Origin of the sequence: Mesorhizobium sp. B2-5-3, from assembly GCF_006441005.1 — a bacterium.
GTDB lineage: Bacteria > Pseudomonadota > Alphaproteobacteria > Rhizobiales > Rhizobiaceae > Mesorhizobium.
In genome coordinates, this window is sequence record NZ_VFUS01000004.1 from 283,765 (window position 1) to 340,569 (window position 56,805).

General features: G+C 63.2%; 53 protein-coding genes (2 of these 53 cut by a window edge). 31 read left to right on the forward strand and 22 right to left on the reverse strand.

Annotated elements, in window-relative coordinates; all coding sequences use genetic code 11:
* From FJ867_RS11675 to FJ867_RS11745, 15 genes are all read left to right on the forward strand, one after another.
* Positions 1–565 carry the 3' end of a mechanosensitive ion channel family protein gene (locus tag FJ867_RS11675; protein WP_140817438.1) on the forward strand. Its footprint begins 1,925 nt before the window's first position, so only the last 565 of its 2,490 coding nucleotides appear in the window; its start codon lies off the left edge, out of view; the stop codon is at positions 563–565.
* A gap of 152 nt (positions 566–717) precedes the next feature.
* Entirely contained in the window at positions 718–981 is a 264-nt protein-coding gene (locus tag FJ867_RS11680) for a hypothetical protein (RefSeq protein WP_140495629.1), read from the forward strand.
* Positions 982–1,187: 206 nt separating this feature from the next.
* The gene (locus FJ867_RS11685) at positions 1,188–2,621 is read left to right on the forward strand and encodes a UbiA family prenyltransferase (RefSeq protein WP_140728959.1); all 1,434 of its coding nucleotides are present in this window, start codon (positions 1,188–1,190) and stop codon (positions 2,619–2,621) included.
* A 2-nt stretch (positions 2,622–2,623) separates the two neighbouring features.
* Positions 2,624–3,976 (forward strand): FAD-binding oxidoreductase, encoded by a 1,353-nt coding sequence (locus tag FJ867_RS11690; RefSeq protein WP_140656982.1) that lies wholly within the window; start codon positions 2,624–2,626, stop codon positions 3,974–3,976.
* Positions 3,977–4,099: 123 nt separating this feature from the next.
* Positions 4,100–4,549, forward strand: coding sequence for an EamA family transporter (locus FJ867_RS11695; RefSeq protein WP_140521117.1), 450 nt, complete (start codon positions 4,100–4,102; stop codon positions 4,547–4,549).
* A complete protein-coding gene (locus tag FJ867_RS11700; RefSeq protein WP_140670265.1) occupies positions 4,546–5,553 on the forward strand; it encodes an NAD(P)-dependent oxidoreductase in 1,008 nt (335 codons plus the stop codon). Before FJ867_RS11695 ends, FJ867_RS11700 begins: the two co-directional genes overlap by 4 nt.
* Positions 5,554–5,658: 105 nt before the next feature.
* A complete protein-coding gene (locus FJ867_RS11705; RefSeq protein ID WP_224681054.1) occupies positions 5,659–7,089 on the forward strand; it encodes an aspartate aminotransferase family protein in 1,431 nt (476 codons plus the stop codon).
* An 11-nt stretch (positions 7,090–7,100) separates the two neighbouring features.
* A complete protein-coding gene (locus FJ867_RS11710; protein ID WP_140817561.1) occupies positions 7,101–8,333 on the forward strand; it encodes a DUF2029 domain-containing protein in 1,233 nt (410 codons plus the stop codon).
* On the forward strand, positions 8,330–9,088 hold the full coding sequence (locus tag FJ867_RS11715; RefSeq protein ID WP_140521114.1) for an FkbM family methyltransferase: 759 nt from the start codon (positions 8,330–8,332) through the stop codon (positions 9,086–9,088). The genes FJ867_RS11710 and FJ867_RS11715 overlap by 4 nt, the downstream gene beginning before the upstream one ends.
* 149 nt (positions 9,089–9,237) lie before the next feature.
* Positions 9,238–11,799: an FAD-dependent oxidoreductase gene (locus FJ867_RS11720; RefSeq protein WP_140521113.1), complete on the forward strand. Its 2,562-nt coding sequence runs from the start codon at positions 9,238–9,240 to the stop codon at positions 11,797–11,799.
* A gap of 102 nt (positions 11,800–11,901) precedes the next feature.
* Positions 11,902–12,747, forward strand: a complete 846-nt coding sequence (locus FJ867_RS11725; RefSeq protein WP_140495637.1) for a DUF1194 domain-containing protein — start codon at positions 11,902–11,904, stop codon at positions 12,745–12,747.
* A gap of 210 nt (positions 12,748–12,957) precedes the next feature.
* Positions 12,958–13,302, forward strand: coding sequence for a peptidase inhibitor family I36 protein (locus FJ867_RS11730; protein ID WP_140495638.1), 345 nt, complete (start codon positions 12,958–12,960; stop codon positions 13,300–13,302).
* Positions 13,303–13,442: 140 nt separating this feature from the next.
* Positions 13,443–14,387 carry an ABC transporter substrate-binding protein gene (locus FJ867_RS11735; protein ID WP_140555034.1) on the forward strand — a complete coding sequence of 315 codons (945 nt, stop codon included), beginning with the start codon at positions 13,443–13,445 and terminating at the stop codon, positions 14,385–14,387.
* 62 nt (positions 14,388–14,449) lie between these two features.
* Positions 14,450–15,226: an ABC transporter permease gene (locus FJ867_RS11740; RefSeq protein ID WP_140495640.1), complete on the forward strand. Its 777-nt coding sequence runs from the start codon at positions 14,450–14,452 to the stop codon at positions 15,224–15,226.
* Positions 15,223–16,008: an ABC transporter ATP-binding protein gene (locus FJ867_RS11745; protein ID WP_140516345.1), complete on the forward strand. Its 786-nt coding sequence runs from the start codon at positions 15,223–15,225 to the stop codon at positions 16,006–16,008. The genes FJ867_RS11740 and FJ867_RS11745 overlap by 4 nt, the downstream gene beginning before the upstream one ends.
* Positions 16,009–16,017: 9 nt before the next feature.
* On the opposite strand, the gene FJ867_RS11750 is transcribed toward FJ867_RS11745, so the two are convergent.
* The 3 genes from FJ867_RS11750 to FJ867_RS11760 all read right to left on the reverse strand — a co-directional run bounded on the left by FJ867_RS11750 (position 16,018) and on the right by FJ867_RS11760 (position 17,970).
* Positions 16,018–17,019, reverse strand: a complete 1,002-nt coding sequence (locus FJ867_RS11750; protein WP_140495642.1) for a GlxA family transcriptional regulator — start codon at positions 17,017–17,019, stop codon at positions 16,018–16,020.
* A gap of 272 nt (positions 17,020–17,291) precedes the next feature.
* Positions 17,292–17,426 carry a hypothetical protein gene (locus FJ867_RS29290; protein WP_127853696.1) on the reverse strand — a complete coding sequence of 45 codons (135 nt, stop codon included), beginning with the start codon at positions 17,424–17,426 and terminating at the stop codon, positions 17,292–17,294.
* A gap of 358 nt (positions 17,427–17,784) precedes the next feature.
* Positions 17,785–17,970, reverse strand: coding sequence for a hypothetical protein (locus FJ867_RS11760; RefSeq protein WP_140495643.1), 186 nt, complete (start codon positions 17,968–17,970; stop codon positions 17,785–17,787).
* Between the two features lie 217 nt (positions 17,971–18,187).
* Between FJ867_RS11760 and FJ867_RS11765 the strand changes: the two genes are divergently transcribed.
* Positions 18,188–19,087 carry a LysR substrate-binding domain-containing protein gene (locus tag FJ867_RS11765; RefSeq protein WP_140564156.1) on the forward strand — a complete coding sequence of 300 codons (900 nt, stop codon included), beginning with the start codon at positions 18,188–18,190 and terminating at the stop codon, positions 19,085–19,087.
* Here the strand turns inward: FJ867_RS11765 and FJ867_RS11770 are convergent, their stop codons facing one another.
* A complete protein-coding gene (locus FJ867_RS11770; RefSeq protein ID WP_140817440.1) occupies positions 19,088–20,068 on the reverse strand; it encodes an alpha/beta hydrolase in 981 nt (326 codons plus the stop codon).
* A gap of 246 nt (positions 20,069–20,314) precedes the next feature.
* Positions 20,315–20,704 (reverse strand): hypothetical protein, encoded by a 390-nt coding sequence (locus FJ867_RS29360; RefSeq protein ID WP_318012479.1) that lies wholly within the window; start codon positions 20,702–20,704, stop codon positions 20,315–20,317.
* Positions 20,705–20,805: 101 nt separating this feature from the next.
* On the opposite strand from FJ867_RS29360, the gene FJ867_RS11780 reads away from it, so the two are divergent.
* A complete protein-coding gene (locus FJ867_RS11780) occupies positions 20,806–21,834 on the forward strand; it encodes an acyltransferase (RefSeq protein ID WP_246672698.1) in 1,029 nt (342 codons plus the stop codon).
* A gap of 41 nt (positions 21,835–21,875) precedes the next feature.
* Here FJ867_RS11780 and FJ867_RS11785 read toward each other — a convergent pair whose 3' ends face one another.
* The 11 genes from FJ867_RS11785 to FJ867_RS11840 all read right to left on the reverse strand — a co-directional run bounded on the left by FJ867_RS11785 (position 21,876) and on the right by FJ867_RS11840 (position 31,316).
* On the reverse strand, positions 21,876–24,005 hold the full coding sequence (locus FJ867_RS11785; protein WP_140495647.1) for an ASKHA domain-containing protein: 2,130 nt from the start codon (positions 24,003–24,005) through the stop codon (positions 21,876–21,878).
* Complete coding sequence (locus tag FJ867_RS11790) at positions 23,956–24,930, reverse strand: methyltetrahydrofolate cobalamin methyltransferase (RefSeq protein ID WP_140579818.1); 975 nt, start codon at positions 24,928–24,930, stop codon at positions 23,956–23,958. The genes FJ867_RS11785 and FJ867_RS11790 overlap by 50 nt, the downstream gene beginning before the upstream one ends.
* Before the next feature lie 80 nt (positions 24,931–25,010).
* Positions 25,011–26,102 (reverse strand): methylenetetrahydrofolate reductase, encoded by a 1,092-nt coding sequence (locus tag FJ867_RS11795; protein WP_140495649.1) that lies wholly within the window; start codon positions 26,100–26,102, stop codon positions 25,011–25,013.
* The gene (locus FJ867_RS11800; RefSeq protein ID WP_140670275.1) at positions 26,099–26,719 is read right to left on the reverse strand and encodes a methylenetetrahydrofolate reductase C-terminal domain-containing protein; all 621 of its coding nucleotides are present in this window, start codon (positions 26,717–26,719) and stop codon (positions 26,099–26,101) included. Before FJ867_RS11800 ends, FJ867_RS11795 begins: the two co-directional genes overlap by 4 nt.
* Positions 26,712–27,014 (reverse strand): virulence factor, encoded by a 303-nt coding sequence (locus FJ867_RS11805; protein ID WP_140495651.1) that lies wholly within the window; start codon positions 27,012–27,014, stop codon positions 26,712–26,714. The genes FJ867_RS11800 and FJ867_RS11805 overlap by 8 nt, the downstream gene beginning before the upstream one ends.
* 142 nt (positions 27,015–27,156) lie before the next feature.
* Complete coding sequence (locus tag FJ867_RS11810) at positions 27,157–27,687, reverse strand: GNAT family N-acetyltransferase (RefSeq protein ID WP_140495652.1); 531 nt, start codon at positions 27,685–27,687, stop codon at positions 27,157–27,159.
* Entirely contained in the window at positions 27,675–27,941 is a 267-nt protein-coding gene (locus FJ867_RS11815; RefSeq protein WP_140521108.1) for a DUF6290 family protein, read from the reverse strand. The genes FJ867_RS11810 and FJ867_RS11815 overlap by 13 nt, the downstream gene beginning before the upstream one ends.
* Positions 27,942–27,997: 56 nt before the next feature.
* Positions 27,998–28,780: a formyl transferase gene (locus FJ867_RS11820; protein WP_140817442.1), complete on the reverse strand. Its 783-nt coding sequence runs from the start codon at positions 28,778–28,780 to the stop codon at positions 27,998–28,000.
* 93 nt (positions 28,781–28,873) lie between these two features.
* A complete protein-coding gene (locus tag FJ867_RS11825) occupies positions 28,874–29,449 on the reverse strand; it encodes a DUF4893 domain-containing protein (protein ID WP_140817443.1) in 576 nt (191 codons plus the stop codon).
* 255 nt (positions 29,450–29,704) lie between these two features.
* Positions 29,705–30,331: a DUF1638 domain-containing protein gene (locus FJ867_RS11830; RefSeq protein WP_140817445.1), complete on the reverse strand. Its 627-nt coding sequence runs from the start codon at positions 30,329–30,331 to the stop codon at positions 29,705–29,707.
* Positions 30,332–30,617: 286 nt separating this feature from the next.
* Positions 30,618–31,316, reverse strand: coding sequence for a B12-binding domain-containing protein (locus tag FJ867_RS11840; RefSeq protein WP_140495658.1), 699 nt, complete (start codon positions 31,314–31,316; stop codon positions 30,618–30,620).
* Positions 31,317–31,605: 289 nt separating this feature from the next.
* Between FJ867_RS11840 and FJ867_RS11845 the strand changes: the two genes are divergently transcribed.
* From FJ867_RS11845 to FJ867_RS28735, 6 genes are all read left to right on the forward strand, one after another.
* The gene (locus FJ867_RS11845; RefSeq protein ID WP_140516329.1) at positions 31,606–33,180 is read left to right on the forward strand and encodes a trimethylamine methyltransferase family protein; all 1,575 of its coding nucleotides are present in this window, start codon (positions 31,606–31,608) and stop codon (positions 33,178–33,180) included.
* 89 nt (positions 33,181–33,269) lie between these two features.
* A complete protein-coding gene (locus FJ867_RS11850; protein WP_140817447.1) occupies positions 33,270–33,959 on the forward strand; it encodes a 4Fe-4S dicluster domain-containing protein in 690 nt (229 codons plus the stop codon).
* A gap of 105 nt (positions 33,960–34,064) precedes the next feature.
* Positions 34,065–34,802 carry a dienelactone hydrolase family protein gene (locus tag FJ867_RS11855; RefSeq protein WP_140817449.1) on the forward strand — a complete coding sequence of 246 codons (738 nt, stop codon included), beginning with the start codon at positions 34,065–34,067 and terminating at the stop codon, positions 34,800–34,802.
* Positions 34,803–34,948: 146 nt separating this feature from the next.
* Positions 34,949–35,509: an RNA polymerase sigma factor gene (locus FJ867_RS11860; protein ID WP_140516325.1), complete on the forward strand. Its 561-nt coding sequence runs from the start codon at positions 34,949–34,951 to the stop codon at positions 35,507–35,509.
* 2 nt (positions 35,510–35,511) lie between these two features.
* On the forward strand, positions 35,512–37,626 hold the full coding sequence (locus FJ867_RS11865) for a VWA domain-containing protein (protein WP_140817450.1): 2,115 nt from the start codon (positions 35,512–35,514) through the stop codon (positions 37,624–37,626).
* Between the two features lie 206 nt (positions 37,627–37,832).
* Positions 37,833–38,096 (forward strand): hypothetical protein, encoded by a 264-nt coding sequence (locus tag FJ867_RS28735; RefSeq protein WP_181165302.1) that lies wholly within the window; start codon positions 37,833–37,835, stop codon positions 38,094–38,096.
* A gap of 16 nt (positions 38,097–38,112) precedes the next feature.
* Here the strand turns inward: FJ867_RS28735 and bmt are convergent, their stop codons facing one another.
* Positions 38,113–39,135: a betaine--homocysteine S-methyltransferase gene (gene bmt / locus FJ867_RS11875; RefSeq protein WP_181165301.1), complete on the reverse strand. Its 1,023-nt coding sequence runs from the start codon at positions 39,133–39,135 to the stop codon at positions 38,113–38,115.
* Between the two features lie 115 nt (positions 39,136–39,250).
* Entirely contained in the window at positions 39,251–40,108 is an 858-nt protein-coding gene (locus tag FJ867_RS11880; protein WP_140495665.1) for a helix-turn-helix transcriptional regulator, read from the reverse strand.
* Positions 40,109–40,337: 229 nt separating this feature from the next.
* Here FJ867_RS11880 and FJ867_RS11885 point away from each other — a divergent pair, with 229 nt between their 5' ends.
* Complete coding sequence (locus tag FJ867_RS11885; protein ID WP_140817452.1) at positions 40,338–41,345, forward strand: fatty acid desaturase; 1,008 nt, start codon at positions 40,338–40,340, stop codon at positions 41,343–41,345.
* Positions 41,346–41,436: 91 nt separating this feature from the next.
* On the forward strand, positions 41,437–42,267 hold the full coding sequence (locus FJ867_RS11890) for a PhnD/SsuA/transferrin family substrate-binding protein (protein ID WP_140579808.1): 831 nt from the start codon (positions 41,437–41,439) through the stop codon (positions 42,265–42,267).
* On the opposite strand, the gene FJ867_RS11895 is transcribed toward FJ867_RS11890, so the two are convergent.
* The 4 genes from FJ867_RS11895 to FJ867_RS11910 form a co-directional block, all read right to left on the reverse strand.
* Positions 42,232–43,587 carry a Xaa-Pro peptidase family protein gene (locus tag FJ867_RS11895; protein ID WP_140817454.1) on the reverse strand — a complete coding sequence of 452 codons (1,356 nt, stop codon included), beginning with the start codon at positions 43,585–43,587 and terminating at the stop codon, positions 42,232–42,234. The genes FJ867_RS11890 and FJ867_RS11895 overlap by 36 nt on opposite strands.
* Before the next feature lie 9 nt (positions 43,588–43,596).
* Positions 43,597–46,179 (reverse strand): FAD-dependent oxidoreductase, encoded by a 2,583-nt coding sequence (locus FJ867_RS11900; RefSeq protein ID WP_140555054.1) that lies wholly within the window; start codon positions 46,177–46,179, stop codon positions 43,597–43,599.
* The gene (locus FJ867_RS11905; RefSeq protein WP_140817456.1) at positions 46,176–46,661 is read right to left on the reverse strand and encodes a DUF559 domain-containing protein; all 486 of its coding nucleotides are present in this window, start codon (positions 46,659–46,661) and stop codon (positions 46,176–46,178) included. The genes FJ867_RS11900 and FJ867_RS11905 overlap by 4 nt, the downstream gene beginning before the upstream one ends.
* 164 nt (positions 46,662–46,825) lie before the next feature.
* Complete coding sequence (locus FJ867_RS11910) at positions 46,826–48,403, reverse strand: trimethylamine methyltransferase family protein (RefSeq protein WP_140817457.1); 1,578 nt, start codon at positions 48,401–48,403, stop codon at positions 46,826–46,828.
* A 216-nt stretch (positions 48,404–48,619) separates the two neighbouring features.
* Here FJ867_RS11910 and FJ867_RS11915 point away from each other — a divergent pair, with 216 nt between their 5' ends.
* From FJ867_RS11915 to FJ867_RS11940, 6 genes are all read left to right on the forward strand, one after another.
* Complete coding sequence (locus FJ867_RS11915) at positions 48,620–50,509, forward strand: phospholipase D-like domain-containing protein (protein ID WP_140517270.1); 1,890 nt, start codon at positions 48,620–48,622, stop codon at positions 50,507–50,509.
* Between the two features lie 165 nt (positions 50,510–50,674).
* On the forward strand, positions 50,675–51,850 hold the full coding sequence (locus FJ867_RS11920) for an MFS transporter (protein ID WP_140670297.1): 1,176 nt from the start codon (positions 50,675–50,677) through the stop codon (positions 51,848–51,850).
* A gap of 94 nt (positions 51,851–51,944) precedes the next feature.
* Positions 51,945–53,105: an MFS transporter gene (locus FJ867_RS11925; RefSeq protein WP_140521090.1), complete on the forward strand. Its 1,161-nt coding sequence runs from the start codon at positions 51,945–51,947 to the stop codon at positions 53,103–53,105.
* A 104-nt stretch (positions 53,106–53,209) separates the two neighbouring features.
* Complete coding sequence (locus tag FJ867_RS11930; protein ID WP_140564139.1) at positions 53,210–55,270, forward strand: prolyl oligopeptidase family protein; 2,061 nt, start codon at positions 53,210–53,212, stop codon at positions 55,268–55,270.
* Between the two features lie 67 nt (positions 55,271–55,337).
* Positions 55,338–55,478: a capsid protein gene (locus tag FJ867_RS11935; RefSeq protein WP_140495676.1), complete on the forward strand. Its 141-nt coding sequence runs from the start codon at positions 55,338–55,340 to the stop codon at positions 55,476–55,478.
* A 49-nt stretch (positions 55,479–55,527) separates the two neighbouring features.
* Positions 55,528–56,805 carry the 5' portion of an aspartate aminotransferase family protein gene (locus tag FJ867_RS11940; RefSeq protein ID WP_140559631.1) on the forward strand. It continues 102 nt past the right edge of the window, so the window shows 1,278 of its 1,380 coding nt (coding positions 1–1,278); it begins with the start codon at positions 55,528–55,530; its stop codon lies beyond the right edge, outside the window.

The following is a 56,805-nucleotide window of genomic DNA, read 5'->3' on the forward strand; positions in this document are numbered from 1 at the left end:
CATCAGTGGCACCGTCAAGAAGATCAGCGTGCGCGCCACCGAGATCGAGACCTTCCAGCGGCAGTCGGTGATCCTGCCCAATTCGAACCTGATCAACAACGCCGTCGGCAACTGGACGCACCGCAACAAGCTCGGCCGCATCGACATCAAGGTCGGCGTCGCCTATGGCAGCGACGTCAAGCAGGTGCACGCCGTCCTGCTCGAGATCGCCCGCGGTCATCCGCTGGTGCTGAAGAACCCCGAACCCTTCGTGCTGTTTTCCAATTTCGGGCCTGCCGCGCTGGAATTCGAGATCCGAGTGTTCCTGGCCGATGTGATGAACGGCAACATCGTGCAGAACGACATCCGCTTCACCGTGCTGGAAACATTCAGCGACCAGCATATCGAGATACCCTCGACGCCACGCGCGGTCATCGAGCCCAAGCATGCGAAGGCCTGGCCGACCGACGACGACAAGATCGAGGCCGACTTCGCCGAGCAGGAACGAGCAAAGGCGGAGGCCGCGGCCGAGGCCAAACGTCTCTCCAAATCAGGACGCAAGGCGAAGAAGCCTGATCCGGATTAGATCGGCGGTCGTAAGGTTCAGGCCATCAAACCAATTGCGGCATGAATGCGGCATTCAGTTGCGGTTCAGCTTCCATCTCATATAAGCTCCCATGCAAAGGCGAGAATGCCTTGCGAAATGCAACAGAGGCGGTGGGAACACCGATATTGCACATGTGGAAGTCTCTCGTCGCTGCCGTCGCCTTGCTCGCCGTGAGCGGGTCGGCCCATTCCGCCAGCGCGGTCAACAAGGACGCCGAGACCCGCACGCTGATCGTGACGGAAGGCGGCAGCAAGACCGACCTGGCGTTGGCCGCCGGTGAAACCGTGGAATTCTGCCCGAATGGCTGCTTCGTCACCTTGCCCAATGGCGATCTCGAAGCCCTGACCGGCTCGGAAACGGTCGAGATATCGGGCGGCATCGCCCGCATCAAGTAATTTTTGCCCACATCTCTCGAGAGGCCGGACATTTGCCCGGCCTTTTATTGTTTCCGGTAGCGGTTGTTTAACAATGACACGGGAAATACCGCCGTGACAGCCGCCCACAACCCGGCGTTTTAACGTTCGTTACGCCGTCTCCCCGCTATACGTCTTGCGAAGACGTCGACAAACGGCGCGGCGGGTTTGAGGCAGGGCAGGACGACATGGACGCGCGGTCGGACGGAAACGCAATACCGCTTGCGGTCGATCTCGACGGCACGCTGATCGCGACCGACCTGCTATGGGAAGGACTGTTCATCCTTCTCAAGAAGAACCCGCTCTACATTTTCCTCGTGCCTTTCTGGGCCGCCGCCGGGCCGGCCCGGCTGAAGCAAGCCATCGCCCAGCGCGTCGATATCGATCCCGCGTCGCTGCCTTACCGCGCGCCATTGCTCGACCGCATCCGGGCCGAGCATGCCGAAGGCCGCAAGATCGTGCTGGCGACAGGCACGCCGCGCAAATTCGCCGACGCCATCGCTCGCCACCTCGGTGTCTTCGACCGGGTGCTGGCGACGGACGGGGTCGACAATCTGACTTCCGGCAAGAAGCGTGCCTCGCTTATTGCGGCCTATGGCGATGGCGGCTTCGATTATGCCGGCAACAGCCGCCATGATCTCAAGGTTTTCGATGCGGCACGCAGCGCGATCGTGGTGGCGCCGGACCGCCACGCCGCGCGCTGGCAGGCGGCGCATGGCGCCGAAACCATGTCGGCGCCGAAACCGACACTGCGTACCATCGTCAAAATGCTGCGCGTGCATCAGTGGCTGAAGAATTCGCTGATCGCGGTGCCGATGGTGCTGTCGCACGAATATTTCAACGCCGGCATGATCTGGGAGTGCGTGCTGGCGTTCATCTCGTTCAGCGCGGTGGCGTCGGCCATCTATATCCTCAACGACTTCTTCGACCTGGCGCTTGACCGCAAGCATGCCACCAAGCGTAACAGGCCATTCGCCAGCGGCGCGCTCTCTATCCCGTTCGGGATCGGCGCGATCGCGGTGCTGCTGGCGATCGGCATCGGCACAGGGCTGTTTCTGTCGCCCGAATTCCTCGCCGTGCTCGGCGGCTACATGGCTGTCACCACGGCTTATTCGCTGTCATTCAAGCGCATGCTGCTGGTCGACGTGCTGACGCTGGCCGGCCTCTACACGATCCGCGTTCTGGCGGGCGCGGCCGCGACCGGCGTCGAGGTCTCGTTCTGGCTGCTCGCCTTCTCGATCTTCTTCTTCCTGTCGCTGGCGCTGGTGAAGCGCTTCGTCGAATTGCGCACCACGGCCATTCCACCCGGCGAGCGCATTGCCGGGCGCGGATATCGCACCGAGGACCAGGAGATCGTCGCTCAGGCCGGCATGGCTTCGGCCTTCTCCTCGGCACTGGTGCTGGCGCTCTACATGGATAGTGTTGCAGTGCGTGAGCTCTACCCGCATCCCTGGCTGATCTGGCCGCTGCCGCCGATCGTGCTTTATCTCACCATGCGGGTCTGGATCCTGGCGCGTCGCGATGAGATGCATGACGATCCGGTCGTGTTCATCATCCGCGACTGGCGCAGCCAGATCGTGGTGCTGATCGGCGCCGTGCTGCTGGTGATCGGGGGCTGGTAGACATGGCCGGCGAGCGCTTCGACAGCTTCGGGCGCGCGACGCCGCCCGCACCGCGCGCCATCGGCATCGATGACGCTATCGTGCTGCTGAAGGGCGGTCAGGCCAGGCACGCCTCGCTGCTTGCCTATGGCAATGGCAGATCCTACGGCGATTCCTGCCAGAACGAGGCCGGTGCCGTCGTCGACATGCGGCCGCTGAACCGCATCCGCGCCTTCAATGCCGAGACCGGCCTTCTCGAAGCGGATACGGGCGTGCTTCTGTCCGACATCATTGCCCACGCCGCGCCCTACGGCTTCTTCCCGGCAGTCGTTCCGGGCACGCAGTTCGTCACGCTCGGCGGCGCCATTGCCAACGACGTCCACGGCAAGAATCATCACCGGCGCGGCACGTTCGGCTGCCATGTCGAAAGTTTCACGCTGCTGCGGTCCGATGGAAGGACCTACCGCTGCTCCGCGACAGACAATCCGCGGTTGTTCCGGGCGACGATCGGCGGCATGGGGCTGACAGGCCTGATCCTGTCGGCCTCGATCCGGTTGATGCGGGTGCATTCCCTCGACATCATCGAGAAGGTGACGCCGTTTCGCGACCTGGGCGAATTTTTCGAGCTGGCCGAGGCGGCGGACCAGGCCAATGAATATGCGGTCGCCTGGATCGATCAGCTCGCCGGCGGCAGGCGCAGCGGGCGCGGCCTGCTGTTCACGGGCAATCACGCCGAGCATGGCTCGCATACCGCCGCGCGCGCCGGCGGCAATTTCGCGGTGCCGTTCCAGCCGCCGTTCAATGTGCTCAGCCGACCGTTCCTGAGCGCCTTCAATGCGGCCTACCGATGGAGGAAGGGCCGCTCTGCCGCGCCGCGCCAGGTCGGTTACCAGGGCTTCTTCTTCCCGCTGGACGGCGTGCGCGATTGGAACCGGCTTTACGGTCCGAACGGGCTGTTCCAGCACCAGAGCGTTGTGCCGGAAGAAGCCGCGCGTGAAGCGGTGCCGATGCTGCTCGCGGCTGCCAGGCGGGCCGGGCAGAGCTCGTTCCTCACTGTTCTGAAACGCTTCGGCGGCGTCCGATCCCCGGCGCTGCTCTCCTTCCCGCGACCTGGCTACACGCTGACGCTGGATTTCCCCAACAGGGGAGCCGCGACCCTGGCGTTGCTGGACGAACTCGACCGCATCGCCATCGGAGCCGGCGGGGCAGTCAACCCCTACAAGGATGCGCGTATGAGCGCCGCGACCTTCGCCGCGTCCTTTCCGGAGTGGTCACGGCTGGAGGCGCAGCGCGACCCGGCCTTCATGTCCGGCTTCTGGGCGCGCACAGCCAAAAACATCGACCTGCGAAGACGGGGTGCCGAGGCCGCGGAATAGATAAAATTGAAATGGATCGTGGTTAGCGATCGGTTAACGAGAAGATTTACTCAAAACGTCCTTGTGAGTTCACGAAATCTTTTCGGGTTTGTAATAGAAGGCGTCACGGGTGGGTGAGCTGACATGAAATATATCGTCTTCATTCTCTTTACGGTCATGACGAATGCGGCCGCGCAGCTGATGCTGAAGCAAGGCATGATGTCGCTTGGGCCGATCTCGTTCGAAGGCGCCAACCCGCTTATCAGGCTGTTGCAGATCGTCTTCAGCCCCTGGGTGTTCCTCGGCCTGTGCACCTTCGTCATTTCCATGGCCTCGCATCTCTACGTGCTGTCCAAGGTCGAGCTTTCCTTTGCCTATCCGTTCCTTAGCCTCGCCTATGTCGCCGTCGCGGTCTTCGCCTATTTCGTCTTTCGCGAGGACCTCAATGGCTGGCGCATCGCAGGTATCGGCTGCATCTGCGTGGGCACAGTGCTAATCGCCCAAAGCGGCCGAGACCTGGGTGACCACGGGCATGACGAGCAGACCGTTTCCATCACCTCCGACAAGATCGGCACCAGCGAGATCGTTCGATGAGACATGTGATTTTCGGCGGCGACGGCTTTGTCGGTCGCCACCTTGCCCCGAAGCTCGTGGCGGATGGCGAGGAGGTTGTCGTCGCCGACATCGTCAAGAGCGACCTGGCGCATTATCGCAACGTCGGCTTCATCCATTGCGACGTGACCGATCCCGCATCGGTGGCGGCGGTTGGGCTGAAGGCCGACGACATGATCTACAATCTGTCGGCAAAGATGCTGTCGCCGATCCAGGTGCGCGCCAAGCGGCACGATTTCTTCTTTCCGGTCAATTTCCATGGCACCGAGCATATCATGCAGGCGATGGACAAGGCCGGCGCGCCCCGGCTCGTGCATTACACGACCGACATGATCTACGGCCATACGGTCACCTTCCCGATGACCGAGGAACATCCGGTCGCGCCGCTCGGCGAATATGGCTGGTCGAAGCAGATGACCGAGGAACTGGCCGCCGAATGGCGCAAGCGCGGCATGTCGATCTCGCTGTTTCGTCCGCGCCTGATCATCGGTCCCGGCCGGCTCGGCATCCTTGAAAAACTGTTCAAGCTGATCGACTGGAACCTTCCGGTGCCGATGATCGGCTCGGGCCGGAATCCATACCAGTTCATTTCTGTTTTCGATTGTGCGGAAGCTGCCCGCGCGGCCTGGAAAGCCGGCGTACCGAACGAGGTCTATAATCTGGGTTCGCTCAACCCGCCGCCGGTCAGGAAATTGCTCGGCGACCTGATCAGGCATGCCGGTTCGAAATCGATCCTGATTCCGACGCCGGGCTGGGCGGTGAAGCGCACGCTCGATCTGCTCGACCTCATGAACCTGCCGATCATGGATCCGGAGCAATATCTGATCGCCGACGAGGAGTGCGTGCTCGACGTCTCTAAAGCGGGACGCCAGCTCGGCTGGGTGCCGCAACATCGCGACGAGGACATGCTGATCGCCGCCTACAGCGAATACCGCGCCAGGAAGGCCGGCCACGCCGTCGCCGCCAAACATGTGCCCGCCGAATAGCAGCCCGCCAACAGTTTCATCTGCGCACGATCCCCGATCCTGCGCGCGGACAGGAGATTGAAAATGACCGTCATGGCCAAGCCCGATCAGGCGAGCGCGCGCACCATGGTCAGCGCGCCGGCGCTGTCGCCAGCCACCATCGCCAAGCCTGACCTGATCAGCGTCGAGCAGGCCAAGGCGATGGACGTCGCTGCGATGACCGACCTGTTCAAGGCGCATCTCAACCCGGGCCAGCTGCATTTCATGAAGCTGCTCGGCTTCCACAAGATCAAGATCGAGCGCGCCGAGGGCATGTTCTACATCGACCAGAACGGCCGCAAGATCCTGGATTTCTTCGGCGGCTTCGGTTCGCTGGCCTTCGGCCACAACCATCCGCGCATCCTCGAAGCGCGCAAGAAATTCCAGGAGGAGAAGCGCCAGGAGATCGCCATCGCCTTCATGTCGCAATATGCGGCCGCGTTGGCCCACAACATCGCCAAATGTTCGCCCGGCGATCTCGACATGGTGTTTCTGGGCTCGTCCGGCTCGGAAGCGATGGAAGCGGCGGTAAAACTCGCCGAGCGTGCCGCCGGCCCGAAGCGGCCGAAAATCGTCTATGCCGAGAATTCCTTCCACGGCAAGACCAAGGGTGTGCTGGCGATCACCGACGGCCAGCTCTACCGCGCCGATTTCAAGGTGGCGGACAATGCGGTCCGGATTCCGTTCGCCGACATCGAAGCGGTCGAGCGCGCATTCCGCGCCGATCCCGAGATCGGCGTCATCGTGCTGGAAACCATCCAGGGCGGCGGCGGCATCATCCAGGCGCCCGCGGAATATTGGCAGAAGCTGCGCGCATTGTGCGATCAATACGGTGTGCTGTGGGTGGCCGACGAAGTGCAGTGCGGCTATGGCCGCTCCGGCCGCTTCTATGCTTTCGAACATTATGGCGTCGTTCCCGACGTGACGGCGCTCGCCAAGTCGCTCGGCGGCGGAAAGGCGGCGGTCGGCGCGATGGTCGCCAGGCGCGAGATCTATATGAAGGCCTACGGCACGCCGAAGACGGCGATGATCCATGCCATGGCGACTTTCGGCGGCATGGGCGAGGCCTGCGTCACCTCGATCGAAGCGCTCAACGTTCTCTATGACGAGGGCCTGATCGACAATGCCGCCGCTACCGGCGAGTACCTTTTGCAGCGCCTCCAGGCACTGAAGGACAAATACCCCAAGATCATCAAGGACGTCCGCGGCAAGGGGCTCATGATCGGGCTCGAGTTCCATGATTTCTCGCAGACATTGCCGACCGTGTTGCGGCCGGTGGTCAGCGTGCTTGACGACAAGCTGAAGGGCTCGCTGTCGGGCTTCGTCGGCGCGCTGCTGCTGCGTGACTATGACGTGCTCGTCGCCTTCACCGAGTACAACCGCAACGTCATCCGGCTCGAGCCGCCGCTGATCTGCCAGCGCGAGCATGTCGACCGGTTTGTCGATGCTTTCGACAGCCTTTTGTCGCGCGGCATTGTGGGAATCGTGAAGGATTTCGTCAAAAGCCAGGTTCGTTGAGCCCCACGACGATGCTGACCAAGTCGCCCACTCCGCAAAACCCGCTCGACCGGCTCACAGCGGCCGGCCTGGCGGGGGGTGAGGGGACCTATGCGCGGCTGGCGGCACCCATCGGCGCGGCGGCTTTCGCGCTCTACATCCTTTTGACGGCGCTGACGGCCTGGTTGATGCCCGATTCTAATTGGGACATGCTTCCCTATCTCGCCATATCAGAGGAAGGCACATACCCCGATGCGCAGGCGCTGCATGATTATGCCTACAACACCGTCAAGGCCGGGGTCTCGGCAGGTGACTACAAGACGCTGACCGATGATGGCGGCGGCTTCCGCAGCCACATGGCGGAGAATGCCGCCGACTTCCATTCGCTGCTCGGCATGTACCGGATCAAGTTCCTCTACGCCGAGATCCTGTCGACGCTGAGCGCGGCGATGTCGCCGGTCGAGGCGATGCGGCTGGTGCAGGTAGCCTCGGTGCTGCTGTTCGGCGCGATCACGCTGCTCTGGCTGCGCTCGGAAAAGGCCTTGGCGCTGGCGCCGGTGATCGGCGCGGTGTTGATCATGGCCGATTTCGGCGATGCGGCGCGCGCCTCGACGCCGGATCTGCTGACTTCGGCGCTGCTGCTCGGCGGGCTTTACGCCTATGTCAGGGGCCGCGAGGCGGCGACGGCGATCCTGCTCTTCCTCGCCTTCATGGTGCGGCCGGACAATATTGTCTTTCTTGCCGTTTTCGCCGTTCTGCTCATCGCCTTCCGGCAGCAGGCATGGGGTGCGCTGGTCGGTTTTGCGGCGTCCTTCGTCGCCTATTTCGCCATCTCGCACTGGGCGCATCATCCTGGCTGGTGGCCGCATCTGTGGTTCTCCAGCGTCGAGCAGCACTACAATATGGACGGGTTCGAGCCGCCGTTCTCCGTCGTTGCCTATCTCAAGGCATTTGCCGCATCGCTGCTGCGCGCCGTCAACCTGAACAGCTGGGTCGGCGTCTCGGTGCTGGCGCTGGCCGGCTGGTACGCGGTCGGCCGTGCCGGCTTCCGGATCAACCGACGCGCCGGCATTCTGTTCGCGGCGCTCGTGCTCGGCGCGCTGGCTAAATTCACCGTCTTCCCGATCCACGACACGCGCATCTATTTCCCGCATCTGGTCCCGCCATTCCTGCTGCTGGCCGCCCCTTTCATGGCGCTGTGGGCGACGATCGCCCGCGGCCAGCACCGCGCCGCCTTGCATGCCATTCCCGGAGACACGCCATGAGTTCGCTATCCAGCCTGACGCGCATCGCGCTGTCGCTTGGCCTTCCGGCTGGTTTGCTCGACCGCGGTCCGTCGCTGCGCGGCACGAAATTCCTGGCCGGGGCGGCACTGAAAGCGCGCTTCGGCGGGACAAGGCGGCCTTTCCAGATGGTCAATGTCGGTGCCTGCGACGGCGCCCTGTTCGACGACGTCACGCCGTGGCTGCATCGCATACCGGGCGCCCGTGCCCTGCTGGTCGAGCCGATCCCCTATAACCAGAAGCGCCTGCGCGCCAATTATCCCGATACCAGCCGCTTCATCATCGAGCCGGTTGCCGTCACGAAAATAAGGGGGACGATCACCGTCCACACCTTCGATGCCGCCGCGCTTGAGGCCGGCACGCTGCCGATCGAGTTCATCGGCTGCTCCTCGGTTACCGACACCAACCTGATGTCGGGCAAGAATGCCTGGGGCGAGGATGACGTGAATTTCAACAAATTCGCGCCCTATCTCAGGGACATCGAAGTGCCGTCCGAGACCTTGCAGACATTGCTCGACCGCAACGGCATCAGCCATATCGACGCCTTCCTCGTCGATTGCGAGGGCGCAGACTGGATGGTCTTCGAGCAACTCGATCTCCAACGCTACCGTCCGGGCATGATCAAGGTCGAGGTCGGCGCACTGCCCGCTCCGGAGATCGGCCAGGTCGTGGTCAAGCTCAAGACCGCCGGTTATCAGGTCGGTTTCCAGGCCGAGGACATCTGGGCCTTCGCCTGACCGCAGAGATTTTCCCTGATCCAAACTGGGTCGCGACGCATTCGCGGCGTGTCGCAAACAGGCGGTAGCGCGCTCATCGTCGTCTGCATATTGTGCGCCGATCAGACGGGCGCCGACGCCGCCCGCAACAGCACCTGGAGTCGCGGGCAATGGCAGAGTTTCCGAACAAGGCGAAGGTCGTCATCATCGGCCTGGGTGGCATTGTCGGCGCGTCAATCGCCCATCACCTGATCGAACGCGGCTGGGACGACATTGTCGGTATCGACAAATCAGGCATCCCGACCGACATCGGCTCGACGGCGCACGCTTCCGACTTCTGCTACACCACCAGCCACGATTTCCTGTCCTGCTGGACGACACTCTACTCCATCGATTTCTACGAGAAGATGGGCCACTACGCACGCATCGGCGGCCTCGAAGTCGCGCGCGTCGGCGATGACAGCCGCATGGACGAAATCAAGCGCAAGATCGCCTCGGCCAAGGCTTTTGGCACGCGCGCCCGGCTGATCGAACCGGCCGAGATCAAGGAGAAATTCCCGCTCATCGAAGAGGCAATGGTGCAGGGCGGCCTGTGGGATCCCGACGCCGGCCTGGTCATCCCGCGCTCGCAGACGGTCGCCGGCAAGCTCGTCGACCAGGCGGAAGCCTCGGGCAAGCTCAAATCCTTCGCCAACACGCCGGCCCGGTCGCTCGTCGTCAAGGACGGCCGCATCAGCGCCGTGGTGACCGACCGCGGCACTATCGAGGCCGACTACGTCATCGTCTGCGCCGGCATCTGGGGCCGGCTGATCGCCGAGATGGTGGGCGAGGACCTGCCCGTCATGCCGATCGACCATCCGCTCACCTTCTTCGGGCCCTACAACGAGTTCGCCGGCACGGGCAAGGAGATCGGCTGGCCGCTGCTGCGCGACCAGGGCAATTCCGCCTATATGCGCGACACCGGTGATCCCAAGACCGCCGAGGGCGGGCAGATCGAGTGGGGTTACTACGAAGAGACCAATCCACGCCTTTGCCATCCGCGCGACCTGCTCGAGAAGGACCAGGCCCGGCTTTCGCCTTCGCAGCGCGACCTCGACATGGAGCAGATCCTGGCGCCGCTGGAGCGCGCCATGGAACTGACGCCGATCCTGGGCGAGCTCGGTTACAACGAAAGCCATTCCTTCAACGGCCTGCTGCAGGTGACGGCGGATGGCGGTCCGTCGATGGGCGAGAGCCAGAAGGTGAGGGGGCTGTGGTATGCCGTCGCCATCTGGGTCAAGGACGGCCCCGGCATGGGCAAGCTCATCGCCGACTGGATGACGGACGGCCGCACCTCGATCGACCATCACGCGATCGACTATGCGCGCTTCTATCCGCACCAGACCAAGGAGCAGTTCATCTGGGATCGCTGCACCGAGACGGCGATGAAGGTCTACAATCCCGCCGTGCATCCGCGCGAGCCCTTCTCCAAGGGCCGCAACATAAGGCGCTCGCCCTTCTGGGAGCGCGAGAAGGAACTCGGTGGCTATTTCATGGAGCTGGGCGGCTGGGAGCGCGCGCACGGCTATGCCGCCAACGAGCATCTTCTGGAGAAATACGCCAACCGGGTGCCGGTGCGCGAGAACGAATGGGACAATCGCCATTTCTGGCGCGTGTCCAATGCCGAGCATCTGGCGATGAGCGAAGACTGCGGCATCGTCAACCTGTCGCACTTCTCGATGTATGACATCGAGGGACCTGACCACGTCGCGCTGCTGGAGTGGCTGTGCGCGGCCAAGATCGGCGGCGACAACAATATCGGCAAGGGCATCTACACCCACTTCCTCGACGAGGAAGGCATGGTGCGCGCCGACTTCACGGTCATCCGCATGGCCGACCGCTGCCGTTTGATCGATGGCGCGGACGCCGGCCCGCGCGACTTCCAGTACATGCGCCGCACCGCGCAGGATAAAGGTTTCGATGTCACCATCACCGATGTGACGGAAAAATACGTCACCATCGGCATCTGGGGCCCGAACGCGCGAGCAACCCTGCAAAAGGTCGTCGAGAATCCCGAGGGCCTTGCGCTGGAGAATTTCCCGTTCGCCGCGATCAAGCCGATCCGGATCGCCGGCAAGGACGTCACCGCCTTCCGCATCTCCTATGTCGGCGAACAGGGATGGGAACTGCACATGCGCTACGAGGACGGCCTGGCCGTCTGGGACGCGCTGCGCTCGACCGGCGTCATGCCGTTCGGCGTCGAGACCTATGCCAATACGCGGCGCATGGAAAAGAGCCTGCGTTTGCAGAATGCCGATCTGCTCACCGAGTACAACTTGCTCGAGGCCGATCTTGCCCGCCCGAAAGTGAAGGAGAACGACTTCTGCGGCAAGGCCAAGCACCTGGAATACCGCGCCCGCGAGCACCAGCCGGCGATGCTGTGCACGCTGGTGATGACCGAAAACACCGATTCCAAGGGCGTGGCGCGTTATCCGGTGGGCACGATGCCGGTGCTGGACCCCGAGACCGGAGAGACGCTGGTCGACGAACTCGGCCGCCGTTCCTTCACCACGTCGGTCGCTTACGGCCCGACCATCGGCAAGAACATCGCGCTCGCCTATCTGCCATGGGCCTATGCCCAAGAGGGCCGCAAGCTGAAGGTGGAGTATTTCGGCGAGACCTATCCGGTCGAAGTCGCTGGTGTCGGCTACAAGCCGCTCTACGATCCGGAGAATCTGAAGCCGAGAAGCTAGGCAACCTCCCAGCAGGGCTCGTGAGCAAATTTTTGGATAAGCCCGGCGGCCAAGGTCGGGCTTTTCTCTTTTTCGGCTGGCGATTCTGGCTTACCCTGCGGCATGTCTGCTTTTGCTCGCGCAAGACATCTGCTTTCAGGCGCCGCCGCCCTGGCGCTGATGCTGTGGCTGGCCCCGGTGTCGCTCGCGGACGAACCCGTCGACGTCGAACTGGTGCTGGCGGTCGACGTCTCGCTGTCCATGTCGGCGGACGAGCTCGAGATCCAGCGTCGCGGCTACGCGGCTGCATTGACGCACGATCATGTGCTGCAAGCCATCGCCGCCGGCGCTTATGGCAGGATCGCCGTTACTTATGTCGAATGGGCTGGCACCAACTCGCAGCACGTCATCGTGCCGTGGACGGTGATCTCCACTCGCGCCGACGCCGAGCAGGTGGTGGCGCGGCTGTCCGCCCAGCCTCCCAACAGCGCGCGGCGCACGTCTATCTCCGGCGCGCTGGAATTCGGCGCGGACCTTTTCGCCGAAAGTGGCTTTCAAGGGACGAAGCGGGTCATCGATATTTCCGGCGACGGCCCCAACAACCAGGGCGCGCCGGTCGATATCATCCGCGACGAGGTGGTCAAGCAAGGCATCGTCATAAACGGCTTGCCGCTGATGACCCGCGGCGGCTTCACCAGCGCCTACGATGTCAACGATCTCGACCGCTATTACAGCGACTGCGTCATTGGCGGTCCCGGAGCCTTCATGGTTCCGGTCAACGACTGGACGCAGTTTCCCGAAGCTATCCGCCGCAAGCTTGTGCTTGAGCTCGCCGGCCCGGCCTCGCCGCGGCCGGTTGACCAGGCCGACCGTCCGCCGGTGGTGCTGGCGCAGGCCGAACAGGCCAGCGATTGCCTGGTCGGCGAAAAGATGTGGCGCAACCGCAATTGGATGCTCGATAGCCGCTGAGAAATTCCAGAAAAAGCGCATAGCGCTTTCCCGGTACGCGCGTAACGCTTTCCCTTTGGAATTGATTGAAAAAAATAGTTAAAGCGGTTCGGCGTTTCCGTGAAATGCCGAACTGTTCCAGGCTTGCCAGTCCGGCAGAAGCAGTGGCAAACTGGCCTTGCCGCGCCATCCGGCGGGCGGGGTGACGCGGTCAAACCGAGGAAACACCAGATGAGACGTCTAGCCATCCTGACTGCGGTCGCGTCCATGCTTTACGCCGACGGCGCCAGCGCCCAATACGACGATCAGGCCGCCTGCATCATGTTCGAAAATGGCAATTTTCGCGGACGGTCGATCGCGCTCGGGGCCGACGATTCGGTCAATTTTCGCGGCCGCGAGTTCTGGAACGACCGCGTGTCGTCGGTGATCGTTCGCCGAGGCTGCACTCTCGTTGCCTATGAGGATTCGCGCAGGGGAGGCCGATCGATCGAGATCAGGCGCAGGGTCCGCGATTTCGGCGGTAGCGACTGGAACGACCGAATCTCGTCCGCGGAGTGCTACTGCGACCAGTATTGACGACAAGGTCCTCGGCCTTGCCGTTTTGTGGCGGCAAGGCGAACCTTCGTCGCCGACGATGTGGGCAAACACGGCCCTGTTCATTGACAGCCGGGCGGCGTCCGTGAACATTCCCCCAGAGAAAACAAAGGGGAACTGACATGAACAGGACCATTATCCTTACGCTGGCGCTTGCCGCCGGCTTGTCCGCGCCGGCGACGGCCGCCACATCGGTCACTATCGGGATCAGCGGCTGGACCGGCTTCGCGCCGCTGACGCTCGCCAAACAGGCGGGACTCTTCGAGAAGCACGGCCTCGACGTGACCTTGAAGAAAGTGCCGCAGGCCAGCCGGCCGCTCGCCATCGCCAGCGGCGACCTGCAATGCGCCGCCACCACGGTCGAGACATGGCAGGTGTGGAACGCCAGCGGCGTGACCACCAAGCAGATCTTCCAGCTCGACAAATCCTATGGCGCCGACGGCATCGTGGTGCGCAACGACATCAAGACCGTCGCCGACCTCAAGGGCAAGACTGTCGCGTCCTCGGCGCCGGGCACCTCGCCCTATTTCCTGCTGGCCTGGGTGCTGAACAAGAACGGCATGTCGACAAAGGATGTCACGGTCGTCAATCTCGAGCCGGACGCGGCGGCGCAGGCCTTCCTTGCCGGCCAGAACGACGCGGCCGTCACCTATGAGCCGTTCATCTCGGCGGTGCGCGACAAGGCCGACCAGGGCCACATATTGGCGACCACGCTCGACTACCCGATGGTGCTCGACACGGTCGGCTGCACGCCCGAATTCCTCAAAGCCAATCCGGACGCCGCCAAGGCGCTTGCCGACAGCTATTTCGACGCGCTCGACCTGATCAAGAAGGACCCGCAGAAATCCTACGGCATCATGGGCGCGGACGTGAAACAGTCGGCCAAGGAGTTCGAGGATTCGGCGAAGTACCTGAAATGGGCCGACCGGGCGGAGAACAAGCAGTTCTTCACCAAGGAGTTCCAGGATTTCTCCAAGACCGCCGGCGAGCTTCTGCTGCAGATGGGGCTGATCAAGGAAGCGCCTGACGTCTCCACGCTGGCCGATACCAGCGCCGTGGCGAACTGAGCGGCCGCTGTCTTGCGGCGGCGCCCCGCGCCGCCGTTTCGCTTCCACAAGGACCGTTGTAAATGCCGCGCCCCCTGCATCCGATCTCGCCGGGCACGCGAACCGTGCTCGGCATTTCCTTCTTCGTGCTGTTCGTCGTTTTCTGGGCGTGGATCACGCTTGGCGGCCACGTCAACCGCATCTTTCTCGCCGATCCGCTGTCGATGCTGCGGGATGGCTGGCGGCTGCTGGTCGAGGACCGGTTCTGGCTCGACATACTGATCACCATCTGGCGCGTCTTCGGCGGCTTCGTGCTGGCATCGGCCGTCGCCGTGCCGCTGGGCATAGCGATGGGCGCGTGGAAACCTGTCGAGGCGTTCCTGGAGCCGTTCGTCTCCTTCGCCCGCTACCTGCCGGCCTCGGCCTTCATTCCGCTGCTTATCCTTTGGGCCGGCATAGGCGAACTGGAGAAGCTGCTGGTCATCTTCGTCGGCTCCGTGTTCCAGATCATCCTGATCATCGCGGTAAAGGTCGGCTCCACGCGCCGCGATCTCGTCGAGGCGGCCTACACGCTCGGCTCCACCGACAACGGCATCGTCAAGCGTGTAATCATGCCCGCCAATGCGCCCGAGATCGCCGAGACGCTGCGGCTGGTGCTCGGCTGGGCTTGGACCTATGTCATCGTCGCTGAACTGATCGGCTCGTCGTCGGGCATCGGCTACATGATCATCAACAGCCAGTCGCGACTGGCAACCGGCCAGATCATCTTCGGCATCATCGTCATCGGGCTGATCGGGCTGTTGTCCGATCTTGCCTTCAAGGCGCTTAATCGCTGGCTCTTCCCATGGAGCCTGGCATGAGCAAGCTTCTCATCGAGGGCGTCTCGCGCACGTTCGCCGGCGTGCGCGGCGGCTCACCGGTCCAGGCGCTGATGCCTGTCGACCTGGCGGTCGCGGCCAATGATTTCATCACCATCCTGGGACCTTCGGGATGCGGGAAGTCGACGCTCTTGCGCATCGTCGCCGGGCTGGAGGCGCCGAGCGAAGGGCGCGTGCTGCTCGACGGCAAAGCGGTGACCCGGCCGGGGCCGGATCGCGGCATGGTCTTCCAGTCCTATACGCTGTTCCCATGGCTGACGGTCGCCGAAAACATCGCCTTCGGCCTGCGCGAACGCGGCATGGCCGAGCGGGAGAGGGGCGAAATCGTCGCCTCCTATATCGACCTCGTCGGGCTGAAGGGCTTCGAGAACCACTGGCCGAAGCAACTTTCCGGCGGCATGCAGCAGCGCACGGCGATCGCCAGGGCGCTGGCCAACGACCCCGCGATCCTTTTGCTGGACGAGCCGTTCGGCGCGCTCGACAACCAGACGCGCGGGCTGATGCAGGAACTGCTGCTCGGCATCTGGGAACGGCGCAAGAAGACGGTGCTGTTCGTCACTCACGACATCGAGGAGGCGATCTTCATGGCATCGCGCGTGGTGGTGATGACGGCCAGGCCCGGCCGGATCAAGTCGGACGTCGCCATCGACCTGCCGCACCCGCGCCACTACACGCTGAAGACCAGTCCGGAATTCTCCGTGTTGAAGGCGCGGCTGACCGAGGACATACGTGTCGAGGCGATGCGGTCGGCAGAGGCGCTCTGAGGCGCGCCTCTATGCCGCCAGCAGCTGCTTGCGGTCGACGCGTTCCTGCTGCGGCGAGCGGGCGTAGAGCTCGCGGTAGCATTTCGAGAAATGCGAGGCCGAAACGAAGCCGCAGGCGACCGCCACCTCGACCACCGGCATCGAGGACTGGATCAAGAGATGCCTTGCACGGTCGAGGCGGATTTCGAGATAATAGCGGGCCGGCGAGCGTCCCATCTCGGTGCGGAACAGCCGCTCGATCTGGCGACGCGACAGGTCGACATGGTCGGCGATCTCGATCAGCGACAGCGGCTCCGACAGATTGCCTTCCATCAGTTCGATGATGGTCAGCACTTTCGAGTTCTGTACGCCGAGCCGGGCGCGCAGCGGCAGGCGCTGGCGGTCGGTGGGGCTGCGCACACGGTCGGTCAGCACCTGTTCGCAGACGCGGTTGACGAGATTCTCGTCGAAATCGTCGCCGATCAGCTTCAGCATCATGTCGAGCGCGGCGGTGCCGCCGGCGCAGGTGTAGATGTTCTGGTCGATCTCGAACAGGTCGGCAAAGACATTGGCCTTCGGGAATGCCTCGGAGAAGCCCGGCAGGTTCTCCCAATGGATGGCGCAGCGCTTGTTGGACAACAGGCCGGCAGCGGCCAGAACATGCGCTCCGGTGCACAGGCCGCCGACGGAGACGCCACGATTGTATTCCTCGCGCAGCCAGGCGAAAGCGGACTTGTTCTGATAGCGCTCGACATTGGTGCCGCTACAGACGATGGCCATGTTGGGGCGATCCGGCCCTCCCATTTTCCTGCGCTCCTCCTCCAGCGAGGTGTTGACCGCGCATTCGACACCGTTCGAAGCGCGCACCGGCTTGCCGTCGATGCTGGCGAGGCGCCATCGATAGGCCTCGTAGCCGAGCATGCGATTGGCCGAGCGCAGCGGGTCGAGCGCCGTCGCAAACGCGATCATGGTGAAGTCGGGAATGAGAAAAAATACAAACGATCGCTTGATCGGATGCTTAACGGCGTTCACGGGAACCTCACGCAGCCATGGCGCGAACAGAATGTCGCGAATAGCATAGCGACAACAGGAAAAACCATCCTTGTCAATCGGCTAAGGAGCTTTAGCAAGATTTAATTTGCGACATGGGTCGCAAATGGGCAATCGTGTTGCGATGCCGCGCAGCCGCGGCGCCGTCCATGATGGAAGCGCCGTCAGGGGTGTGCAAACAAACGCCGCCTCGGCGGAACCGGGCGGCGTCATCTATTCAGGCAGCGCGAAGGAGCGCTGCCTGCGGGATCGGTTCAGGCGACGAAACCGAGGCGTGCGGCAGCCATGGCGCCGGTCTGGCCGGGCATGGTGTTGGCAAGGCGCTGGCGCTCGAGGGCCGTGGTCAGGTTCATTTCGCGGCGAGGGAAAAGGCGGGCAAAAAGCTTCATGTTCATCTCCAATCGGTTGCTCAGACGGGTCGCCTTCGCTTGATGGAGTGGGGCAGCTCGTTTGCTGGCGTGGATATAGGCTTGTGTAAGTAAAAACTAAATCGCAAAAGCGAAGCACTTCATATGAAAAGCGACACGCAAGGCGGGAGCCTTTGTAGGCACTCCCGGATTTTTCGTTAGCTTACAAAGCGTTAGCTCAAAACCCAGCCGCTATGCGGCTTGTTCATATGCGCCATGCAGCGGCAGCATGGCTCCGAAATTCATGTGAACGCAAATAAAACGGCAAAATAGGTCGGTAAAACAAGAAGACCTGCCCGGCGGTTTGCGCGGCAGGCCTTCAATGCATGATACACACGGTTTACTTTGCTCCAGCCCAGGATCCGACGCCGGCGCGTATGCCGGCCTTCGTGTCGGCCGCTTCAGGCCAGCCAATATCCTTCTGCAGCTCGATCGGCAGGGAGCGGATGGCGCGTTCGGTCTGGTAGCGGGCGCGGGCCGCGCTGAATTCGGTCGCAAGCCGACCGATGGATGACAGGATAGACATTTCGATCTCCTCGTGTCGGGGCGGAAGTGCCCGGCAATGCCTTACGTCAGGTCTGTATCAGCTTCATTGCATGTCGAAGGCAGGTCTGTGTCGTGATCGTTTCGTGGCTGCCTTGGCAGCATCCTGCTTCGATGGAGTTGACTATGCGCCCGAACTGATGTTCAATCAAACGAAATGGAATGATAGTTTGCATCAGAAAAATTGAAGGTCGATCGTCATGAACGCCCCACTCAATCATCCGCTGCCGCTGCTGGACCTCGACGTGCTGCGCACTTTCGTGGCGATCGCCGAAACCGGCAGCTTCACCACCGCGGCCAATGCCGTCTTCCGTACGCCCTCGGCGGTCTCCATGCAGATCAAGAAGCTGGAAGATATTCTGGGCCGCTCGGTGTTCGCGCGCGATGCGCGCTCGGTGACGCTGACCACCGACGGGGAAATGCTGCTGGGCTATGCCCGTCGTATGCTGTCGATCAATCGCGAGGCGGTGTCCAAGTTCATCATTCCCGACATTGTCGGCGTGGTGCGGCTGGGTTCGCCGGACGATTATGGCGAGCGCGTGCTGCCGCATGTGCTGAAGCGTTTTGCGCAGTCGCATCCATCGATCGCCGTCGACGTCACCATCGACCAGAGCAGCAATCTGCGCCGGCGCATGGATGACCGGGCGCTCGACATCACGCTGCTCACCAATTCCTACAAGACCAGTGCGCTCGGCGCCGAGGTGCTGTTGACGGAACCGATCGTCTGGGCCGGCGCCAAGGGCGGCTGCGCGCATCTGCGCGAACCCTTGCCGGTGTCGCTGTGGGAAGAGGGCTGCGCCTGGCGGGCAGGGGCGCTCGAAGCGCTGAGCCGCGAGGGCCGCAACTACCGCATCGCGTATATGAGCGCGCATACGGCCGGCCAGCGCGCCGCCATCATGTCCGATCTCGCCGTGGCGCCGCTGCCGAAGTCTTTCCTCGGCAACGACATGGTCGAGCTCTGCCCCAAGGACGGCATGCCCGATATCGGCACCTACAACCTCGCCATGGTGGTAGCGCCGGATGCCAGCGCGCCGGTCAAGGCGGTGGCCGACCACATCCGGGCGACGTTCGAAGTCTTCCGGGAAACCGGCAAGTTCTGATCAACCGGGGTGCTCTGACTGGAGGCCCTGCCCCGAAGCCTCGGTGGACGGCGCTTCGAAGCCTGCTCCGGCGCCTTCAACAGGGGGCGAGGAGTTCTCGGTCAGAAACGCCACGATCCGTTCGCGCGCGCGGCGCGATTCCGGCATATCGATCAGCGGCCAGACGTGGAACATCCCTTCCTCGTGCACGAGCTCTACCTCGACGCCGGCGGCCCGCGCCTTTTGTGCGAAGATCAGATTGTCGGGCGTGAGAAGATCGCGAGAACCCGCCAGGAGCAATGTCCTGGGTAGTACCGAGAGATCGCCATAGACGGGGCTGATATGCCAGTCAGTCGGGTCTATTCCGGCACTGTAGAGCCGGATGGCCTCCCGTCCGCCCGCGATGCCCAGCCAGGGATCGTTCCGCTCCGCCTCGAACACCTCGGGGTTTGCAAGCGAGACGTCGAGGCCGGGTGAGATCAGCACATGGCGCGACGGCAAGGGCAGGCCTTCTTCGGCAGCCATCATGGTGAGCACCACGGCCATGTTGCCGCCGGCGGAATCGCCCATGAAGATTATGTCTTCCGCCTCCGTCTCGCCGAGCATCCGGCGATAGACGTCGCCGACCATGCCGAACATGGCGTGGAAGTCATGCTCGGGCGCGATGGGATAGATGGGCACAGTAAAGGCATAGCCCAGCCGGTCGGCCATGTCGGCGATCAGGTGCCAATGATAGGGCGTGATTTCAAAGACATAGGCGCCGCCGTGCAGATAGAGAACCCGCTTGCGCTCGCCGGCCCTGGGGGCGATCTCGTAGACGGGAAAGCCGTCGACGGTGCGCGTCTCGATGTTGAAGCGCTGCTGCACTGACACCGGAGGGTGATGGTCCTCTGTCCGGCGCGCCGCAGCGATCCAGCGCTGCAGGTTTTCCGGGCTGGAAAACGCCTTCTTGCGACTGTGCCTGAGCACGAAGGATACGACGTGGCTTTTCAAACTTGGCATGCGGATACACGAACTTCGGCGGCAGCCGACTAAGAGAAGTCCCCTTCATATTTGAAGATCGTGCCCTGGTCGAAGATGTCAAGATTTACGCTGTGTGCACACGTCGCTGTGATGGGCGCCGCATTTCTCGCGGGAGGGATCAGCGCTGCGGCAGAAGGGCTGCGCGCAGGCGGTTGCTGGTGACGGCCGGAGCCCCTCGCGGGCTCCGGCGCGTGCCGAGCAGTTTGCACTTTTCGGCGAAGGTCATCAGCGCGTAAAGCCCAAAAGCAGGGCGGAAAGCGCCGCCTGCGGGTCGCTGGGCGGCGAGGCCGGCCAGCCGATGTCTTTCTGGACATGCGCCGGCAGGCTGTTCAGGGCGCGGACGGCCTTGTTCCTGGCATGGGCCTGCCTGATGGTCGCACCGTAGCGGCCGAGATTTTCGAACATCGACATTTTCATCTCCCTTGAAGAACGGCGGCGGCCGAGGATTATCTTCGGCCGCCGTTCGATGCCGGGTAAATGCGCCTGCCATGTATCGGTCGGATTTCGCGAAAACGGTGATTTGGTTTCCGGATCAGTCAATCCGGAAACATTTGCATACAAATGAAATTGCAGGTGATTGACACCCCCGAGCGATCGCTTCTCGGCCGCGTCCAAGAGGGCGTGCCGCGATCCTACCTAGCTTGCCCGTTGACAGCAGATGGCGGATGTCTGCTATTGTGCATTGCAGCATCGGGGGTGCGGGTAAGGAGTATGGCGTGAATGACATTCACAGTATCCAATACCTTCGAGGACTCGCCGCTTCCGCGGTAGTTTGCTTTCACATCAACGAACAGTTCGGCGGTCCGTTCGCGGTCGGTGCTGCTGGCGTCGACCTGTTTTTTGTCATCAGCGGTTTCATCATGTGGGTGACCACGGCCGATCGCCCTGCCAATCCACGGCGTTTCATATGGCGTCGGATTGTTCGCATCGTGCCGCTCTATTGGATCGTCACGGTGCTGACCGCGCTGGCAATTTTCCTCAAGCCGCAATTTCTCTACGGACATGTGCTGAGCCCGGAAAATTTTTTCGGCTCGCTGGTGTTTCTTCCGATCGTGCAGGATGGGGTACTTCATCCCGTGGTGATCCAGGGCTGGACGCTGTGCTATGAAATGATGTTTTACGTCATTTTCGCCTTGGCGCTCTTTTTAGGCGAGAAGCAGCGTTTTGCCGCGCTGATCGGCGTGCTGACGGTGATGGTCGCATCGAACTTGCTGCTCAAAGGCTACCGCTTTACCTCTCCCCTCATGCTCGAGTTCGCGGCCGGCATTGTTATCGGGCGGCTGTGGATGGAGGATATTCGGCTCCGGCTTGTGCTGGCGCTGGCGCTGGTTGTTGGCGGATTTCTCCTGTTGATGACGATCCAGATGCTTGACCCCGAGCTGCCTCGTGTTCTGCGTTGGGGTATTCCGGCGACCCTGATCGTTGCCGGAGCGGTTTTTGCCGAGCGTGCCAGACCGTTCAACCCCGTGGCCCTGCTTACATTTTTTGGTAGTGCCTCGTATTCGATCTACTTGTGGCATGTGCTGGTGGTTGTCGTGGTAACTGGCATCATGCTGCGGCTTGGGGTTCCGCCAAATTGGCAGCCGGCGCCGATTGCCTTGATCAGCATCGCGCTTTCCGCGATGCTTTACCTGTCGATTGAAAAGCCGCTGACGGGCTTTCTCAACCGGTCGCGCGTCAAAAGCATGCCGTTGCTGGCTCAGCGGCCCAGCTTGCGCTTGCCATCGAATGAGGCAAACGACTGACAAGCGGCCAAGGCGCCTCGGCGTTGCATTGTGCCCTAATTTTATTCCCGGCCACGTCGCGCGGCGTGGCCTTCGCGCGAGCGCCGGCGCGGGGTGGCGTCGCCGGCGATGCCGTCTTCGCTCACCGTCTTGCGCGGCGGCAGCTTCACCGCCGCCGACAGTTTCGGGAACGGATCGACCTTGTTCGGCAACGCCATCGCATAGACGAAGTGCTCCTGGAATTTGGGCTCCAGTGCGGTCTCGATCTTCTCGATCTGGCTCACCGTCTCCTCGATCTCGCGACGATAGCCGCGATTGAGCAGCGCCATGCGCGCGCCCGCGCCGGCGGCGTTGCCGACGGCCGAGACCTTGTCGAGGTCGCAATCGGGGATCAGGCCCAGCACCATGGCGTATTTCGGATCGATGAAGGAGCCGAAGGCGCCGGCGAAGTGGATGCGGTCGACATGCTCGGTGTTCTGCTTTTCCATCAACAGCTTGGTGCCGGCATAAAGTGCTGCCTTGGCGAGTTGGATGGCGCGCACGTCGGTCTGGGTGATGGTGATTTTCGGCTCGCCTTCCTTCAGCACGTAGGAGAAGGTGCGGCCGTTGGCGACGATACGCGGCGAGCGCATGCTGAGCGATCCGTCGACGACGCCGTCTTCGGAAATGATGCCGGCCAGATACATCTCCGCGACGATCTCGATGATGCCGGAGCCGCAAATGCCGGTGACGCCGGTCGCCTGCACGCTGTCGAGGAAGCCCGGCTCGTCGGACCACAGTTCAGAGCCGATGACGCGGTATTTCGGCTCGAGCGTGTCGGGATCGATGCGCACGCGCTCGATGGCGCCGGGCGCGGCGCGCTGGCCGCCGGAGATTTCGGCGCCTTCGAAGGCCGGACCGGTGGGCGAGGAAGCAGCCACGACCCGGGCACGATTGCCGAGCACGATCTCGGCGTTGGTGCCGACGTCGACGATCAGCATCATCTCGTCCTGACGATGCGGGCCCTCCGACAGCGTCACCGCCGCGGCGTCGGCGCCGACATGGCCGGCGATGCAGGGCAGCATGTAGAGACGTGCGCCCGGGTTGAGCTTGAGACCGATATCCGAGGCCTTGATGCGCACCGCGCCCGAGACGGCGAGCGCGAAGGGCGCGCCGCCGAGCTCGGTCGGATCGATGCCGAGGAACAGATGGTGCATGATCGGATTGCCGACGAAGACGGAATCCAGGATGTCGTTGCGCTGGACACTGCCTTCCGCGCAGACCTTGTCGACGAGGCCCGAGATCGCCTCGCGCACCGCGACCGTCATGCCTTCGCGGCCATCCGGGTTCATCATCACATAGGAGACGCGGCTCATCAGATCCTCGCCGAAGCGGATCTGCGGGTTCGACGTGCCTGACGAAGCGGCGACGCGGCCCGACAGCAGCGACACCAGATGCATGGCGATGGTGGTCGAGCCGATATCGCAGGCCAGCCCATAGGCCTCGTTCTTGAGGCCGGGCCACAAAGCGATGACGCGCGCGATATCGCTGTCGGCATCCTTGTGGATGGCGGCGGTCGCGGTCCAGTTGCCCTTGCGCAAGATGCCCTGCACCTGCGGCAGCAAATAGAAATCGAATTCGAGGTTCTTGAAGTTCCAGTCCTTCATCAGCGCGATCTTGAGCCGGTCGAGATCGCCTGAAGGATTGTGCATGTCGGGTTCTTCGATTTCGACATAGCACATGCGGATTGCCGTATCGCGCGCGATCACCCTGGTGTCGGCATCCTTGCGGATGGTCTGTGCGTTGATGACCGTGTCCTGCGGCACGTCGATGACAAGGTCGCCGAGGATCTGCGCCGAGCAGGAGAGGCGGCGCCGTTCCGGCAGGCCGCGCACGCGCTCATAGCGCTCTTCCTTGGGCCCCTTGGGCGAGATGTGGTCGTTGGAGGAGACGATCTTGTGCTTGGCGAAATTGCCTTCCTGCACCTCGATCTGGCAGCGCCCGCAAGTGGCGCGCCCGCCGCACACGCTCTCGACATAGACGCCGAGCTGGCGCGCGGCGTCGAGCACCGGCGTGCCGACCGGAAACCGCCCGCGTTTGCCCGACGGCATGAACAGCACGAGCGGATCGGTGATGTTGGTATGCGAATTCACGATTGCGCGCTTATCCCCTTGCCATGCGGGCTTCACGACCGCCACGACGGCGACCGCCATTGCCGCCGCCTTCGCCTGGTGCATTGACCGCCGTCGGAGCGGCGACCGCTTGGCCGCCTTCGGCCGGCCTGTAATCCTTATAGGTGCGAATCCAGTTGGTGCAATTCTCGTCGGTGCCGTTCAGAACGTTGGCGCCGCGCACGGCTTCCATTTCCTGCGGACGCACCGGGTTCATGATGGCCGATGTCATGCCGGCGCCGATCACCATCGGGATGAAGGCGGCGTTGATGCCGTGGCGGTGCGGCAGGCCGAAGGAGATGTTGGACAGGCCGCAGGTGGTGTTGACCTTCAGTTCCTCGCGCAGACGCCGCAGCAGGGCGAACACCTGGCGGCCGGCGTCGCCGAGCGCGCCGATCGGCATGACCAGCGGGTCGACGACGACGTCATGCGCCGGAATGCCGAAATCGGCGCAGCGCTGCACGATCTTCTTGGCGACGGCGAAGCGCACATCCGGATCCATCGAAATGCCGGTCTCGTCATTGGAGATGGCGACGACCGGCACGTTGTATTTCTTGATCAGCGGCAGGATGGCTTCGAGTTTTTCCTCCTCGCCGGTGACGGAGTTGACCAGCGGACGGCCCTTGGCGACCTTGAGCGCCGCCTCGATCGCGGCGGTGACCGAGGAGTCGATCGACAGCGGCAGGTCGACCAAGCCCTGGACGATCTCCAGCGTCTGTACCAGCAATGCCGGCTCGGTCGCGTTGGGGTCGACGGCGGTGACGCCGGCATTGACGTCGAGCATGGTGGCGCCGCAAGCGGCCTGTTCCAGCGCGTCCTTGATGACGGTTTCGAAATTGCCGGCGATCATCTCGGCGGCGAGCTTCTTGCGGCCGGTCGGGTTGATGCGCTCGCCAATCACGCAGAAGGGCTGGTCGAAGCCGATGATGATTTCTCGTGTCGCCGAGGCAACGATGGTCCGGGTCATGAAATCTCTCCGTCGTGATATAAAGAGTTCTTTATATCGTTATCTCTTGTCGATCAAGCGAATGGTGGCTGTCCCGCAAGTCAATGCGCGGTCTTCACCATGTCCACCTGGGTTTCGGTAACATCGTCGTGCAGGATATGGTCGAGCCGGTCGGCGACCATCTGGTCGTCGCGGCGGATTTCGCGCTTCCACGGCTGGCGGCCCTTCAGCACGCCCGATTCATCGACGATCTCGGCGACATACTCCTCCTGGCGGTAGGCCATCACATGGACGCCTGAAACGCCTGGGATTTCCTTCACCTCGTTGATGATGTCGATGCAGAGCTGCTTGCCTTCCTTCTTCTGGTCCTGGGCGCCTTCCAGCCGCTTGATGACGGTATCGGGAATATGTATTCCCGGCACGTTGGAGCGGATCCATTTGGCGGTCTTGGCCGAGGCGAGCGGTCCGACACCGCACAGGACGAACACTTTCTCCGTGTGGCCGAGATCGCGTGCCTTTTGCATGAAGGCCTTGAACATCGGTACGTCGAAACAATACTGCGTTTGGACGAACTGAGCGCCCGCGGCGATCTTCTTGCCGAGATGGATCGGGCGGAAGTCGAAGGGTGGTGCGAACGGATTGACGGCCGCGCCGAGGAACAACTGCGGCGGCGTGGTGAGCTTGCGGCCGGACAGGAACTTGCCGTTGTCGCGCATGATGCGGATGGTTTCGAGCAGCGACATGGAATCGAGGTCGAACACCGGCTTGGCGCCGGGCTGGTCGCCGGCCTGCACGCCGTCGCCTGTCAGGCACAGCATGTTGGCGACGCCCATGGCAGCCCCGCCCAGCACGTCGCCCTGGATGGCGATGCGGTTCTTGTCCCGACAGGCGATCTGCATGATCGGGGCATAGCCCATGCGGGTCAGGAGCGCGCAGATGCCGACCGACGACATGTGGCAATTGGCGCCCGACGCATCGACGGCGTTGATGGCATCGACCCAGCCGTCGAAGATCTTCGCCCTGTTGTAGACGTCTTCGGGATCGGCGCTGTCGGGCGGGTTGAGCTCTGTGGTGACCGCGAATTCACCGCGTCGCAGGACGCGTTCGAGCCGGCCGCGCGAGGTATGGCCGGGCAAGGGGTCGAGCGGCAGATGGATGCCGGCCGGGTTCTCGTCACGCTGGCGGGCGATCATGCGGCCGCTCCGGTCGTCCCATCGGCCGCGGCTTCACGGGCCGCTGCCGCCTGCGCGGTGACGCGCAGCCAGGCGGACGTTTCGCGCAGCGACTGGTCGACCGGCTTCTGCACGGCGAGAATCCTGTCGCCGTGCTCCATGTTGCGCGCCCCCTCCCAGGCCTTGACCCAGACGCAAGGCATGTCGGGCTCCACCTCGCAATTGCCGTTGGCGCGCACGCCGCCACAGGGGCCGTTGCGCAGCTGTTTTGGGCAGTTCATCGGGCACGACATGCCGGTCGAGGACAGGATGCACTGGCCGCACATGCGGCAGTCGAACATGAAGCCCTTGACGCGCTTTTCGACAAACTTCACCGGGGCCTCGACACGGCTGTAACCGATACCTTTCCACAAGGGATGCAGCAGAAGGAACATGTCGGCGAAGCGGGCATAGAACCATTCGAGCAGGCGCGAGTGCCGGACCGACCACAATCTCACCGCGAAGGAGCGCTGCACGCGGCGCTGTGGCGACACGTCGGCCGGCTTGTAGTCGGATTTCGGTGCTGCCTTCTTGACCAGGGTCGCCTGGGTGATCGGCTGGAGAGCCGGGCTCTCCTTGGCGGGAATGGTTTCAGACATTTTCTTTGCCGCCCGCCTTCACCAGAGCGATCAGCCGCTCGCGGTCATATTTCGCGTCGATGTCCTGGAATGCCTTCTCGACCTCGGCTTCGAGGTCGTCGCCGACCGGAACCGGATCGGCCTTGCGCCATTCGGCCAGATAGTCGTCGGTGCCGCCGGCGCCGGTGCGCATGGCGCACATGTCGATCGCCTCGGTGAAGCGCAACGGCAGTTCGCGCTTGGCGTTCTGGCGGCCTTTCCTGACGATGACCTGGGCAGGGATGTCGCGCCAGTAGACGACGATCAGATCGGCCATGAATTCTCACTCCTCGATCTGCGAGCATTGCCGCATGCGCAATTGGGCCGCTTGTTATGGGACGACGCGCGCGCATTCAAAAGCGACGCATTTGGATGTCGTAAAATGAAAGGCAATCTTCAATGTCGGCCTGAGGCAGAAATCAGCAGGAATGATCGATGCTGCCATCGAAGCCATTGTGCCTCAGATCGGCAATGCGGACGATCATGCTCCGTTTGGGATCGAATGGAAGATCCTGAAAAGCGAAGTCGCGATAGAAGTCTCTTACGCCTTCGTCCAGCGGGTGTGTGATAACGCCGAAGCAGCCGATATTGCTGGAAAACCGCACCGCCGTCCTGAGCGCAAACAGGAGAAGGGAGCGCCCGCAGCCGCGTCCCTGATATTTGCGATCGACGGCCAACTGGCCGAGCAGGATTACCGGAATAGGGTCAGGCCGATTACGCTGTGCCGATTTGGGCAGGTATGCGCGTTCGATCTGGCCAGCGCTCAGCGCAACGTAAGCCGCTATCCCACCGGTTTCGGAATCACAGACGAGGCTCGTCCGCGACAATCCATCCTGCTGGTTGCGCCATGCATGACGGCGAAGCCAGTTGTTCAACGACTCGCGACCGCAATCGAAAGCGTCCCAGTCGTCATCCCCGGCGAGCGGACGGGGTGGCGTCAGTCCCGCCATACTGGCCTGGACGCAGCAAGCCTTTGCAGTCTGGGCTCGGTCTTTGGTGTCGATTTCGCCCAGGCCTCGAATTGTTCCCAATCGACGACGGGAATAACGACGACACGACCGCCCAAAACCTCCATCTCGGCGGCCTCAACAGCCTTGCGCCGAATGAAGTCGCTCAGATTTGTATGAGCCTGCTTGGCGGCGGCCTCGAGAATGTCACGCTCGTCCGAGGTGACGCGAACGCTGACAGGCGCCATGCTGGACATCGATAGGGCTCCATATTTTGTATGACAATAGCATACGATCGCCCGTATCGCCAGCGCTACCAGATGCCGGTTCTGAGCCCGGTCCAGAGATAGAACCAGATCGTCGGGTGGTACCACTGTTTAGATGGCAGGCTTGGATCGAACGTCACGAGTTTTCCGGCCAGAGCATCGCTGACCGCCTCGACGCAGATGTCGCGCGAAAACGCCGTTTGGCGCAGCGCATAGCTTGAGATCGTGTCGCCTGGTTTCGGCTGGCCGTATGCCTGTTTCAGCACGCCGCCCGTGTCCACGCCGGCATCGACCAGATGCACCGTGGTGCCGAAATTCGCGGAATCGCCTGATGCCAAAGCCCAGTAGCCGCCGTTCATGCCGCGATATTTCGGCGTGATGCCTGCGTGATAGTTGAGCACCGGGCAAGGCATCCTGGCCAACATGTCCTTCGACAGGAGTCGGCAGCCGTTAAGCAGGACGACGCCTGGCTGGATTCTCTGGATCGCCGCGAGACACTCCGGCCCATTGGCCGAGGCAACATGGATGATCTCCTGGCCCGGCCGCGGCTCGGTATCGAGCTTCTCCTGCGCAATCAACCGGGCGGCATGGCTGGCGTAGAGCCGCTTGCCCAGCCTGCTCAGCACCATCGTGCCGAACTGGCCGATAGCCTGCAGCCAGCCCTGGCGACGGGCACGGCCAAGCAGCAATCGCTTTTTGGATTCAGGGACTTCCAGGATGACGATGACAGGGCCGACATGGTCGGCAATGGCGTTGACCATTGCCCATACGTGCTGGCCGCCTCCGGTGACAACCACGATCGGTCTCGGATTGGTTTCCGGTACTGCCATTGATCTTGCCACCCCCGGGACCAACTGCCACGGCCGGAGCTTAGACGAGGCGGGTTAATCCTTGGTATGCCGGAGTCGTCAGGAAGGCTCCGCTCAGCGCTTGAACTCCATGATGTCGAGCTTCGATTCGTAATAGGGAGCGGGGAACTCGATGCGCCATTCCCCGGCGCTATTGCGGAAGGCGTAGCCGACCTGGTCGGTCCGGGGGCCGCTGCCATAGGGTTTTGCCTGATCGTTGTTGACGGAACCGGAGCCGAGATAGATCGCACGCTTTTCGCTGTCGTCGAAGAAGCGGCCCTTGGTGCGCTGCGAGCCGGTGAGCTTTTCCAGCCGCCAGCCGGAGCCGTCGTCGGTCACCCGGCATTTGAACCAGCCATAGATAACGAGCGGGCTCAGCCCGCCCACCTTGATGGTGCGGCATTGCCACTTGCCGGTGAGGTCCTTGTCGGAGAAGGCAACCAGCGGCTTGGCAAGCAAGGCGTCGAGTTGCCTGACCTCGCCAGGATTGCCCGCCTTCGCCTCGGCAAGAGCCGCCTTGCGCGTCTCGCCATATTTGTCCAGCCGCGCCTTGTCGGCGGCGGTGATCAGCTTCTGCACCTCGCCGTCAGCAAGCGCGGGCAAGGTGCAGCAGAGAAGGCCGGCAACGGCAAGCATCGGGCGAAGGGTCATCGGCATTCCTCGTCGGTGTCCGGCAGCCGACCACTGGACGGCGCCTTTGCATGGCTTGCGCGCAATTTACCCATTCGCGGCAGGCTGTCATCCGTGCTTAACAACGAAACCACGCCGCGATCCAAATTAAGGCAATTGGCCTGGGAACAGATCAAGGCCATTCTCCAGTAGAAGGCAGCGATCCGTCCTGTCTTCGCCTTCGGAAAGGGCGATAATCGCCAATCGCCGCGCAAGAGGGCCGCAGCCCAGCCAGCGTCAGACGTCAGCCGCGGCCTTGGCCAGCCCAGCCGTCAGATCGCCATAGCCTGTCGCGCGCCGCTCATAGACGAGGCCAAGCAGTTTCGCGGCCCTTTCCGCGACCTTGTCGAGCTCCGGATCGTCGGTCTGGGCCAGGTAGATCAGCTTCTCGTAATTGCCGAAATAGTCCTTGATCAGCTCCGGATGCCTGTCGAGGCCGAGCGGCTTCATGAAGAAGGCATCGAATTGGCGGCAGAGGAAATCGGTCATGTAGAAGGACATCATGTCGTCGTCGGCGACCTTCGCATAGGCATCCATGCCCTGGTAGAAGGCGAAGCAATGCGGACCGGCCATGCGTTCGACGCCATGCTTCTCGCAGACCCGATCGAGCAGGCCGCCGGTGCCGCAATCGGCGTAACCGACGAAGATGTTGCTGTAGCCGTCCGCCTTGGCCTTTTCGATGGCCTTGTCCATCGCCGGCGCGATGCGGTCCGGATAAAAATGAAACTCGGCCGGAAGGCATGTCAATTCGAGGTGATGGAGCCCGAGCTGTTCCTTGACGGCCAACACCTCGCGCGCAATCATCCCGCAGGCGATGATGAGCAGCTTGTCCGCTTGATTCTGCTTGGGTCTGGGCATCTTCATGAAACCAGCCGAGCCGGCTTTCGTTGCTGTGGGGCGATCTACCGAGAGAGGGATAAACCGTCGATGAAACTGTTACGCATTGCGCCAATCGCAATCCTGGCTTGTGCCCTGGCCCTTTCGGCCTGTGCCAACACCGTCCGCGGCGTCGGCAGGGATATCAAGTCTACCGCGAAGGCCGTTGACGATACCGTCAAAAAACCCTGACCGCCGCTCCCAACATCTGGGAACAAAAAAGCCGCGCTGCAAGGCGCGGCTTCGTTTGTTGAGCGTCCGCCTTGCCCTTGTATCAGGCGGAAGCGCGCACATTGTGTTTGCGCTTCATGTAGTCCTTGGCGGTCTCGACCGCCACAGCGGCGTCGCGGCAATAGGCGTCGGCGCCGACCGCCTTGCCGAATTCCTCGTTCAGCGGCGCGCCGCCGACCAGGACGACGTAGTCGTCGCGGATGCCTTTTTCCTTCATAGTGTCGATGACGACCTTCATGTAAGGCATGGTCGTGGTCAGCAGCGCCGACATGCCGATAATGTCCGGCTGGTGCTGCTCGATGGCATCGAGATATTTCTCGACCGCATTGTTGATGCCAAGGTCGATGACGTCGAAGCCGGCGCCTTCCATCATCATGCCGACGAGGTTCTTGCCGATATCATGGATGTCGCCCTTGACGGTGCCGATCACCATCTTGCCCTGCTTGGGCGCGCCGGTGGCGGCGAGCAGCGGGCGCAGGATGAACATGCCGGCCTTCATCGCATTGGCCGACAGCAACACTTCGGGGACGAACAGGATGCCGTCGCGAAAATCCTCGCCGACGATGCGCATGCCTTCGACCAGCGCTTCCGTGAGCACCTTGTAGGGTGCCCAGCCGCGCTCGAGCAGGATGCGCGTGCCTTCCTCGATCTCTTCCTTCAGACCGTCATAGAGATCGTCGTGCATCTGCTGCACCAACTCGTCGTCGGAAAGCTCGGAGAGGATAATCTCGTCGTCGGACATTGTTTCTCAGGCTCCTTGCTGCCGGGAACGACCATGGCAGCTTAAAATCAACGCGCCAATACCTAACCCGCAAGGGGCGGGTATCCATAGCTGATTTGCGACTTCCCGCAAAAGGAAAGCGACTGAAAAATCTATCGGTTTTCTTGTCGATTTTGCGACAGGCGTTGGCGCGGACGGGCCGTTTCGAATAGGGTGCATGGCTACGATCCGCCGGAAGCCGCGTTCGGCGGCCACAACGGTTCCGGGCCGGGCGCTAGTCAAGCCGGTCCAAATTCAGGGAAGAACGATCATGAGCGAACACGCGGCAGTGGACCAGGAAGCGTCAAACGCGCGACGTGGACGCGGCGCCAGCGGCGGGGCGGCGGCACGGCGGGCGGCGCGTTCGGGCGGCGGTCCCGGCACCCAGCTCACCTACATCAAGCGCAAGATCAACGTCTATGAAGTGCTGGACGAGGAAGGCCTGGCGCTGATCGAGAAGAACACCGACACGGTGCTGGAAGAAATCGGCATCATCTTCCGCGACGATGCGGAGGCGTTGCAGCTGTGGAAAGAGGCGGGCGCCGACGTCAAGGGCGAACGCGTGCATTTCCCGAAGGGGCTCTGCCGTTCGCTCTTGAAGACCGCGCCCCCCATCTACACCCAGCATGCCCGCAATTCCGAACGCTCGGTGCAGATCGGCGGCAATGCCACCGTCTTCGCCCCGGTCTACGGACCGCCCTTCGTGCGCGACCTCGACGGCGTCAGGCGTTACGCGACGATCGAGGATTTCCAGAATTTCGTGAAGCTCGCCTACATGGCGCCTTCGATCCACCATTCGGGCGGCACCGTGTGCGAGCCGGTCGACGTACCGGTCAACAAGCGCCATCTCGACATGATCTACGCGCACATCAAATATTCCGACAAGCCGTTCATGGGTTCGGTCACCGCGCCGGAACGTGCTGAGGACACGGTCGCCATGGCCAAGCTGGTGTTCGGCAACGACTTCGTCGAAAACAACACGGTCCTGACCAGCCTGATCAACGCCAACTCGCCGATGGTCTTCGACGAGACCATGCTTGGCGCGCTGAAGGTCTATGCGCGCCACAACCAGGCCTGCATCGTCACGCCGTTCATCCTCGCCGGCGCGATGAGCCCGGTGACGGTGGCCGGCACGCTGACCCAGGTGCTTGCCGAGGTGCTTGCCGGCGCTTCGTTCACGCAGCTGATCCGGCCCGGCGCGCCGGTGCTGTTCGGCACCTTCGCCTCGTCGATCTCGATGCAGTCGGGCGCGCCGACCTTCGGCACGCCGGAGCCGTCGCTGGTGTCGTACGGCGCCGCACAGCTCGCACGGCGCCTCGGCCTGCCGTTCCGCACCGGCGGTTCGCTCTGCGCTTCCAAAATCCCGGATGCGCAAGCAGCCTATGAAAGTGCCAACACGCTGAACTCGACCATTCTGGCCGGCACCAATTTCGTCCTCCATTCGGCCGGCTGGCTCGAGGGCGGGCTGGCGTCCTGCTACGAAAAATTCATGATGGACATCGACCAGCTCGGCATGACGCAAAAATTCTCCGAAGGCGTCGACCTGTCGGAAAACGGCCAGGCGATGGACGCCATCCGCCAAGTCGGGCCGGGCAGCCACTATCTCGGCTGCGACCACACGCAGGCGAATTTCCAGACTGCCTTCTATCGCTCCAACATCGCCGACAACAATTCATACGAGCAGTGGCTGGCCGAAGGCGAGAAGACCGCGCCGCAGCGCGCCAACGAACTCGCCCGCCGCTGGCTGGAATCTTATGAGGCGCCGCATCTCGATCCGGCGATCGACGAAGCGCTGAAGGACTTCATCGCCAAGAAGAAGGGGTCGATGCCCGACGCCTTCACGTGAAAGGAGCCCGAGTCAGGCGGGGCTAAAGTCGCCAACATCATCCACAAGGAAGTCTGGCGGAGCGCCTTCTCCGATCCGGTCAAGAAGGGATGATTCCTTCGCGCGGCAGGATGGAGGAGATTGCGGCCGCGCTTGGCGCCGACGGCCTCATCCTGCGTGGCGGCTTCACCTTTGGGGACGGCGAGGCGGCGCCTTGTGGCCGCTCCGGTGCACCAGCCAGGTCGGCGCTGCTGGTGGGACAGGCGGGGGCAGCACCCTGGCCGCATTTTCTGCGCTGGCGTGAAAAGCAGCCGCGAGCAATCGCCAATCCGCTCGACACCTGGTCCCGGCAGGTCATAGGCGCGGTCGCGGAAGAATTCGGCGCACGCGCCGTGTCGCCGTCCGACAAGCCCTATCTGCCGTTCCAGCGATGGGCGATGCGGGCCGAGGGCCTGAAGCCGTCACCGCTCGGGATCCTCATGCATCCGCGATATGGGCTTTGGCATGCCTATCGCGGCGCGCTGCTGTTCGAGGACGAGATCGCGCTCCCGGAGGCTCGCGAGGCGGTCCATCTTTGCGACACCTGTGTCGACAAACCGTGCCTGAAATCCTGTCCGGTCGATGCCTATTCCATCCAAGGCTTCGCCTACCAGGCCTGCCTGGCGCATGTGCGCGGGCCGAGTGGCGGGCCCTGTTGTGACGGCGGCTGCCTTGACCGCAACGCCTGTCCCTATGGCACAGCCTATCGCTACCCCTCAGAGGTGCAGGCCTTCCACATGGCAGCGTTCGCGGGCCGGTAAGCTCGTCGCGCTGCCGCACGAAATGTTGACTGCCAAAATCAGGCAACAGCTTGCCCTGTCGGCGTGCCCGGATATGTATCGCCCAGCAACCGAACGGAGCTGGCGATGCCGAAACAGGACCTTCAGATCAAGACCAGGGACGGCACGGCGAGGGCGGGGCTGTTCCGCCCGGCCAACGCTTCCCCGCCCAAGGCCGGCATCATCCTCTATATGGATGCCTTCGGCCCGCGCCCTGCGCTCGACGGCATGGCCGAGCGGCTGGCGGAGGAGGGCTACGCCGTGCTGGTGCCCGATCTCTTCTATCGCAACGCGCCCTACGGTCCGTTCGATGCCAAGACCGCCTTCGTCGAGGAGAGAACCAAGGTGCCGCTGATGGCGCTGATCAGCGGCACGACGCAGGAGATGACGATTGCCGACAGCGGCGCCTTCCTCGACGCACTCGCTGCCAAAGGCGTCACCGGGCCGATCGGCGTTGTCGGCTATTGCATGGGCGGCGCGCGGGCGCTGAACGCAGCCGCCTCCTATCCGGATCGCATCAGGGCGGCGGCCAGTTTCCACGGCGGCAATCTCGCCAGCGACGCGGCCGACAGTCCGCACCGCAAGGCGGGGTCGGTCAAGGCACGCGTCCACGTCGGCATGGCCGGCGTCGACAGGAGTTTTCCGCCCGAACAATCAGCGCGGCTGGCCGAGGCGTTCAGGGCGGCGGAAGTCGATTACGTGCTGGAGAATTATGTCGGCATGGCGCATGGCTGGTGCGTGCCGGACCACAGCGTCTACAACGAAGATGGCGCCGAGCGGCATTGGAACCGGTTGATCACCCTGTTTTCCGAGACGCTCGGGTAAAGCCAATCTTCGAGAGGTCGGCGCCGCCCCTCATCCGCCCTTCGGGCACCTTCTCCCGTAGAACGGGGAGAAGGAAGAGGTACCAGTAAAAAAATCTTTCCCTCACCCCAAGGATTGGCCATTAGCCTTCGTCCAACAGGCAAATGATGGCGATGATGCTGGATGAGAGCGAAGCCTCCGACGCCGAACTGATCGGGCGGGCGAAGGGCGGAGACAGGGGAGCTTTCGGCGCGTTGCTCGAAAGGCACTATGACTTCGTCTATCGCGCCGCCTACCGCTGGTGCGGTCGGAAGGCGGACGCCGAAGACATCGCCCAGGAAGTCTGCGTCCGGCTCGGCAAGGCGATCCGCGACTATCGCGGCGGCAGCGCCTTCACCACGTGGCTCTATGCCATGACGCTGAACGCCGCGCGCGACATGATGCGCAAGAGCGCCCGCGAGACGGTCAAGACCGAAGCCTATGGCGTTCATGCGCTGATTTCGGGCGAGGCTCCGGCCGAGAACGAGGATCTTGCCGAGGCGCTGTGGGCCGCGGTGCGGCGACTGCCCGACAAGCAGCGCGACGCCGTGCTGCTGGTCTATGGCGAGGGCTTGAGCCACGCGGCCGCCGCCGAGGCGATGGCGATCTCGGAGACGACTGTTTCCTGGCACATCCATGAAGCGAAGAAACGGCTGAAGACGCTCATGCGTTCAGCCGGGGAAGTGTGACCATGGTCGACGAGAACGAACTCAAGAGGCTGCGCGACATAGTGATCCCGGCTCCCGGCGAGAGCGCGAAGGCGCGCGCCTTCGAGGCCGCCATGCGCGCCTATGATGAGGAAAATATTTCCGCTGTCAGCCAAGGATCGGTCGGCGGTCTTCGTCTCACAGAGCGAGCACGAAAGCTCTGGAGCGAAATCATGCAAAAGAAACTCATTGCCACGCCGGCTATTGCCGGGCTCGTCGCCCTGCCGATTGCCGGATACGCCACTTTCCATATGCTGAGGGAACAGCCGTCCACTTTCGGCGGCGGCGAAAAGATCACCGAGACGCTGGCCGACAAGCCCGCCACGGTGAAGCCGCTGGCTAAACAGGCCACGGGCGATCAGGCGATCGACAAACCGCTCGCAACGAGCGCGCCTGAGAAAGACAAGAAGACCGACGCGGAAAGCCGCGACGAAACGGAGGCCTTGGCGGCGCCGAGCAGATCCGAATCGGCCGTTGCTGGAGGCCTGGCGCCGCAGAATGCGCAGGAACAGGTTGCGCCGGCGGAACCTGCGCCACCTGCGCCAACGGGCGCGTTCGCCCTGGATAGCACTGCCGCGCCTAGCACGTCGCGAGCCGCACGCATGTCCAAAATGATAGCACCGCAGCAGCCCGCCATGGCGCCGGCGGACCAGATCGCACCACAGGAGGAAAACCGCGATCGCGTCCAGGATTTTAAGACCAATCCGGTGCATTCGGCACTCGAGGACCCGGTCTCGACCTTTTCCATCGACGTCGACACCGCCTCCTATTCCTTCGTGCGCCGTTCGCTGAAGGAGGGCTTCCTGCCGCAGGCCGACACGGTGCGCGTCGAAGAGATGATCAACTATTTCCCCTATGACTGGAAGGGGCCGGACTCCGCGTCGACGCCGTTCAATTCGACCGTCAGCGTCATGCCGACGCCGTGGAACGCGCACAGCAAGCTGATGCATGTCGCCATCAAGGGTTTCGACGTCAAGCCGGCCGAGCAGCCCAAGGCCAATCTGGTGTTCCTGATCGACGTCTCGGGCTCGATGGACGAACCGGATAAATTGCCGCTGCTCAAGGCGGCATTCCGGCTGCTGGTCAGCAAGCTGAAGGCCGACGACACCATCTCGATCGTCACCTATGCCGGCGATGCCGGCACGGTGCTGATGCCGACAAAGGTTGCCGAGAAGGACAAGATCCTCAACGCCATCGACAATTTGCAGCCGGGTGGCTCGACGGCCGGCGAGGCCGGCATCAAGGAGGCCTACAAGTTGGCCGAGCAGTCCTTCATCAAGGACGGGGTCAACCGCGTGATGCTCGCCACCGACGGCGACTTCAATGTCGGCCAGAGCGACGACGACGATCTCAAGCGCCTGATCGAACAAGAGCGCAAGAGCGGCGTCTTCTTGTCGGTGTTCGGCTTCGGCCGCGGCAATCTCAACGACGAGATGATGCAGACCATCGCCCAGAACGGCAATGGCACCGCCGCCTATATCGACACGCTGGCCGAGGCGGAAAAGGTGCTGGTCGAGGATGCCTCCTCGACGCTGTTCCCCATCGCCAAGGACGTGAAGATCCAGGTCGAGTTCAATCCGCAGAAGGTCTCGGAGTACAGGCTGATCGGCTATGAGACCCGCGCCTTGAACCGCGAGGATTTCAACAATGACCGCGTCGATGCCGGCGAGATCGGTTCGGGCCATTCGGTCACCGCGATCTACGAGATCACGCCCAAGGGCAGCGGCGGCGAACAGATCGAACCGCTTCGCTATGGCCAGGCCGCGGTGAACAATGGTGGCGTCGCCAATGCGGACGAATACGCCTTCGTCAAGATATGCTACAAGCTGCCCAACGAGGACCTCTCGAAGCTGATCACCACGCCGGTGACGTCGGCCAACGAGGTTGCGTCTTTCGACCAGGCCACCACCGACCAGCGTTTCTCCGTCGCGGTCGCGGCCTTCGGCCAGAAACTGCGCGACGAGGATGCGACGGCGAAGTTCGGCTATGACAGGATCATGGAGATCGCCACTGCCGCCCGGGGGGCCGACCCGTTTGGGTACAGGTCCGAGTTCCTCTCGCTTGTGCGCCTTGCCTCGGCGCTGGGCGGCAATCGGTAGTGATGACGGCCGGTTTCTTTCAGATGGGGTCGTTCTGATGGGAAAACCGGCCACGGGCGGGTGAGGCGAGGCCGGCGAGGGGGCATTCCCTGCCGGCCCGTTTTTTGCGGGAATTTGCGATCGTTAAATTGCGCGGCATTTCCGGTACCGGATCGCAATTTCCTCTTGTTACGCCGGATAGGTGTGTGGGGCTGAGGGAGCCGGAATTGCAGATCAGGACTACCGCCAACTCGACACCGCCGGCACGGGACGCTTCGGCGGCCGCCCAATCAGCCGAATCCAGGCGCATCGGCGACGATGTCGCGCAGGCGCGCCACACCGCCATGTCGGCTCTGACCAACGACCGTTTCCGCATTATGCTGGAGCAGATCACCGATCCGGTTTCATCCGGAGCGCTGATGACGATGCGCGGCGCCAATGTCGTCGATCTTAAATCGGCGCAGTCGAGCTACGCCGACAACAGCGAATAATTAGAAAGCGGTGGCTTCAGGCCCGGCTGCGACGACGCTCGCGTCGGGCCTCACTGGTCTCGGCGGTGTTCGCCGTGGCCACCTTGTTGCGCATCGGACCGATGCGCTCGACGATCGTCTCGACGGTCGGACGATCCGCCTTGGTGTGGGCGTCGAGCGCCTTGCGCATGGCGGCCAGGTGCTGGAACGAGGTGCCGCAGCAGCCGCCGATGATTTTCGCGCCGCCGTCGACAGCAAGGCGCACATAGTCGGCCATCAGTTCGGGCGTGCCGGAATAGTGGATCTCGGTGCCGCGGAATTCGGGAATGCCGCAATTGCCCTTGACGATCACGGTTGCCTCCGGCTTCGCCTGCGTCATGTCGAGCAGCGAGGCGAGGATGTCGGAAGCGCCGACGCCGCAATTGGCGCCGACGCCGAGAGGGGCTTGCGACAAGCCGTCGGCGACGCCGTGTATGTCCTTCGGCAGCAGGCCCATCATGGTGCGGCCGGCTGTGTCGAAAGACCCGGTATAGGTATAGGGCAGGCCGACGCGGATCGCCGCTTGGGCGGCGGCACGGATCTCGTCGGGCGCCGACATGGTCTCGATCCAGGCGACCTCGGCGCCGCCCTCCTTGAGGCCTTCGATCTGCTCGGCGAAGGCGTCTACCGCCTCGTCATAGGTCATGGCGCCAAGCGGCACCAGCAACTCACCAGTCGGGCCAACGGAGCCGGCAACGATCACCTTGCGGCCGGCCTTATCGGCGACCGCGCGGGCGATCTCGGCGGCGCGCTTGTTCAGGGCGTGCACGCGGTCCTGCGCATGATGCAGCTTCAGCCGGTGACGGGTGCCGCCGAACGAATTGGTCAGGATGATGTCGGCGCCGGCGTCGACGAAATTCTGGTGCAGGCGGGTGATGGTGTCGGGCGCGGTCTCGTTCAGCAACTCAGGCGCCTCGCCAGCCTCCAGACCCATTGCGAACAAATTGGTGCCCGTGGCGCCGTCGGCCAAAAGCACGCCTTTTTGCGCCAGCAGCGCGTCGATCGGGTTGGTCGTCGTCATCGGATTGGCTTTCACATTCTGAAGTCGAATAAGGATATAAAGAAGTCTTTATGTCCAGTCAATGAAATAGCGACGGCGGAGTCGCAGTTGAAGGGCGCGGTTACGGGTGCCGCTGTCATGCGGAACCTGATGGAAACGACAGGCCAGCCAGATTGCGCGCGAAGCTTGCTGCCTCATGCGGGTTGACGTCGGCGGCCCGGATCAGATTGTCGAAATGCCGGGTCAAGGCCTGGACCGGCTGGGTGGCATTCAGCACGACGTACATGTCGCCGACATAGATGGCGGCGCGGTAAGGTCCGAAGATGGTGAGCGGGATCGAATAGCGCATGCGGCCGTCGTAGAGAAACAGCCGGAAAGTCGGATAGAGATCGTCAAGCAGCGTCGCCATATGGGCGAGTTGCTGCCGACGGTCGGCCTCCGGAAAGCGGTCCCAGACGCCGAGGCCGCGTGCGAAAATCTCCAGCGTGTGTCGCGGCATGCAGACTTCCATGTCGGTCTCTGGGCGCCGGTTGTATTCGATGCGGTATTGGGTCTCGCTGGCCTGTGCGAGCCTGCTCCTGTTGGTGATGTTTGCCTCATAGTCGACCAGCGCGTGCGTCCGCAGAAGATCGGGGATGCCGGCCGGCACATAGCGGATCTTGGTGCCTGCGGCCTCGGCGAACCATCTGGCCAGAAGCGTGCGGTCGAAACCGTCGGGGGCTTCCTCGATCTCCAGGCTTTCGCGGATTTCACCGGTGACGCCCTCGTCCTGGCTGAGGCCGAGCAGCCAATCCAGCGACACTTTGAACTCGGCCGCGATGTTGAGCAGCGTTTCGGCCCGCGGCAGGCGCGTCGACGCGCCGGACATCAGCTGTGACAGCGCCGACCGATCGATGCCGACGGCGGTGGCGAAGGCGGACTGGTTGAGGTCGGACCTTGTCAGGAGCAACTTGAGACGCTCCCGAAAGATTGCTGACAGATCTCGTTTGTCCATCTTCCAAGTCTCCGAATCATGAGGAAAAATTTTCGCCGAGACGTCCTGACGAGGCGCTCCAGGCGTAAATGAATCCCTGGGTCTGTTTACAATCTGTAACATGTGCGGTTGAAAATGCGCAATCGCAACATTTTGTACACTTTGTCTCGTTGAGTGGAATCGTTTCTCCTGACACTATGCTGTCAGGAGCCGCTGGGGTTCCGGCGACTGAGGGGCAGTGGTCGATAGCATGACTGGCAAGAGCATAAGGCGACGCAATACACCGGCCATCGAGTGGCCAACCGCAGCCCTCGCTTTCTTCTGTTACGGAGCATGGCTCGCCACCGGTCTACTGCTCTGGCCGTCCTATCCGATCTTCGCGCTCGCTCTCCTCGGTTTCATCCTGGCACTTCAGTCGTCGATCATGCACGAAGTGCTGCACGGCCATCCGACGCGCAATGCCCTGATCAACGAGGCTTTCGTCTTCCTGCCGATCGGTCTGGTCTGGCCGTTCCGCCGCTTCAAGACGCTTCATCTGCGCCACCATGCCGACGAGCGCCTGACCGATCCGCTCGACGATCCGGAAAGCTACTATCAGGCGCTGTGGCAGCATGATGAACTGCCGCCGACGATGAAATTCCTGCTCAGGATCAACAACACCATGGCCGGCCGGTTCTTCCTCGGTCCCTGGCTGTCCTGCATCGGCTTCTTCATCGACGACGCCAAACATATGCTGGCCGGCGACAAGGCCATCCGCAAAGCCTGGCTGCTGCATGCGATCGGCCTCGCCGTCGTGGCGCCGATCGTGCAGTTCGGCTTCGGCATTCCGCTTTGGCTCTATATTCTGCCGGTGTGGCTCGGCCAGTCGCTGATCGCGATCCGCACCTTTGCCGAGCATCAATGGTCCGAGCATCCCGAAGGCCGCACGGTGATCATCGAGCGCTCGCCGCTGTCGTTCCTGTTCCTCAACAACAATTTGCACTTCGTCCACCACAAGACCCCGACGGTGGCCTGGTACAGACTGCCCCAGCTGTTTCGTGAACGTCGCGAGGAATGGCTGCGGATGAACAATGGCTATGCCTATCCCAGCTATTTCGCGCTGATCAGGTCCTATGCTTTCAAGGCCAAGGAGCCGATCGTGCATCCGGTGTTGCGGCGCCAGCCGGAGCCGGGCAGGGCGTTCAAGCCGCGCGTCAGGGCGCGCAACATCAGCGGGCTCGGCACCGCGCCAGTCCCGGCCGAGCCGCCCAAGGAATGAAGCCCGCGACACGACGGACGGTGTCGGCTATCTCAAATCCGACGCCGCGTTTTTGTGAACCTCTCTCCAGATTTAATGGTCAGATCCCGGCATGAGCGAATTCGTTGCAGCGCTGCCGATGTATGACTGGCCGGAAGTGCGCCGCGAGGTCGACGCCCAATGGGCACTGCTGCGCGACGCCTTCCGTCAAGGGGGGATAATCCATGCGCCGGAGACCGTCATTCGCCGCAACGGCGATCTGCCGCCGGTGCCGGGCGGCATTCATAGTGCCACCGGCGTTCTGATCGCGCCCGACCCCGCGACATTGCCGCCGGACGCGCTCGATTTTCACCAGCTCTGGCTGCATCCCGCACTGCTGTTCGCGCAGACTTGCTGGGGGCCAATGGAGCTTGGCCTGGCCAGCCATGTGCAGGTTGTCGGCCAGCCGAGCTATGACGTCTACGAAGGCGGCCAGGGCGAGCTTTATTCGAGCGCGCTGGTGATGCGGGCGGACGGCAAGGCGTCGGTGCCTGCGCCTGGCAATGGCAGGCCCGTCATCCCGCTCGATCTGATCCGGGGCAAGCGCTTCACCTTCAACAGCCTCGATTCCATGTCCGGTATCATCGCGCCGACGCGCGACCTGGAGGCGTTGGGCGAAAGCCTTGATGTGTTTTCCTCGCGCAGCGAAAGCGGCGGACATCGCGCTTCGATCGTCGCCGTGGCCGAGGGCAGGGCCGATGTCGCGGCGATCGACTGCGAGAGCTGGGCGCTGGCGCAGCGCTTCGAGCCGGCGGCCAGCCAGGTGAAGGTCGTCGGCTGGACGGGCCTGCGCAAGGGCCTGCCCTTCATCACCGCGAAAGCGACGCCGGAAAAAACGGTTGCCGCGATGCGCGAGGCCCTTGCCGGCTTAGCCGAGCAGCCTCGCATCCAGCGGATAGGTTGAAAGCTTTTCGTTGCCGGTGCCGGTGACCAGGATCTGTTCCTCGATCTTGACACCCTCGCGCCCGCCGAGCCTGCCGATATAGCTCTCCACGCACAGCACCATGCCTGGCTCGATCACGCCGTCGGGCGTGTCCGATGTCCAGTCGTCGGCATGCGGCAAGGTGGGGTATTCGTCGGCCAGCCCGACGCCATGGTAGAGCACACCATAGCGGGTCGGGAAACAGTCGCCGGGCGGCACCGCCGAGCGGTCGACAAGGTCGCGGAAGGCGGTGCCCGGCTGTATCAATTCGGTGTTGTGCGCGATCTGGTCGGCGGCGATGCGGAAAAGATCGCGCTGTTCGTCGGTTGGCTTCACATCCCCGCACAGCCAGGTGCGCGACAGGTCGGCGCAGAAGCCGTAGGGGCCGATCAGGTCGGTGTCGAAGGCGACGAGATCGCCCGCCTCGATGAGGCGCGAGGAGCATTCCTGGAACCAGGGGTTGGTGCGCGGGCCGGATGCCAACAGCCGCGTCTCGATCCATTCGCCGCCGCGGGCAATGTTGCCGCGGTGCAGTTCGGCCCATAATTCATTCTCAGTGATGCCGGGCTTCAGCGCCTGTTCCATCTCGCCCATTGCCGCCTCGCAGGCGAGGATGGCGCGGCGCATGGCAAGGATCTCGTCCGGCGATTTGACCAGCCGGGCATTCTCCATCACCGCTTCGCCATTGCCGATGGAAATGCCGCGGCGCGCAAGTTCCTCGGCGCCTTCCGGATCGATGTGGTCGACCGCGATGCGGCTGTTGCCGCCGCCATGTTCCCGCACCAGATCGGCGATCCCGGCCGCCCAGCGGCGGACCTTCTGCTCGGTGAGTTCGCCGCTGTAGAGATACATCCACGAGACGGCGGGGCGAACCTCGTCGACGACGCCGGAATGGTCCGACAGATGTTCGCAGGAGAAATAGTCGAACAGCACCACCGGCCCTTCGGTGGCGACGAAACAATGCCGTGTCGGGTTGTGCGCCACCCAAAGCTGCATGTTCGTGGAATCGGTCGCATAGCGGATGTTGATGGGATCGTAGAGCAGCGCGCCGGCGTAGCCCCGGCGCCTCAGCTCGGTGCGGATGCGCTCCAGCCGGTATTTGCGCATTTCGGCCAGGTCGGGGGCGGCAATGCCTGCCGCCGCCCATTCCGCTTCGGCTGTCGCGCCGTAGCCCAGCACATGCTGGTTGAGATCAGCCGCCTTCTGGCGGGAGGCCTCGCGCAGCGCCTCGATCGAGCCCGGCACAAACGGCATGATCTTGCGGTGGCGGCCGAAGCTCCCCTTTGGCGCCGCGCTGTCCATGGCGAAACCTCAGCTCCGCATCTTCTCGCCGCTCGGGTCGAACGGCGCCTCGACATTGATGCGGGCCGGACGGCGATGGCCGAGGATTTCGATCTCGAACAGGCCGGCACTTTCATCCTCGGCCAGCGCCGCCGGCACGTAGCCCTGCGCCATCGACTTCTGGACGTAGTGGGCATAGCCGCCGGAGGTGACCCAACCGACCACGCGCCAGTCGCCGTCGACGATGCCGCGCACGGCGGATGCGCCTTGTGCCGCCTTGGAGCCCCGCACTTCCTTGCCGGCCGCATCGAAGCGCGGCGCGCCAAAGCCATGCGGCTTTTCCACCGTACCGTAGTCCTTGCCGACCTTGGCCCAGATCGGCTCGTCACCCATCACGTCGGCGTCGGCCGCCTCGACGATAAAGGACACGCGGCGCAGCTTCGGTCCTTCGGCCCGTTCCCTGGCGGCCGCGTCGCGGCCGATAAAGTCGTTCTTCTCCAGCTTGATGAAGCGGTCCATCGAGCCTTCGAACGGTCCGTAGATCGGGCGCAATTCGCGGAACCAGGTCGGGAAGTTCTTTTCCAGGCGCATGGAGAGCAGGGCGCGCATGCCGAAATCGACCAGGCCGAATTCTTCGCCTGCGTCCCTGATCGCCTTGTAAACCAAGCGCTGATAGGCCGGCGCCATCCAGATCTCGTAGCCGAGGTCGCCGGTATAGGTGATGCGGTTGACCATGCAGGGCGCGCCGCCGACCGCCATTTCGCGGAAATCCATGAAGCGGAAGGCCTTGGTCGAGATGTCGACATCGACCAGCTTCTGCAGGAGATCCCGCGACTTCGGTCCGGCAATCGACAGGCCGACAAGCGTCTGGTCGAAGCGGTGGATGCGCACCTCTGACGCCCTTGGACCATCTTTCGGCAGGTGCTTTTCGAACCAGCGCATGTGATATTTCTGCGCGGCCGACGAGCCCCAGATCATGAAGCGTTCTTCCGCGGCCTTGGCGATGGTGAAGTCGCCGATCAGCTTGCCGAATTCGTTGATCATCGGGGTCAGCACGATGCGGCCCGCCTTCGGCATGCGGTTGGTCATCAGCCGGTTGAGGAAATCCTCCGCCCCCGGTCCGGAGACCTCGTATTTGGCGAAGTTGGCGATTTCGGTGACGCCGACGCGCTCGCGCGTGGCGCGCACTTCCTCGCCGATCGGCCCAAAATCGTTGGAGCGGTGGAAGGACACGATATCCTTCGGCTCCTTGCCCTTCGGCGCGAACCACAGCGGCGTTTCAAGGCCCCAGGAGTCGCCCATGACGGCGTTGTTGGCGAGCATGGTGTCATAAAGCGGCGTCGTCTGCGCCGGGCGCGCTGCCGGCAGTTCCTCGTTGGGGAAGCGGATCGAGAACCGGCGCGAATAGTTCTCGCGCACCTTGGCGTTGGTGTAGCGCAGGCTGGCCCATTCGCCGAAGCGGGCGACGTCCATGCCCCATACGTCGAAGCCGGGATCGCCATGCACCATCCAGTTGGACAGCGCCAGGCCGACACCGCCGCCCTGGCTGAAGCCGGCCATGACGGCGCAGGCGCACCAGAAGTTGGTCAGGCCCTGCACCGGGCCGACCAGCGGATTGCCATCCAATGCGAAAGTGAAGGGACCGTTGATGATCTGCTTGATGCCGGCTTTCTCGATGCCGGGGAAATGCTTGAAGCCGACCTCCAGCGACGGCGCGATGCGGTCTAGGTCGGGCTGCAAGAGCTCGTGGCCGAAATCCCAGGGCGTGTTGACCGGCGACCATGGCTTGCACGCCTTTTCGTAAGTGCCGAGCAGGATGCCGTTGCGCTCCTGGCGGGTGTAGATCTCGCCCTTGAAATCCATGACGCCGATCATCTCGCGGCCGGTCGATTTGTTGAATTCCTCGACCTCCGGCATGGGCTCGGTCAAGAGATACATGTGCTCCATGGCGAGCACCGGCAGTTCGAGGCCTACCATGCGGCCGATCTCGCGCGCCCACAGGCCGCCGCAGTTGACGACATGCTCGGCGTGAACCGTGCCTTGTTCGGTGATGACGTTCCAGGTGCCGTCGACCTGCTGCGTCAGTTCGACGACGCGGTTGCGCAGCACGATCTCGGCGCCGAGTTTCTTCGCCGCTTTCGAGTACGCAATCGTGGTGCCGGACGGATCCAGATGGCCTTCGACCGGATCCCACATGGCGCCGACGAAATTCGTCTCGTCCATCAGCGGGAACATCGCCTTGGCCTCGGATGGCGTGATCAGCTCGGTATCCATGCCGAGGTAGCGACCCTTGGCGTGGGCAAGCCGCAGGAAGTCCATGCGCTCGGGCGAATCGGCCATCATCACGCCGCCGGTCAGGTGCAGCGAACAGGACTGGCCGGAAAGCTCCTCGATCTCCTTATAGAGCTGCACGGTGTAGGCCTGCAGCTTGGCGACGTTGGGATCGCCGTTGAGCGTATGGAAGCCGCCCGCCGCGTGCCAGGACGAGCCGGAGGTGAGCTCCGAGCGCTCGATCAGCATGATGTCTGTCCAGCCGGCCTTTGCCAGGTGATAGAGCACCGAGCAGCCGACGACGCCGCCGCCGATGACAACCGCTTTTACATGGGATTTCATGAAGATAGGTCCGTTTTTGAAGAGATTGAATCGGGTGAGTGCGGTGTGAAAACAAAGCGGAGGTCGGATGCAGCGATGTTTTCGGTCAGCCTGCCGTCGAGCGCGGCAAGGACGGTTTCACAAACGGGAGTACAATGTTTCAGGACGTCATAGCTCCAGAGGCGCAGGATCGAATAGCCTTGGGCGCGCATGAAATCGTCGCGGCGGCGGTCATAGGGACTGTCGGCGTGCTGTGAGTCGTCGAGCTCGACGACCAGCCATTTTTCGCGGCAACAGAAGTCGGCGTAGTATGGTCCGATAGAGAACTGGCGTGTGAACTTGTAGCGACCAAGTCTGCGGGCTTTTGGTTCGAGCCAAAGCAGTGCTTCGGCTTGATTGTTGCCTTGCCTCAGCTTTCGCGCGCGTTGAGTGGTGCCCATCTTGCGGCGACTGCGGGTTTCACGAGCGGCTTCCCCCACTCCGTCTCGGCTTCGCCGAGCCACCTCTCCCCCCTCCGGAGGGAGAGGAAGGGAGCCAGCCTGGCCAAGCCCGCGCCCTTCCTCTTCCCCGTCGATCGGGGGAGAGGTGTCGAGCGCAGCTCGACGGAGTGGGGGTCGACCGTTCATCGAATCCATACGCGTGATCAGTTCATCGACAACGCAGACGATCAAAAATCGGTCGGGGCGCCGCCTTCGGCGCGGCGCTTCTGGACGAAGGCGTTGAGTTCTTCGCGGATCGCCGGGTCCATGTAGGGCTCGTCATAGGAGGCCAGCCGCTCCTTCCACACCTTGTTGGCCTTTTCGAGCGCCGTCGGCGAGCCGGCTTCGGCCCAGGTCTCGAAATTGCGCCAGTCGGACAGGATCGGCGAGTAGAAGGCCGTCTTGTAGCGATCCTGCGTGTGCTGTGTGCCGAAGAAGTGGCCGCCGGGGCCGACCGACTGGATGGCGTCGAAGCCAAGCGCCTGTTCGGACAGGTCGAGCGGGGTCAAGAATTCCGCCACCATCTGCAACAGGTCGATGTCGAGGATGGTCTTCTCGTAGGAGCAGCGCAGGCCGCCTTCGAGCCAGCCGGCGGCGTGCATCATCAGATTGCCGCCGCCCTGGATGGCGCCCCACAGCGAGAACACGCTTTCATAGGCGGCCTGTGCGTCGACCGTGTTGGCCGCGCAGGTGTTGGAGGTGCGGTAGGGGATGTTGTAGCGGCGGGCGAGCTGGCCGCCGACGAGCTGCGCCTTCATGTATTCGGGCGTGCCGAAGGCGGGCGCACCCGACTTCATGTCGACGTTGGAGGTGAAGCCGCCATAACCGACCGGCGCGCCCTTCCTGACCATCTGGGCAAACGCGATGCCGGACAACGCCTCGGCGTTCTGCTGCACCAGCGCGCCGGCAATGGTCACCGGCGCCATGGCGCCCGACAGGGTGAACGGCGTGACGATGACGACCTGGCCCTTGCTCGACATCTGGATGATGCCTTCCATCATCGGCACGTCGAGTTTCAGCGGCGAATTGGTGTTGATGATGGTGAAGACGGACGGTTCTTCGAGCAACTGCTCGTGGCTGATGCCGCGCGCGATACGGGTGATCTCGATGCCGTCGACATTTCGTTCCTTGCCGAGCGAATAGATGTGGAACACCTTGTCGGTCAGCGTGGCGAGGTCGCGGATGCATTCGAGGTGGCGGACGGAGGGATGGATGTCGATCGGCTCGACCGGATAGCCGCCCGTGCAGTTCAGTATGTTGTGCATCTGCGCCAGGCGCAGGAAATTGCGATAATCCTGCTGGTTGCCGGGCCGGCGGCCACGATCGATGTCCGAGCAATTGGGCGCCGAGGCCATCATCGAGATGACTAGGTTGTCGCCGCCGAAGCGCACATTGTGCGCGGGGTTGCGGGCATGGATAGTGAATTCAGGTGGGCAGTGCGACACCAGATCGAGGATCATGTCGCTGTCGAAGCGCACGCGCTCGCTACCTTCGCGCACGTCGGCGCCATATTCCTTCATGATGCGGCGGGCTTCGTCATGCAGGACGTCGACACCGATCTCCTTCAGCACCCGCAGCGAGGCCAGGTGGATCGATTCCAGCTCGTCGTCGGAAACCAGCTTGGTCGGCTGGAGCGGGATTTTCAGCTGGCGGAACGGCGGCTGCTCGAACGCGGCCGAGCCGCCTGCGCGTTTTCCGGCGCGGCCGCCGCGGCGGGCACGATCGGTTGCCAATGCCGGTTCGGCGGGTTGAAGGGCGGCGGTCATGAGGGGCCTCGTACGATGCGAAAGTGGGCGGCATAATGGACCGGCGGCTGTCCGGCCATTGCGGAGGCGGCGACCACTAGAGCGAGGGAAGCGACATGCCGGAACGGCAGCTGCGTGGTCCCGAGGCGGGCCCGCGGACAAGGGGGCGCCATTCGTTGCAGTATCGTCTTTTGCTTCTGATAAACTTGTGCGTCGAATATCTCCGGAGGGAGAGCCATGCCTGACGTCGTCAAAGTGCGTGCCGCCACCAACAACGAAGTCGCGTTCCTCTCCTGGGACCTCGACGGGATGATCCCGGGCTGCCTGGGCTTCGAGATCGTTCGCCTCTATCCCGACACCGGCGAGGAGCGTTGCCTGGCTTCCTGGGTGCCCTTCAAGGGACAGCGCAACAAGGATTGGATCCCCCAGGATACCGGCGTCTGGCCGGTGCAGAAGACATTCTGGCGCGATCTCACTGTCCGGCGGCGCCGCGACAGCCTGGATGTCAGGCCAGACGGCGAAATGATCGCCTACCGGGTGCGTCCGGTCGGCGATATGAAGGCCGGGCTCGATCCCGTGCCGGTGCGCCCGGAAAAGACCTATACCGGCCCAGCGCGGCCGCTGGGCTATCTCGGCCGGGGCGCGGTCAGTCCGCCGATCTTCCTCGGCCAGATGTTCGGCAAGGCGCGCGTCGCCTTCACGAATGGCGTGCTGTCGACGCAATGGATGTCGCGCGCGCTGGCCGAGGCCGGCATCAAGCTCGGGCAGCGCGACAAGATCAGGGCTGTGCTGCAGGACCCGACCAGCAAGATACGCGCCTACCTGCATGGCGACGTGCCTGATGTGCTGACCAGCCTGCTGAAGCGGGCCAAGGCCGAAGGCGGCACGGTCAGGCTTGCGCTCTACGAGCTTGGCGACGACGAACTGTGCGACGCAATCATTGCCGCCAAGGATGTCGTGGAGGTCATTCTTTCCAACTCAGGCAGGGATGACCAGACGAAGGCCTGGGACGCTGGCAACGCGCCTTACAGGAAGCGGCTGCACGACGCGGGCGTCGCGGTGACGGATCGCCTGTTCAACAACAACCATATCGGCCACAACAAGTTCGCCGTCTATCGCGATGCCCAGGGCAAGCCGCAATCGGTGATGACGGGCAGCACCAACTGGACCTCGACGGGCATTTGCGGGCAATCCAACAACGCCTTCATCCGCGACGAGCCGGCGATGGCCGAGATATTCGACGCCTACTGGCAGCGCATGAAGGCCGACCTGTTCCCGCCGCCGGCCACGGAAAGCGCCGCCGGCCATGTCGCGCAGACGCAAGGCGTGCCGTTTCGCAGGGAAAACCACAGGCCAAACCCGCTCAACGGCGCCACGGCGGCGCTGGACGGCATGACGGTGTGGTTCTCGCCCAATGATCCCGAGCGCAACAAGAAGGACATCTCGGTGCGGCCGGTCGATCTCGAGGACCTCTTCGCCCGCATCAAGGCAGCCAAGCGCGCCGTGCTGTTCCTGGTGTTCAATCCTTCGCGGCTCGGCGACAATTCGATCGTCGACCAGGCGGTGGCGGCGGCAAGGGCCGATCCGAAGCTGATCGTGCAAGGGGCAATCAGCGATGAGACCGCCATGCCCAACTATGTCGCGCCGACTAAGGATCCGGTCACCCATAAATCAAACAGGGACGGCAAGTCGCCCTTCGTCTATCCGGAGAAGGTCTGGGAGGCGCCGAACGTTTCCATCGTGCGGGCGGCGAACCTGACCGGCGCCACGATCGCCCGCGATTTCCAGGCGGAGGTGCTGACCGTCGGCCATGCCATCGTGCACGACAAGATCGTCATCATCGATCCGATGGAGGACAACGCGACGGTCGTCACCGGCAGCCACAACCTCGGCTACAAGGCTTCCTACGAGAATGACGAGAACATGGTGATCGTCGAAGGCGACAAGACCTTCGCCGCGGCCTATGCCGTGCATATGCTCGACGTGTTCGACCACTACAAGTTCCGCGCCTGGCGCAGGACCATCGGCAAAGGCCCTTCGGATGACGATGGGCTCTCCATCGACGACAAGTGGCTGAAGCCTTACGCGCAAGGCAGGAAAGGCGCGATCGCACGGTATTTTCCATAGTGCTGCCGGCAGGTGCTGACGGCTTTTGACGCGAGCCTTCCGGTGCACGGCGCCGGCCGTTGGCGCAAGCGGATTTCGCTGTCCGGCCCTTCCTTTCCCGGGATCGAACCGGTAGCTGATGGCTTGCCGATCCGCAGGTCGGCGATTCACTCATGGAACGGCAGCATGGTCGCGACCGGCTCGAGCCAAGGCGAAGCGGCAACGCAGTGGGCAGCGCTCGCCGGCGTCACCGCGGCGCTGGCGATGTTCGGCGCCGCGCAAGGGCTGAGCTCGCCGCTGTTCACGCTGCTGATGCAGAAGCAAGGCATGTCGCCGGGCCTGATCGGCCTGTCGGCGGCGATGATGCCGGTTGGCTTGATCCTGTCTGCCTCGTTCGTGCCCGCCGCCGTGCGGCTGGTCGGCGCCCGCACGCTCGCCGTCGGCTGCTCGCTGATCGGTGCGCTGTGCTTCCTGGGCATCGGCTATCTGCAGGATTGGGTGGCGTGGTTCGTCCTCCGTTTCATCATCGGCGTGGTCATCAACCCGCTCTATATCCTCGGGGAGGTGTGGGCGCTGTCGCTGGCGCCGCCGGCGCGACGCGGCCGGGTGATGGGCGTGTTCAACACGCTGATGGGGGCCGGCTACTCGGCCGGGCCTTTCACACTGACCCTGCTCGGCACGTCGGGCTGGGCTCCCTTCAGCGTCGGCATTGGCGGGTTCGTGCTCTGCGCCGTTATTCTGCGCCTTGTCTCCTCAAAGCTCACCGGTTTCGAGGATGACGGCCAGCCAGCCGGCAGCTTTATCGGTTTTGCCCGGCTGGCGCCGGCGCTGCTGCTGGCGGTGCTGGTCTCGGCAGCGGTCCAGCAAAGCACCTATGCGCTGGTTCCGGTCTTCGGCGCCGGCTATGGCTTGCCGGAAGCCGTGCTCGCCGCTCTGGTGATGGCGTTATCCCTGGGCAATATCCTGCTGCAGATCCCGCTCGGCCTGCTCGCCGAACGCTTCGGCGGCCGCCCCATGATCCTGGCCTGTGCGGTGGCGACCACCGTTTGCGCGCTTCTGCTGCCGCTGCTGATCACGACGCCGCTGATCTGGGCGGTGCTGCTGGTGATGGGAGCGGTCGGCTATGGCGTCTACACGATGGCGTTGGTGGAACTCGGCAGCCGGTTCAAGGGCTCGCTGCTGGTCACCGGCAACGCCGCTTTCGCCTTGTTGTGGGGCGTTGGCGGCATTGTCGGTCCGCCCAGCGCCGGTCTGCTGATGCAGGCGATCGGACCTTTGGGATTGCCGGCGGTGATCGTCGGCCTGGACGCGCTGCTGGTCGCCTTCGTGCTCTACAGATCGGCCAGCCGCAGAGGCTCCTGACAGGGTTTGGCCGGAACAAGCGTGGGTTCGGGCTTTGGGGCTTACGGCTATCGGGTCGAAACGCTAAGCCTGCAGCCGAGAGGCGATGTGGATCATGGACCGGGTGGAACCGAAGCGCGACGAGACGATGCAGTGGGCAGCGATCACCGGTGTGATCGCGACCGTGTCGGTGTTCGCCATCGCGCAGGGACTGTCCTATCCGCTCTTGAGCTTCATCCTGCAGCGGCAGGGCGTTTCGCCTGTCATGATCGGCCTGTCGGCGGCGATGACGCCGATTGGCTTCATCGTCTCGTCGCCGCTCATCCCGTCACTGGCGCGGCGGTTCGGGGCAGGGCGTACGGCGCTGACCTGCGCGGCGCTTTCGGCGGTCGTGCTGGCGCTGATCGGCTGGACACAGAACGTCTATCTCTGGTTTCCGCTGCGGTTCCTGATCGGCGCGGTGACCAATCCGCTCTATGTCTTAAGCGAAATCTGGGTGATCGCGCTGGCGCCGCCGGCCCGGCGCGGCCGCATCATGGGCGTCTATTCCACGATCATCTCGGCCGGCTTCGCCGCCGGGCCGCTTTGCCTGCTGGCCGTCGGTACGGAGGGCTGGCCGCCATTCCTGGTCGGCATTTCCGCTTTCATCTTCTGCGGCGGGTGCCTCGCCCTGGTGGTCGGGCGCCTGCCTAAGGTCGACGAAGCCGGGCATCGGCTTTCGGTGATGGGCTTCATGCCGCTCGCCTGGCTGCTTTTGTCGGCAGTAATCGTGGCTGCCGGCTTCGAGCAGGCGGTGTTGGCGCTGTTGCCCGTCTACGGCACGCATTACGGCATCGCCGAGAACCGCATGTCGGCCCTGCTGTCGACGATGATCGCCGGCAACATCGCCATGCAGGTGCCGCTCGGCCTGCTGGCCGAGCGGCTGACGGCGCGCCTGGTGCGGTTCATCTGCCTGGTGCTGACGCTGCTCGGCTGTCTGCTGCTGCCGCTGTTGATCGAAACGCCGCTGGTCTGGCCGATGATCTTCGTCTGGGGCGCGGTGTCCTACGGCATTTATACGATGGCGATTATCGAACTCGGCGAGCGTTTCAGCGGCTCGGCGCTAATTGCCGGCAATGCCGCTTTCTCCCTGATGTGGGGCGTCGGCGGCATCCTCGTCCCGCCGCTTGCGGGCGGCGTGATGGACGGGATCGGCGCGAGCGGCCTGCCGGTGACGCTCGGCGCGATCTGCCTGGCGCTGGCGGCTGCGACCGTCATCCGGCGGCGGATCGTGTGACGGCCTGAAGCGATCTGCCGCGATGACGCGGCTTCAACACCTTGAATCCAGCGCCCTTTGACGCGATGTAGGCAGGGCCGCCCCCCGATTTCCCGGAGACCCCCATGACCATTTCGACGACAAAGCCTGGCTTGGCGACCGATGATCCCTTTCTTTGGCTGGAGGAAAGGACGAGCAAGGAGGCGCTCGACTGGGTACATCGCCAGAACGAAGTCACGGTGGCGCAATTGCAGGGCGATCCGTCCTACCAGGCGTCGTTCGAAACCGCGCTCGATCTGATGACCGCCGAGGACAACATCGCCGTCGGCTCCGCGCTCAACGGATATGTGTATAATTTCTGGCAGGACAAGACCAATGTGTTGGGCCTGTGGCGCCGCACGACGGTGGCTTCCTACAAGACCGACAGACCGGACTGGGAAACCATCATCGACTTCGACCAGCTCGCGGCGAAGGAGGGAGTGAAATGGGTGTTCGGCGGCGCCAGCCGGCTCTACCCCGATTTCAACCGCTGCCTGGTTTCGATGTCGCCTGATGGCGGCGACGCCAGCGAGATGCGCGAATTCGACATCGCCGCCAAATCGTTCGTCGAGGACGGTTTTCGCGCGCCCGCTTCCAAGTCCGGCTTCGGCTGGCTCGACAAGGATACGGTGATCGTCTCGGCAGCCTTCGAAGAGGCCGACAAGACCGAATCCGGCTACCCGCGCGTCGTCAAATTGTGGACGCGCGGCACGGACCTTGAAGACGCGACGCCGATCTTCGAAGCGCAGAAGGAAGACCTCGCCGTCGGCGCCGGCCTGGAGTTCGATGGCGAGAAGCGGCATTTGTTTCTAACGCGGACGCTCAACTTCTTTGCATCGCACAGTTTCCTGCGTCTCCCGTCAGGTGAAAACAGACGCATTCCGTTGCCTGACGACGTTACCGACACGGCGCTCTTCAAGGACCAGATGGTGTTTGGCGTGCGTACGCCTTGGACGGCGCCGGATGGAACGGCCTGCCGGCCGGACGGGCTCTATTCGTTCGATTTCGCTCATTGGATCGAGACCGGCAGTTTCGGCGCCATCGAGACCTTGCTCGCGCCGGCGCATCGCGTGTCCATCGCCGCTCTCGCCAGGACGCAGGACCACCTGTTCATCAGCCTGATGGACAATGTGCGCGGCAAGGTTGTGGCCTGCGAACGCAGGGACAGCGCCTGGTCGCTGAAACCGGTCGCATTGCCGGAAAACGGCACGGTAGGCATCAGCCATGCCGAACATTTCGGCGCCAGCGTCTCCTTCTCTTTCACCGATTTCCTGACGCCGAGCTCGATCATCTGGTCCGACGACAATGGCGAGACGCTCGCCACAGTGAAGTCGCAGCCGTCGCGATTCGATGCTTCGCAGCTCGTCTCGGAACAGTTCGAGGCGCGCTCGAAGGACGGCACGATGATTCCCTATTTCGTCGTCAGGCGGCGTGACCAGAAGGGCCCGGTGCCGACGCTGCTCTACGGCTATGGCGGCTTCGAAGTGCCTTTGCTGCCTGGCTATGCCGGCGTGCGCGGCAGGCTGTGGCTGGAGAAGGGCAATGCCTATGTGCAGGCCTGCATCCGCGGCGGGGGCGAGTTCGGCCCGGCCTGGCACCAGGCAGCGCTCAAGGCCAACCGGCAGAACGCCTTCGACGATTTCGCGGCGGTCGCGCAGGATGTCGTCAGGCGCGGCATTGCGACAGCCGCCTCGCTCGGCATCCAGGGCGGCTCGAATGGCGGCTTGCTGACGGGCGTCTCGCTGACGCAGCATCCTGAGCTGTTCGGCGCCGTGATCATCGAGGTGCCGCTGCTCGACATGCTGCGCTACACCGAATTGCCGCCCGGCGCGTCGTGGATGGCCGAATATGGCGATCCGTCCAAGCCGGAAGATGCGACCTGGCTTGCCGCCTACTCGCCTTACCAGCATGTCGAGGCCGGTGCCTATCCGCCGGTGCTGCTCACCACCTCGACCGCCGACGACCGGGTGCATCCCGGCCATGCGCGCAAGATGGCCGCCCGCCTGCAGGAGGCCGGCCACGCCGGGACGCTCTTCTTCGAAGAGACCGAGGGCGGCCATGGCGGCCGCGGCGACCGCCGGCCGCAGGCGGCACAGGCCGCGATGAAGTACGTTTTCCTGCAGAGGACGCTGGGCGGGAAGGGCTGAACCGAAAGCCTTCGGACCGGAGCGAAGGGTGGTTCACCTCGAACCTTCTTTGCTCTAAGGTGCCTTCATGGCTCCCGTGGTGACATTGGCCGGCCTTTTCGGGGTTCGGGCATTTGGGGGCGCGGTGACGCCGTCGCTGCGCACGTTGCGCGCCGAGCTTTTGCGGCTTTGCGCCCGCATAGGCTATTCGCCACCCGCTATCCTCTGAAGAATCCGCCCCGGCGCAGCCGGATTGGTTCCAGAGGAAGATCAGATCCATGACCTATCAGAATTATTCGCTGAAGCAGCTTCAGCAGATCGACGCCGCGCATCATCTGCATCCGTTCACCGACCATAGGGAATTGCGCGAGGCCGGATCGCGCATCATCACCCACGCCAACGGTCCCTTCATCTACGATTCCGAAGGGACGGAACTGCTCGACGGCATGGCGGGGCTGTGGTGCGTCAATATCGGCTATGGCCGCGACGAGCTCGCCGAGGCTGCCTATGCGCAGATGAAGGAGCTGCCTTACTACAATTCCTTCTTCAAATGCTCGACGCCGACGCCTGTGCTTCTGTCGAAGAAGCTGGCGGAGATCGCGCCGAAGAATGTCAACCAGGTGTTCTATGGCTCGTCCGGCTCGGAAGCCAACGACACTGCGCTCAGGCTCGTGCGCCACTATTGGGTGCTCGAAGGCAAGCCGCAGAAGAACCGCGTCATCTCGCGCAAGATGGCCTATCACGGCTCGACCATCGCCGGCACGTCGCTCGGCGGCATGGACGCCATGCACAAGCAGCTCAACGGAGAGGTGCCCAACATCGTCCATGTGATGACGCCGTACGCCTATGAGCTGTCGCTGCCGGGCGAGAGCGATCATGATTTCGGCCTGCGCGCGGCAAAGGCGGTCGAGGACGCCATCCTCGAAGCCGGCGCCGACAAGGTCGCCGCCTTCATTGGCGAGCCGGTGATGGGAGCTGGCGGCGTGAAGATACCGCCGGCAAGCTATTGGCCCGAGGTACAGCGCATCTGCCGCAAATACGATGTGCTGCTGATGCTGGACGAGGTCATCACCGGCTATGGCCGCACGGGCGAATGGTTTGCCGCGCAGACGCTTGGCATCCAGGCCGACACCATCACCACCGCCAAGGCGCTGACGTCGGGCTACCAGCCGCTGTCGGCGCTGCTGGTCGGCGATCGCATTGCCTCGACGCTGATCGAGAAGGGCGGCGAGTTCAATCACGGTTATACCTATTCCGGCCACCCCGTGGCTTGCGCCGTGGCGCTGAAGAACCTGGAGATCATGGAGCGGGAGGGTCTGGTCGACCGCGTCAGGAGCGACACCGGGCCCTATTTCGCCAAGGCGCTGCAAGAGCGCATCGCCGGGCACGAGCTGGTCGGCGAGGTGCGTTCGATCGGGCTGATGGGTGCGATCGAGATCGTCAAGGACAAGGCGACCAAGGAGCGGTTCCTGCCGGCTGGAAGTGCCGCGGTGACCGTGCGCGACCATGCGATCGCCAACGGCATGATGCTGCGCGCCACCGGCGACACGATGATC

Coding starts and splice junctions, on each gene's coding strand:
- FJ867_RS11680 (WP_140495629.1), top strand. CDS start 718: ATGTGGAAGTCTCTCGTCGCTGCCGTCGCCTTGCTCGCCGTGAGCGGG.
- FJ867_RS11685 (WP_140728959.1), top strand. CDS start 1,188: ATGGACGCGCGGTCGGACGGAAACGCAATACCGCTTGCGGTCGATCTC.
- FJ867_RS11690 (WP_140656982.1), top strand. CDS start 2,624: ATGGCCGGCGAGCGCTTCGACAGCTTCGGGCGCGCGACGCCGCCCGCA.
- FJ867_RS11695 (WP_140521117.1), top strand. CDS start 4,100: ATGAAATATATCGTCTTCATTCTCTTTACGGTCATGACGAATGCGGCC.
- FJ867_RS11700 (WP_140670265.1), top strand. CDS start 4,546: ATGAGACATGTGATTTTCGGCGGCGACGGCTTTGTCGGTCGCCACCTT.
- FJ867_RS11705 (WP_224681054.1), top strand. CDS start 5,659: ATGGTCAGCGCGCCGGCGCTGTCGCCAGCCACCATCGCCAAGCCTGAC.
- FJ867_RS11710 (WP_140817561.1), top strand. CDS start 7,101: ATGCTGACCAAGTCGCCCACTCCGCAAAACCCGCTCGACCGGCTCACA.
- FJ867_RS11715 (WP_140521114.1), top strand. CDS start 8,330: ATGAGTTCGCTATCCAGCCTGACGCGCATCGCGCTGTCGCTTGGCCTT.
- FJ867_RS11720 (WP_140521113.1), top strand. CDS start 9,238: ATGGCAGAGTTTCCGAACAAGGCGAAGGTCGTCATCATCGGCCTGGGT.
- FJ867_RS11725 (WP_140495637.1), top strand. CDS start 11,902: ATGTCTGCTTTTGCTCGCGCAAGACATCTGCTTTCAGGCGCCGCCGCC.
- FJ867_RS11730 (WP_140495638.1), top strand. CDS start 12,958: ATGAGACGTCTAGCCATCCTGACTGCGGTCGCGTCCATGCTTTACGCC.
- FJ867_RS11735 (WP_140555034.1), top strand. CDS start 13,443: ATGAACAGGACCATTATCCTTACGCTGGCGCTTGCCGCCGGCTTGTCC.
- FJ867_RS11740 (WP_140495640.1), top strand. CDS start 14,450: ATGCCGCGCCCCCTGCATCCGATCTCGCCGGGCACGCGAACCGTGCTC.
- FJ867_RS11745 (WP_140516345.1), top strand. CDS start 15,223: ATGAGCAAGCTTCTCATCGAGGGCGTCTCGCGCACGTTCGCCGGCGTG.
- FJ867_RS29290 (WP_127853696.1), bottom strand. CDS start 17,426: ATGAAGCTTTTTGCCCGCCTTTTCCCTCGCCGCGAAATGAACCTGACC.
- FJ867_RS11760 (WP_140495643.1), bottom strand. CDS start 17,970: ATGTCTATCCTGTCATCCATCGGTCGGCTTGCGACCGAATTCAGCGCG.
- FJ867_RS11765 (WP_140564156.1), top strand. CDS start 18,188: ATGAACGCCCCACTCAATCATCCGCTGCCGCTGCTGGACCTCGACGTG.
- FJ867_RS11770 (WP_140817440.1), bottom strand. CDS start 20,068: ATGCCAAGTTTGAAAAGCCACGTCGTATCCTTCGTGCTCAGGCACAGT.
- FJ867_RS11785 (WP_140495647.1), bottom strand. CDS start 24,005: ATGGCGGTCGCCGTCGTGGCGGTCGTGAAGCCCGCATGGCAAGGGGAT.
- FJ867_RS11790 (WP_140579818.1), bottom strand. CDS start 24,930: ATGACCCGGACCATCGTTGCCTCGGCGACACGAGAAATCATCATCGGC.
- FJ867_RS11795 (WP_140495649.1), bottom strand. CDS start 26,102: ATGATCGCCCGCCAGCGTGACGAGAACCCGGCCGGCATCCATCTGCCG.
- FJ867_RS11800 (WP_140670275.1), bottom strand. CDS start 26,719: ATGTCTGAAACCATTCCCGCCAAGGAGAGCCCGGCTCTCCAGCCGATC.
- FJ867_RS11805 (WP_140495651.1), bottom strand. CDS start 27,014: ATGGCCGATCTGATCGTCGTCTACTGGCGCGACATCCCTGCCCAGGTC.
- FJ867_RS11810 (WP_140495652.1), bottom strand. CDS start 27,687: ATGGCGGGACTGACGCCACCCCGTCCGCTCGCCGGGGATGACGACTGG.
- FJ867_RS11815 (WP_140521108.1), bottom strand. CDS start 27,941: ATGTCCAGCATGGCGCCTGTCAGCGTTCGCGTCACCTCGGACGAGCGT.
- FJ867_RS11820 (WP_140817442.1), bottom strand. CDS start 28,780: ATGGCAGTACCGGAAACCAATCCGAGACCGATCGTGGTTGTCACCGGA.
- FJ867_RS11825 (WP_140817443.1), bottom strand. CDS start 29,449: ATGACCCTTCGCCCGATGCTTGCCGTTGCCGGCCTTCTCTGCTGCACC.
- FJ867_RS11830 (WP_140817445.1), bottom strand. CDS start 30,331: ATGAAGATGCCCAGACCCAAGCAGAATCAAGCGGACAAGCTGCTCATC.
- FJ867_RS11840 (WP_140495658.1), bottom strand. CDS start 31,316: ATGTCCGACGACGAGATTATCCTCTCCGAGCTTTCCGACGACGAGTTG.
- FJ867_RS11845 (WP_140516329.1), top strand. CDS start 31,606: ATGAGCGAACACGCGGCAGTGGACCAGGAAGCGTCAAACGCGCGACGT.
- FJ867_RS11850 (WP_140817447.1), top strand. CDS start 33,270: ATGATTCCTTCGCGCGGCAGGATGGAGGAGATTGCGGCCGCGCTTGGC.
- FJ867_RS11855 (WP_140817449.1), top strand. CDS start 34,065: ATGCCGAAACAGGACCTTCAGATCAAGACCAGGGACGGCACGGCGAGG.
- FJ867_RS11860 (WP_140516325.1), top strand. CDS start 34,949: ATGGCGATGATGCTGGATGAGAGCGAAGCCTCCGACGCCGAACTGATC.
- FJ867_RS11865 (WP_140817450.1), top strand. CDS start 35,512: ATGGTCGACGAGAACGAACTCAAGAGGCTGCGCGACATAGTGATCCCG.
- bmt (WP_181165301.1), bottom strand. CDS start 39,135: ATGACGACGACCAACCCGATCGACGCGCTGCTGGCGCAAAAAGGCGTG.
- FJ867_RS11880 (WP_140495665.1), bottom strand. CDS start 40,108: ATGGACAAACGAGATCTGTCAGCAATCTTTCGGGAGCGTCTCAAGTTG.
- FJ867_RS11885 (WP_140817452.1), top strand. CDS start 40,338: ATGACTGGCAAGAGCATAAGGCGACGCAATACACCGGCCATCGAGTGG.
- FJ867_RS11890 (WP_140579808.1), top strand. CDS start 41,437: ATGAGCGAATTCGTTGCAGCGCTGCCGATGTATGACTGGCCGGAAGTG.
- FJ867_RS11895 (WP_140817454.1), bottom strand. CDS start 43,587: ATGGACAGCGCGGCGCCAAAGGGGAGCTTCGGCCGCCACCGCAAGATC.
- FJ867_RS11900 (WP_140555054.1), bottom strand. CDS start 46,179: ATGAAATCCCATGTAAAAGCGGTTGTCATCGGCGGCGGCGTCGTCGGC.
- FJ867_RS11910 (WP_140817457.1), bottom strand. CDS start 48,403: ATGACCGCCGCCCTTCAACCCGCCGAACCGGCATTGGCAACCGATCGT.
- FJ867_RS11915 (WP_140517270.1), top strand. CDS start 48,620: ATGCCTGACGTCGTCAAAGTGCGTGCCGCCACCAACAACGAAGTCGCG.
- FJ867_RS11920 (WP_140670297.1), top strand. CDS start 50,675: ATGGTCGCGACCGGCTCGAGCCAAGGCGAAGCGGCAACGCAGTGGGCA.
- FJ867_RS11925 (WP_140521090.1), top strand. CDS start 51,945: ATGGACCGGGTGGAACCGAAGCGCGACGAGACGATGCAGTGGGCAGCG.
- FJ867_RS11930 (WP_140564139.1), top strand. CDS start 53,210: ATGACCATTTCGACGACAAAGCCTGGCTTGGCGACCGATGATCCCTTT.
- FJ867_RS11935 (WP_140495676.1), top strand. CDS start 55,338: ATGGCTCCCGTGGTGACATTGGCCGGCCTTTTCGGGGTTCGGGCATTT.